The 54,648-nt window shown below is 73.9% G+C and carries 51 protein-coding genes and 2 pseudogenes (1 of these 53 only partly in view); 30 read left to right on the top strand and 23 right to left on the bottom strand.

Going from position 1 to position 54,648, the window contains the following annotated elements:
- The first annotated feature begins 195 nt into the window (after window positions 1-195).
- Window positions 196-1,032, top strand: a complete 837-nt coding sequence (locus tag ACIQ8B_RS18335; protein WP_403548086.1) for a universal stress protein — start codon at window positions 196-198, stop codon at window positions 1,030-1,032.
- Window positions 1,033-1,054: 22 nt separating this feature from the next.
- Here ACIQ8B_RS18335 and ACIQ8B_RS18330 read toward each other — a convergent pair whose 3' ends face one another.
- Entirely contained in the window at window positions 1,055-1,477 is a 423-nt protein-coding gene (locus ACIQ8B_RS18330; protein WP_106415352.1) for a secondary thiamine-phosphate synthase enzyme YjbQ, read from the bottom strand.
- Window positions 1,478-1,559: 82 nt separating this feature from the next.
- Between ACIQ8B_RS18330 and ACIQ8B_RS18325 the strand changes: the two genes are divergently transcribed.
- Window positions 1,560-2,639: an FAD-dependent oxidoreductase gene (locus ACIQ8B_RS18325; RefSeq protein ID WP_403547942.1), complete on the top strand. Its 1,080-nt coding sequence runs from the start codon at window positions 1,560-1,562 to the stop codon at window positions 2,637-2,639.
- Window positions 2,640-2,646: 7 nt separating this feature from the next.
- On the opposite strand, the gene mltG is transcribed toward ACIQ8B_RS18325, so the two are convergent.
- Window positions 2,647-3,504, bottom strand: a complete 858-nt coding sequence (gene mltG, locus ACIQ8B_RS18320; RefSeq protein ID WP_403547940.1) for an endolytic transglycosylase MltG — start codon at window positions 3,502-3,504, stop codon at window positions 2,647-2,649.
- Between the two features lie 43 nt (window positions 3,505-3,547).
- The gene (locus ACIQ8B_RS18315) at window positions 3,548-5,350 is read right to left on the bottom strand and encodes an ABC transporter ATP-binding protein (RefSeq protein ID WP_290009260.1); all 1,803 of its coding nucleotides are present in this window, start codon (window positions 5,348-5,350) and stop codon (window positions 3,548-3,550) included.
- A 110-nt stretch (window positions 5,351-5,460) separates the two neighbouring features.
- Here ACIQ8B_RS18315 and ACIQ8B_RS18310 point away from each other — a divergent pair, with 110 nt between their 5' ends.
- The 5 genes from ACIQ8B_RS18310 to ACIQ8B_RS18290 all read left to right on the top strand — a co-directional run bounded on the left by ACIQ8B_RS18310 (window position 5,461) and on the right by ACIQ8B_RS18290 (window position 10,853).
- Window positions 5,461-5,949, top strand: coding sequence for a MarR family winged helix-turn-helix transcriptional regulator (locus ACIQ8B_RS18310; RefSeq protein WP_403547936.1), 489 nt, complete (start codon window positions 5,461-5,463; stop codon window positions 5,947-5,949).
- Window positions 5,950-6,110: 161 nt separating this feature from the next.
- Entirely contained in the window at window positions 6,111-7,931 is a 1,821-nt protein-coding gene (locus tag ACIQ8B_RS18305) for an ABC transporter transmembrane domain-containing protein (protein WP_403547935.1), read from the top strand.
- The gene (locus tag ACIQ8B_RS18300) at window positions 7,928-9,709 is read left to right on the top strand and encodes an ABC transporter ATP-binding protein (protein ID WP_403547933.1); all 1,782 of its coding nucleotides are present in this window, start codon (window positions 7,928-7,930) and stop codon (window positions 9,707-9,709) included. Before ACIQ8B_RS18305 ends, ACIQ8B_RS18300 begins: the two co-directional genes overlap by 4 nt.
- A 375-nt stretch (window positions 9,710-10,084) precedes the next feature.
- On the top strand, window positions 10,085-10,555 hold the full coding sequence (locus ACIQ8B_RS18295; RefSeq protein ID WP_403547931.1) for a DUF5709 domain-containing protein: 471 nt from the start codon (window positions 10,085-10,087) through the stop codon (window positions 10,553-10,555).
- 52 nt (window positions 10,556-10,607) lie between these two features.
- Window positions 10,608-10,853, top strand: a complete 246-nt coding sequence (locus ACIQ8B_RS18290; protein ID WP_403547929.1) for a type B 50S ribosomal protein L31 — start codon at window positions 10,608-10,610, stop codon at window positions 10,851-10,853.
- A 47-nt stretch (window positions 10,854-10,900) separates the two neighbouring features.
- Here the strand turns inward: ACIQ8B_RS18290 and ACIQ8B_RS18285 are convergent, their stop codons facing one another.
- Complete coding sequence (locus tag ACIQ8B_RS18285) at window positions 10,901-11,695, bottom strand: metal-dependent hydrolase (protein ID WP_106415345.1); 795 nt, start codon at window positions 11,693-11,695, stop codon at window positions 10,901-10,903.
- A 144-nt stretch (window positions 11,696-11,839) separates the two neighbouring features.
- Here ACIQ8B_RS18285 and ACIQ8B_RS18280 point away from each other — a divergent pair, with 144 nt between their 5' ends.
- Together ACIQ8B_RS18280 and ACIQ8B_RS18275 are read left to right on the top strand one after the other, a co-directional pair.
- On the top strand, window positions 11,840-14,353 hold the full coding sequence (locus tag ACIQ8B_RS18280; protein ID WP_403547927.1) for a DEAD/DEAH box helicase: 2,514 nt from the start codon (window positions 11,840-11,842) through the stop codon (window positions 14,351-14,353).
- 19 nt (window positions 14,354-14,372) lie between these two features.
- The gene (locus tag ACIQ8B_RS18275; protein ID WP_106415344.1) at window positions 14,373-15,239 is read left to right on the top strand and encodes an acyl-CoA thioesterase II; all 867 of its coding nucleotides are present in this window, start codon (window positions 14,373-14,375) and stop codon (window positions 15,237-15,239) included.
- Between the two features lie 134 nt (window positions 15,240-15,373).
- Here ACIQ8B_RS18275 and ACIQ8B_RS18270 read toward each other — a convergent pair whose 3' ends face one another.
- Together ACIQ8B_RS18270 and ACIQ8B_RS18265 are read right to left on the bottom strand one after the other, a co-directional pair.
- A complete protein-coding gene (locus tag ACIQ8B_RS18270) occupies window positions 15,374-16,441 on the bottom strand; it encodes a DUF6397 family protein (RefSeq protein WP_403547925.1) in 1,068 nt (355 codons plus the stop codon).
- A 127-nt stretch (window positions 16,442-16,568) separates the two neighbouring features.
- Window positions 16,569-16,976 (bottom strand): roadblock/LC7 domain-containing protein, encoded by a 408-nt coding sequence (locus ACIQ8B_RS18265; protein WP_106415342.1) that lies wholly within the window; start codon window positions 16,974-16,976, stop codon window positions 16,569-16,571.
- A 115-nt stretch (window positions 16,977-17,091) separates the two neighbouring features.
- Here ACIQ8B_RS18265 and ACIQ8B_RS18260 point away from each other — a divergent pair, with 115 nt between their 5' ends.
- From ACIQ8B_RS18260 to ACIQ8B_RS18250, 3 genes are all read left to right on the top strand, one after another.
- The gene (locus ACIQ8B_RS18260; protein ID WP_403547922.1) at window positions 17,092-17,520 is read left to right on the top strand and encodes a PPOX class F420-dependent oxidoreductase; all 429 of its coding nucleotides are present in this window, start codon (window positions 17,092-17,094) and stop codon (window positions 17,518-17,520) included.
- Between the two features lie 544 nt (window positions 17,521-18,064).
- Window positions 18,065-18,664 carry a class I SAM-dependent methyltransferase gene (locus ACIQ8B_RS18255; protein WP_290009239.1) on the top strand — a complete coding sequence of 200 codons (600 nt, stop codon included), beginning with the start codon at window positions 18,065-18,067 and terminating at the stop codon, window positions 18,662-18,664.
- 212 nt (window positions 18,665-18,876) lie between these two features.
- Window positions 18,877-19,737: a hypothetical protein gene (locus ACIQ8B_RS18250; protein ID WP_403547920.1), complete on the top strand. Its 861-nt coding sequence runs from the start codon at window positions 18,877-18,879 to the stop codon at window positions 19,735-19,737.
- 270 nt (window positions 19,738-20,007) lie between these two features.
- On the opposite strand, the gene ACIQ8B_RS18245 is transcribed toward ACIQ8B_RS18250, so the two are convergent.
- The 3 genes from ACIQ8B_RS18245 to xylA form a co-directional block, all read right to left on the bottom strand.
- On the bottom strand, window positions 20,008-20,190 hold the full coding sequence (locus ACIQ8B_RS18245; RefSeq protein WP_106415338.1) for a hypothetical protein: 183 nt from the start codon (window positions 20,188-20,190) through the stop codon (window positions 20,008-20,010).
- A 201-nt stretch (window positions 20,191-20,391) separates the two neighbouring features.
- Complete coding sequence (locus ACIQ8B_RS18240) at window positions 20,392-20,892, bottom strand: hypothetical protein (protein WP_403547918.1); 501 nt, start codon at window positions 20,890-20,892, stop codon at window positions 20,392-20,394.
- Between the two features lie 306 nt (window positions 20,893-21,198).
- The gene (gene xylA / locus ACIQ8B_RS18235) at window positions 21,199-22,365 is read right to left on the bottom strand and encodes a xylose isomerase (protein WP_290009234.1); all 1,167 of its coding nucleotides are present in this window, start codon (window positions 22,363-22,365) and stop codon (window positions 21,199-21,201) included.
- Between the two features lie 114 nt (window positions 22,366-22,479).
- On the opposite strand from xylA, the gene xylB reads away from it, so the two are divergent.
- Together xylB and ACIQ8B_RS18225 are read left to right on the top strand one after the other, a co-directional pair.
- Entirely contained in the window at window positions 22,480-23,925 is a 1,446-nt protein-coding gene (gene xylB / locus ACIQ8B_RS18230; RefSeq protein ID WP_106415336.1) for a xylulokinase, read from the top strand.
- 108 nt (window positions 23,926-24,033) lie between these two features.
- Complete coding sequence (locus ACIQ8B_RS18225) at window positions 24,034-25,242, top strand: ROK family transcriptional regulator (protein ID WP_365417249.1); 1,209 nt, start codon at window positions 24,034-24,036, stop codon at window positions 25,240-25,242.
- 315 nt (window positions 25,243-25,557) lie between these two features.
- Here the strand turns inward: ACIQ8B_RS18225 and ACIQ8B_RS18220 are convergent, their stop codons facing one another.
- From ACIQ8B_RS18220 to ACIQ8B_RS18195, 6 genes are all read right to left on the bottom strand, one after another.
- Window positions 25,558-25,752, bottom strand: a complete 195-nt coding sequence (locus ACIQ8B_RS18220) for a hypothetical protein (RefSeq protein ID WP_106415334.1) — start codon at window positions 25,750-25,752, stop codon at window positions 25,558-25,560.
- Between the two features lie 102 nt (window positions 25,753-25,854).
- The gene (locus ACIQ8B_RS18215) at window positions 25,855-26,718 is read right to left on the bottom strand and encodes a phosphatidylinositol-specific phospholipase C/glycerophosphodiester phosphodiesterase family protein (RefSeq protein WP_403547915.1); all 864 of its coding nucleotides are present in this window, start codon (window positions 26,716-26,718) and stop codon (window positions 25,855-25,857) included.
- 177 nt (window positions 26,719-26,895) lie between these two features.
- Entirely contained in the window at window positions 26,896-27,981 is a 1,086-nt protein-coding gene (locus ACIQ8B_RS18210; RefSeq protein WP_403547913.1) for an acyl-CoA dehydrogenase family protein, read from the bottom strand.
- The gene (locus tag ACIQ8B_RS18205) at window positions 27,978-29,159 is read right to left on the bottom strand and encodes an acyl-CoA dehydrogenase family protein (protein ID WP_290009224.1); all 1,182 of its coding nucleotides are present in this window, start codon (window positions 29,157-29,159) and stop codon (window positions 27,978-27,980) included. Before ACIQ8B_RS18205 ends, ACIQ8B_RS18210 begins: the two co-directional genes overlap by 4 nt.
- The gene (locus tag ACIQ8B_RS18200) at window positions 29,156-30,133 is read right to left on the bottom strand and encodes an NADPH:quinone oxidoreductase family protein (protein WP_403547911.1); all 978 of its coding nucleotides are present in this window, start codon (window positions 30,131-30,133) and stop codon (window positions 29,156-29,158) included. Before ACIQ8B_RS18200 ends, ACIQ8B_RS18205 begins: the two co-directional genes overlap by 4 nt.
- A gap of 103 nt (window positions 30,134-30,236) precedes the next feature.
- Window positions 30,237-30,812, bottom strand: coding sequence for a helix-turn-helix domain-containing protein (locus tag ACIQ8B_RS18195; protein ID WP_290009221.1), 576 nt, complete (start codon window positions 30,810-30,812; stop codon window positions 30,237-30,239).
- Window positions 30,813-30,890: 78 nt separating this feature from the next.
- On the opposite strand from ACIQ8B_RS18195, the gene ACIQ8B_RS18190 reads away from it, so the two are divergent.
- From ACIQ8B_RS18190 to ACIQ8B_RS18170, 5 genes and pseudogenes are all read left to right on the top strand, one after another.
- A complete protein-coding gene (locus ACIQ8B_RS18190; protein ID WP_403547908.1) occupies window positions 30,891-31,838 on the top strand; it encodes an NAD(P)/FAD-dependent oxidoreductase in 948 nt (315 codons plus the stop codon).
- A 48-nt stretch (window positions 31,839-31,886) separates the two neighbouring features.
- Window positions 31,887-33,425 (top strand): ATP-dependent DNA ligase, encoded by a 1,539-nt coding sequence (locus ACIQ8B_RS18185; protein ID WP_403547906.1) that lies wholly within the window; start codon window positions 31,887-31,889, stop codon window positions 33,423-33,425.
- A pseudogene (locus ACIQ8B_RS18180) lies at window positions 33,422-33,880 on the top strand (NUDIX domain-containing protein); the annotation flags it as partial. The gene ACIQ8B_RS18185 and the pseudogene ACIQ8B_RS18180, both read left to right, overlap by 4 nt.
- 83 nt (window positions 33,881-33,963) lie before the next feature.
- Window positions 33,964-35,349, top strand: a complete 1,386-nt coding sequence (locus ACIQ8B_RS18175; RefSeq protein ID WP_290009217.1) for an NADP-dependent succinic semialdehyde dehydrogenase — start codon at window positions 33,964-33,966, stop codon at window positions 35,347-35,349.
- Window positions 35,350-35,374: 25 nt separating this feature from the next.
- The gene (locus tag ACIQ8B_RS18170) at window positions 35,375-35,611 is read left to right on the top strand and encodes a DUF6213 family protein (RefSeq protein ID WP_106415325.1); all 237 of its coding nucleotides are present in this window, start codon (window positions 35,375-35,377) and stop codon (window positions 35,609-35,611) included.
- Between the two features lie 7 nt (window positions 35,612-35,618).
- On the opposite strand, the gene ACIQ8B_RS18165 is transcribed toward ACIQ8B_RS18170, so the two are convergent.
- Both ACIQ8B_RS18165 and ACIQ8B_RS18160 read right to left on the bottom strand, forming a co-directional pair.
- Window positions 35,619-36,281, bottom strand: coding sequence for a transcriptional regulator (locus ACIQ8B_RS18165; protein WP_403547903.1), 663 nt, complete (start codon window positions 36,279-36,281; stop codon window positions 35,619-35,621).
- 103 nt (window positions 36,282-36,384) lie between these two features.
- Window positions 36,385-37,611, bottom strand: coding sequence for an acyl-CoA dehydrogenase family protein (locus tag ACIQ8B_RS18160; protein WP_106415323.1), 1,227 nt, complete (start codon window positions 37,609-37,611; stop codon window positions 36,385-36,387).
- Window positions 37,612-37,782: 171 nt separating this feature from the next.
- On the opposite strand from ACIQ8B_RS18160, the gene ACIQ8B_RS18155 reads away from it, so the two are divergent.
- Window positions 37,783-38,424 (top strand): TetR family transcriptional regulator, encoded by a 642-nt coding sequence (locus tag ACIQ8B_RS18155; RefSeq protein ID WP_403547901.1) that lies wholly within the window; start codon window positions 37,783-37,785, stop codon window positions 38,422-38,424.
- 270 nt (window positions 38,425-38,694) lie between these two features.
- On the opposite strand, the gene def is transcribed toward ACIQ8B_RS18155, so the two are convergent.
- Complete coding sequence (gene def / locus ACIQ8B_RS18150) at window positions 38,695-39,240, bottom strand: peptide deformylase (RefSeq protein ID WP_106415321.1); 546 nt, start codon at window positions 39,238-39,240, stop codon at window positions 38,695-38,697.
- Window positions 39,241-39,387: 147 nt separating this feature from the next.
- Here def and ACIQ8B_RS18145 point away from each other — a divergent pair, with 147 nt between their 5' ends.
- The 5 genes from ACIQ8B_RS18145 (at window position 39,388) to ACIQ8B_RS18125 (ending at window position 43,950) form a co-directional block, all read left to right on the top strand.
- A complete protein-coding gene (locus tag ACIQ8B_RS18145; RefSeq protein WP_106415320.1) occupies window positions 39,388-40,626 on the top strand; it encodes a MurT ligase domain-containing protein in 1,239 nt (412 codons plus the stop codon).
- A gap of 24 nt (window positions 40,627-40,650) precedes the next feature.
- Window positions 40,651-41,379, top strand: a complete 729-nt coding sequence (locus ACIQ8B_RS18140) for a type 1 glutamine amidotransferase (protein ID WP_106415319.1) — start codon at window positions 40,651-40,653, stop codon at window positions 41,377-41,379.
- A gap of 199 nt (window positions 41,380-41,578) precedes the next feature.
- Window positions 41,579-42,604 (top strand): 6-phosphofructokinase, encoded by a 1,026-nt coding sequence (locus tag ACIQ8B_RS18135; RefSeq protein WP_403547899.1) that lies wholly within the window; start codon window positions 41,579-41,581, stop codon window positions 42,602-42,604.
- Between the two features lie 128 nt (window positions 42,605-42,732).
- Window positions 42,733-43,686, top strand: a complete 954-nt coding sequence (locus tag ACIQ8B_RS18130; RefSeq protein WP_106415317.1) for a cytochrome c oxidase assembly protein — start codon at window positions 42,733-42,735, stop codon at window positions 43,684-43,686.
- Between the two features lie 87 nt (window positions 43,687-43,773).
- Window positions 43,774-43,950 carry a hypothetical protein gene (locus ACIQ8B_RS18125; RefSeq protein ID WP_290009199.1) on the top strand — a complete coding sequence of 59 codons (177 nt, stop codon included), beginning with the start codon at window positions 43,774-43,776 and terminating at the stop codon, window positions 43,948-43,950.
- A 20-nt stretch (window positions 43,951-43,970) separates the two neighbouring features.
- Here ACIQ8B_RS18125 and ACIQ8B_RS18120 read toward each other — a convergent pair whose 3' ends face one another.
- From ACIQ8B_RS18120 to ACIQ8B_RS18105, 4 genes are read right to left on the bottom strand one after another with little or no spacing between them, the layout of a single operon-like run.
- Window positions 43,971-45,176, bottom strand: a complete 1,206-nt coding sequence (locus ACIQ8B_RS18120; protein ID WP_106415314.1) for a sensor histidine kinase — start codon at window positions 45,174-45,176, stop codon at window positions 43,971-43,973.
- The gene (locus tag ACIQ8B_RS18115) at window positions 45,173-46,885 is read right to left on the bottom strand and encodes a cation acetate symporter (protein WP_403547896.1); all 1,713 of its coding nucleotides are present in this window, start codon (window positions 46,883-46,885) and stop codon (window positions 45,173-45,175) included. Before ACIQ8B_RS18115 ends, ACIQ8B_RS18120 begins: the two co-directional genes overlap by 4 nt.
- Window positions 46,886-46,906: 21 nt before the next feature.
- On the bottom strand, window positions 46,907-47,302 hold the full coding sequence (locus tag ACIQ8B_RS18110; protein ID WP_403547894.1) for a hypothetical protein: 396 nt from the start codon (window positions 47,300-47,302) through the stop codon (window positions 46,907-46,909).
- A gap of 17 nt (window positions 47,303-47,319) precedes the next feature.
- Window positions 47,320-48,090, bottom strand: coding sequence for a LytTR family DNA-binding domain-containing protein (locus ACIQ8B_RS18105; RefSeq protein WP_106415311.1), 771 nt, complete (start codon window positions 48,088-48,090; stop codon window positions 47,320-47,322).
- A gap of 131 nt (window positions 48,091-48,221) precedes the next feature.
- Between ACIQ8B_RS18105 and ACIQ8B_RS18100 the strand changes: the two genes are divergently transcribed.
- From ACIQ8B_RS18100 to ACIQ8B_RS18085, 4 genes and pseudogenes are all read left to right on the top strand, one after another.
- The gene (locus ACIQ8B_RS18100) at window positions 48,222-48,725 is read left to right on the top strand and encodes an Lrp/AsnC family transcriptional regulator (RefSeq protein ID WP_106415310.1); all 504 of its coding nucleotides are present in this window, start codon (window positions 48,222-48,224) and stop codon (window positions 48,723-48,725) included.
- A 123-nt stretch (window positions 48,726-48,848) separates the two neighbouring features.
- A complete protein-coding gene (gene ddaH / locus ACIQ8B_RS18095; RefSeq protein WP_290009194.1) occupies window positions 48,849-49,661 on the top strand; it encodes a dimethylargininase in 813 nt (270 codons plus the stop codon).
- On the top strand, window positions 49,658-50,884 hold the full coding sequence (gene rocD, locus ACIQ8B_RS18090; protein ID WP_290009192.1) for an ornithine--oxo-acid transaminase: 1,227 nt from the start codon (window positions 49,658-49,660) through the stop codon (window positions 50,882-50,884). Before ddaH ends, rocD begins: the two co-directional genes overlap by 4 nt.
- A gap of 175 nt (window positions 50,885-51,059) precedes the next feature.
- Window positions 51,060-53,513, top strand: a pseudogene (locus tag ACIQ8B_RS18085) (SpoIIE family protein phosphatase); the annotation flags it as partial.
- 275 nt (window positions 53,514-53,788) lie between these two features.
- Here the strand turns inward: ACIQ8B_RS18085 and ACIQ8B_RS18080 are convergent.
- A complete protein-coding gene (locus tag ACIQ8B_RS18080) occupies window positions 53,789-54,244 on the bottom strand; it encodes an RpiB/LacA/LacB family sugar-phosphate isomerase (RefSeq protein WP_403547891.1) in 456 nt (151 codons plus the stop codon).
- 197 nt (window positions 54,245-54,441) lie between these two features.
- Between ACIQ8B_RS18080 and ACIQ8B_RS18075 the strand changes: the two genes are divergently transcribed.
- Window positions 54,442-54,648 carry the start of a lysophospholipid acyltransferase family protein gene (locus ACIQ8B_RS18075; RefSeq protein WP_403547889.1) on the top strand. 519 nt of this gene lie beyond the right edge of the window, so 207 of the gene's 726 nt are visible here — the first part of the coding sequence; its start codon is at window positions 54,442-54,444; the stop codon falls past the right edge of the window.

Raw genomic sequence — 54,648 nt, 5'->3', positions numbered from 1 at the left:
TGGTGCCATCCCGCCATTCGGCCGGAACATGGGTGTTGTCACGGATGGACAGGTTCCGGGGGCGCGGCAAAGATCACCGAGGACTTCGTGTCGCCGCAGGTCAGCGGGGCGCACCGGACAAAGCGCGGGAATCGGGCGCGTAGCGGCCGTCCGGCGTGGGTACTCGGTGACCCCTTCCGGGGACGGGGGTGTGTGGTGGACGACACGGTGATGGTCGGAGTGGACGGCTCTGCCTCCAGCCTCGCCGCCGCCGACATGGCGGCCGAGGAGGCGCGGCTGCGCGGTGCACGGCTGCGGATCGTGCACGCGTTCGCCCGCCCCGCCGATCTCGATCCGATGATCCACGGGGTGCTGGCCGAGACCGAGCAGCGGCTCCACGAGCGCGTCCCGGGCCTGGAGATCACCCGCACCGTGGCGTCCGGCGACGCGCTGACCGTGCTGCGGACCGAGTCGCGGCACGCGGTGCTGACCGTGCTGGGGCGGCGCGGCCGGAGCCTCTTCGGTGACCTGCTGCTGGGCTCGACGACCATGCAGTTGGCGGCGCACGGGCACGGCCCGGTGATGGTGGTGCGCGGGCGGCCCGACCCGCGGGGCCCCGTGCTGCTGGCCGCGGACGGCTCGCCCGCCGGGAACGCCGCCGCGTCCTTCGCGTTCACGGAGGCCGAACTGCGCGGGGCCCCGCTGGTGGCCCTGCACGTGTGGAACACCTGGAGCGAGCCCACGCCGTACGAGGATCCGGGTGATCCGCTGAGCGTGGTGGTGGACCTCGATCAGCTCGAACTGCGGCACCGGCGGCTGCTGGAGGAGGCGATGAGGCCCTGGGCGGCCGCGCATCCGGGGGTCACGGTCCAGCCGCGCCTCGAGCGTGGCCGGGTCCGGCAGACGCTGCTGGCGGCGACGCGCGAGGCGCAGCTGGTGGTGGCCGGGGCGCGTGGTCACGGCGGGGTCGCCGGGATGCTGCTCGGCTCGGTCAGCCAGGCACTGCTGCACCACGCGGACTGCCCGGTCACCGTGGTGCGGGCGCTGAGCTGAGACCGCCCCGGCCGGAGGCGGCTCAGCCGAGGAAGCTGAGGCGGACCTTGCGGTCGGGGTTGTCCCGGTTGGTGTCGACCAGGCACACGGACTGCCAGGTGCCCAGTTCCAGGCGGCCGTTGATCACCGGGAGCGTCGCGTGGGGCGGGACGAAGGCGGGCAGGACGTGGTCGCGGCCGTGGCCGGGGCTGCCGTGCCGGTGCTGCCAGCGGTCGTCGGCGGGCAGCAGGGTGTGCAGCGCGGAGAGCAGGTCGTCGTCGCTGCCCGCGCCGGTCTCGATGACGGCGATGCCGGCGGTGGCGTGCGGGACGAACACGTTGAGCAGGCCGTCCCGGCCGGCCGCGGTCTCCCGCAGGAAGGCCTCGCAGTCGCCGGTGATGTCGACGACCCGCTCGGCGGAGCCGGTGGTGAGGTTCAGGACTCGGGTGGTGAAGGCGTCGGACATGCGTCCATCCTGACGCACTCGGCGCGGTTCCCGGCGGAGCGCGTCCGGGAAGATCCGCCGCGACCGGGGTGTTGGCAGAAGCGTGAACGGTGTGCGCGAGGTCGAGGTGGTCGTCATCGGCGCCGGGCAGGCCGGCCTGTCGAGCGCCTATCACCTGCGGCGGACCGGCTTCGAGCCGGACCGCGACGTCGTGGTGCTGGACCACTCCCCCGGCCCCGGCGGCGCCTGGCAGTTCCGCTGGCCGTCGCTGACGTACGGCAAGGTGCACGGGATGCACGCGCTGCCCGGGATGGAGCTGACGGACGCCGATCCGCGGCGGCCCTCCTCCGAGGTGATCAGCGAGTACTTCGACCGCTACGAGCGGACGTTCGGCCTGCGGGTGCGCCGTCCGGTGGACGTGCGCGCGGTGCGGGAGGGGTCCGGCGGACGGTTGCTGGTGGAGACCTCGCGGGGCGCCTGGGCGACCCGGGCGCTGATCAACGCGACCGGCACCTGGGACCGGCCGTTCTGGCCCCGCTACCCCGGCCAGGAAACCTTCCGCGGACGGCAGTTGCACACCGCGCGGTATCCGGGTCCGGAGGCGTTCGCCGGGCTGCGGGTGGTCGTGGTGGGCGGCGGCGCGTCCGGCACCCAGCATCTGCTGGAGATCGCGCCGTACGCGGCGGCCACCACCTGGGTGACGCGGCGGCCGCCCGTCTGGCGGGAGGAGCCCTTCGACGAGGACGCGGGCCGTGAGGCCGTGGCCCTCGTCGAGGAGCGCGTCCGGCAGGGGCTGCCGCCGCGCAGCGTGGTCTCCGTGACGGGACTGCCGCTGAACGACGCGATCCGGCGAGGACTCGCGGACGGGGTCCTCGACCGGCAGCCCGTGTTCGACCGGATCGAGCCCGACGGCGTGGTGTGGGCGGGGGGACGCCGGGCGGCGGCGGACGTGATCCTGTGGGCGACCGGGTTCCGGCCCGCCCTGGACCACCTCGCGCCGCTGCGGCTGCGGGAGCCGGGCGGCGGGATCCGCGTGGAGGGCACCCGGGCGGTCGCCGACCCGCGGATCCACCTGGTCGGCCACGGACCCTCCGCCAGCACCGTCGGCGCCAACCGCGCGGGGCGCGCGGCGGTCCGGGACATCAGGCGGCTGCTGGCCGGGGAACCGGCCGCCGCGGCCTGAACGGCGGTCACTCGGGGGAGGGCTGGGCGGACGTCCCGGCGGCCCTCTTCCGTTCGGCCTCCGCCTCGGCCACGTTGCGCTGGTGCTCCGCGAGGTCCGCGGTGAAGCGGGTGTCCCCCGGCCGGACCGTGACGAAGTACAGCCAGTCGCCCGGGGTGGGGTTGATCGCGGCGCGCACGGCGTCCTCCCCGGGGTTGTCGATGGGGGTCGGCGGCAGCCCCATGCGCTGGTAGGAGTTGTAGGGGCTGTCAATGCCGGTGTCGGCGGGGGTGGCGCGCGCCTTGGTCCGGTTGAGGGCGTAGTCGACGGTGGAGTTCATCTGCAGCGGCATGCCGCGCTCCAGCCGGTTGAAGACGACCCGGGCCACTTTGCCCATGTCGGCCTTCGTGGCAGCCTCTGCCTGGACGATGCTGGCGACGGTGACCGTCTGGTAGACGTTCATCGCGTTGCGCTGCGCCCCGGCGGCTACGGGAGCGCCGTTGAACGTCTTGTTGGCCTTGTCGACCATCCGGGCCAGCAGCTTCTGCGGGGTGGCGTTCTCCGGGAGCGGATACGTGTCCGGGAAGAGATAGCCCTCGGGGTTGCCCTCCGCCTCGTCCGGCAGCTTCAGGTCCGCCTTGGCGAGGGACTTCTCGGTCGTCCCGGCGGGGAGCTCGAGGATCTTGTCGATGGCGGCGTAGACCTGGCCGGCCCGCCATCCCGCGGGGACCACCAGGGCGTCGGGGCGGGGCTCCTCCTCGTCGCCCATGATCAGCAGCGGCACCGCCACGGCGGTGCCGGCCACGACGGCCCCGAGCGTCGCCAGGGCGAAACGGCCGCGGCGCGTCAGTCGGATCGGGTTCCGTGACGGAGTGTTCGTCTGCATGCGGGCACGGTAACCCTCATATCGCCACAAACCCGGCATATTTTCATTTTGTCGGCTCCAGTCGGGCGTCCCGTCGTACGAGGGCCGCGTAACGCCCGCCGCGCTCCAGCAGTTCCTCGTGGGTTCCGCGTTCGACCACGCGCCCGGAGTCGAGGACCACGATCTGGTCGGCGCCGCGGACCGTGGAGAGCCGGTGGGCGATGGTGATGGTGGTGCGGTCGGCCGACAGCGCGTCGATGGCCGCCTGCACCGCCGCCTCGGTACGGGTGTCCAGCGCGCTCGTGGCCTCGTCGAGGACGAGCACCGGAGGGTCGCGCAGGATGGTCCGGGCGATCGCGAGGCGCTGCTTCTCCCCGCCGGAGAAACGGTGGCCGCGCTCACCGACGACGGTGTCGTAGCCGTCCGGCAGAGCCGCGATGTGGTCGTGGATCTGCGCGGCCTTCGCCGCCGCGTGCAGTTCCCCGTCGGTGGCGTCGGGCTTGGCGAAGCGCAGGTTGTCCGCGACCGACGCGTGGAAGAGGTACGTCTCCTGGGAGACGACGCCCACCGCACGGGCCAGGGTGTCGAAGTCGAGGTCGCGCACGTCCACCCCGTCGAGGGTGACCCGCCCGCCCGTGACGTCGTACAGCCGGGGCACCAGGTGGCCGAGCGTGGACTTGCCGGCGCCGGTCGGGCCGACGACGGCGAGGCTGCCGCCCGGCGGGACGGTGAGGTCGATGCCGTCGAGGACCGGGCCGCCCTTGCCGTCGTAGCCGAAGGAGACGTTCTCGAAGCGGACCTCGCCCTTGACCCGCTCCAGGCGCACCGGGTCCTCGCGCTCGGTGATGTCGACGGGCAGGTCGAGGTACTCGAAGATGCGCTGGAAGAGGGCGAGCGAGGTCTGGATCTGCACGCCGGTGGAGAGCAGGCTCACCGCCGGGCGGAACAGGCCCTGCTGGAGCGAGACGAACGCGACGATGGTGCCGATGGACACGCCGGGTCCGCCCGAGTGCAGGGCGAGGCCGGCCGTCCAGTAGATGACCGCCGGCATGGCGGCCATGACGATCGTGATGACCGCCATCCGCCAGCGGCCGGCCATGTTCGACCGCACCTCCAGGTCGACCAGCCGCTCGGACTCGTCGGCGAAGGCGGCGGTCAGCGAGTCGGACCGGCCCATGGTGCGGCCGAGCAGGATGCCGCTGACCGACAGCGACTCGGTGACCGTGGCCGCCATCGCGGCCATCTGCTTCTGGCGCCGGGTGGTGATCTTCTTGCGTTCGTTGCCGACGCGGCGGCTGATCCAGACGAAGACCGGCAGCAGCGCCAGCGACACGGCCGTCAGCCGCCAGTCGAGCGCGAGCATCGCCACGATCGTCGCGACCACGCTGGTGAGGTTGGAGACCAGCGAGGTCGCCGTGGAGGTCACGGTGGCCTGCATGCCGCCGATGTCGTTGGCGATGCGGGACTGCACCTCGCCGGTGCGGGTGCGGGTGAAGAAGGCGAGCGACATGCGCTGCAGGCGCCCGTAGACGGCGGTGCGCAGGTCGTGCATGACACGCTGGCCCACGGTCGTGGAGATCAGGGTCTGCAGCACGCCGAAGACGCTGGTCAGCACGGCGCTGAGGATCATGCCCAGCGCCAGCAGGCTGAGCAGGCCGGTGCGGCCCTCGGGCAGGGCGACGTCGAGGATCGCCTTCAGCAGGAACGGCGAGGCGACCGAGACGAGCGACGACGCCCCGACGAGCAGTCCGACGATCGCGAGGCGGCCCCGGTAGGGACGGAAGAGGCGCAGGATGCGCCGCACCTGCCGGGGCTCCTGCTCGGCTCCGGCGGGCGGCGTCCATGCGGGTGCGTGGTCGGGGTGCATGGTCTCCTTCGGGGTGCGCGGGGAGTCGGCCGGGCGTCCGGACCGGTTCAGCGAACAGCATTCATTGTTACCTGTACTCACAATGAACGGCATCCTGATAATGTTCCCGCATGACCGCCCCCGACCCCGACGGCCTGCTGGCCGAGCAGCTGCTCCGGCTCACCCGCCGGGTGCACCGCATCCAGAAGCGCCACCTGGAGCGGCGCGAGCTCGGCATCACTCCTGCCCAGTCCCGGCTGCTGCGCACCCTCGCGCACTACAGCTCGCCGCCCCGCATGGCCGACCTCGCGGAGCGGCTGGAGGTGGTGCCCCGCGCGGTGACCACACTGGTCGACGGGCTGGAGACGCACGGCAAGGTACGCAGGGTCCCGGATCCGGCCAACCGACGGGTGATCCGCATCGAGCTGACCGACGAGGGGCGCGAGGCGCTCCGCGAACTGCGCGCGGCGCGGCGGGCGGCCGCGGCGGAGATCCTCGCCCCGCTGGGGGAACGGGAGCGGGAGCAGCTCGGGGAGCTGCTGGACACGCTGGTCGACGGACCTTCGGCCCCGCCCTGCGAGGAGGGGCCGACCGAGCGGCCGGGCGGGCCCCAGGACTGACGCCCCTGCCCGGGGCTCCCGGGCTGAGCAGGAGCTCCGCGCGCGGGGCGGTGGCCGGGAAAAACCGGTTGCCCGCGGCCGGGCGGCAAAGACAACCTGTCACGGTTTGCTGCCGCCGTCCGAGGACGACCGCGGCTCCTGCTCCGAGCCACTGGGACGCCATGCAGATTCACGACCTTCCGTACCCCGATCCGGGCGTGCCCGACGCCCGCTCGGGCCCTCGATTCCTGTGGTGGCTCTTCCGCAACCAGCTGACCGGACAGCTGAAGTCGCTGGCCTGGGGCCTGCTGCACTTCGCGTCCGTGGCCTCGCTGCCGTTCTGCGTCGGCGTCGCCGTCCAGGCCGCGGTCGACCGCTCCGGCGGGCGGCTCGCGCTGGCCGGCGGGCTGATGGCCCTGGCCTGTGCGGGCAACGCGGTCGGCGACACCTTCCTGCACCGCTCCGCCGTCACCAACTGGATCACCGCCGCCGCGCGCGTGCAGCAGTTGCTGGGCCGCAAGGCAGCCGTGCTGGGCTCGGTGCTGACCCGGCGGGTGGCCGCGGGCGAGGTCGTCGCCGTCTCCACCGGTGACGTGGAGAAGATCGGCTGGTTCGTGGAGGCCCTGTCGCGGTTCACCGCCGCCGCGGTCACCGTGGTCGCGGTCACCGTCGGCCTCCTCCTCCACCAGCCCGCCCTCGGTGTCGTCGTCGCCGCCGGACTGCCCGTGCTGGCGCTCGCGGTGCTGCCGCTGCTGCCCAAGGCCACCCGGCGGGCGGACGTCCAGCGCGAGAAGGCCGGACGGGCCACCGAGCTGGCCTCCGACACCGTCGCCGGGCTGCGGGTGCTGCGCGGCATCGGCGGCGAGGACCTGTTCCTCGACCGCTACCGGCGCGCGTCGCAGGAGGTCCGCCGCGCCGCCGTGTGCAGCGCGCGGATGTGGTCGCTGATCGCCGCCGTGCAGGTGCTGCTGCCGGGTCTGCTGCTGATCACGGTGGTCTGGTACGGCGTCCACCTGGCCCGCGACGGCCGGATCGCCGTCGGTGAGCTGGTCACCGTCTACAGCTCGGTGATGCTCCTCACCTACCCTCTGCGGCATTTCGAGGAGATCGCGATGGCCTACTCCTTCTCGCGCCCCTCGGCCCGCCGGGCCGCGCGGGTGCTGTCGCTGGAGCGGGCCACGGACACCGCCGGAACGCGCGCCGCCGAGACCCCCGCGGGCGACCTCTACGACCCGGAGACGGGGCTGCTCGCCCCGTCCGGGCTGCTCACCGCCGTGGTGTGCGGCGACCCGGACGCGGCGGGGCGGCTGGCCGAACGGTGCGGCGGGCACGCCGCGCACGAGGGCGCCTCGGTCCTGCTCGGCGGGGTGCCCCTCGACGAACTGCCGCTGGACAGCGCCCGCACGGCCGTGCTGGTCCAGGACAAGGACCCGGTGCTGCTCTCCGGCACGCTGCGGGAGCTGCTCGACGTGCCCGCGTCCGGCGCGGTCGACCCGCGGGCGGCGCTGGAGGCCGCGCAGTGCGGGGACGTGCTGGCGGCGCTGGTTCAGGGGTCGCTGGGCGCCGAGGATCCGATGGACGCCCGCATCACCGAGCGCGGGCGGTCGCTGTCCGGCGGGCAGCGCCAGCGGCTCGCGCTCGCGCGGTCGCTGGTCACGGACCCGGAGGTGCTGGTCCTGGACGAACCCACCTCCGCCGTCGACTCGCACACCGAGGCACGCATCGCGCGGGGCGTGCGCGACCTGCGGGCCGGGCGCACCACCGTGGTGTTCACCTCGTCCCCGCTGCTGCTGGACCGCGCCGACCGGGTGGTGTTCCTGCACGACGGCACGGTCGTCGCGGCCGGCGGCCACCGCGAGCTGGTGCGCACCGAGCCCCGGTACCGGGCCGTGGTGACCCGCGAGACGGAGGAGGAGCCGGCGCCGGCCGGGCTGCGCGCGGACGAGGTCCCGCACGGCTTCGAGGAACTGGAAGAGCTCGCAGAGATCGAGGAGACGGCATGATCGGCGTGGCGCCACCGGCGTACGACCCGGCGGCCCCGTCCGCGGCCGGCACGCTGCCGGTGGGGGCGCCCGCGACCGTGCGCGCGTACGTGGCCGAGCTGCTGCGCCGGCACCGGCGGGCCTTCCTGCTGCTGGTCACCGTGAACACGGTGGCGGTGATCGCCTCGATGGTCGGGCCGTACCTGCTGGGCGGGCTCGTGGAGCGGGTCTCGTCCGACGAGCGGGAGCTGCACCTGGAGCTCACCGCGACGCTGTTCGTGGCCGCCCTCGTGGTCCACGCGGGATTCGTCCGGCAGGTGCGGCTGCGTGGGGCGATGCTCGGCGAGCGGATGCTGGCGGACCTGCGCGAGGACTTCCTGGTGCGGTCGGTGGGGCTGCCGCCGGGCGTGCTGGAACGGGCCGGCACCGGTGACCTGCTGTCGCGCATCACGACCGACGTCGACCGGCTCGGCAACGCCATGCGCGAGGCCGTGCCCCAGCTGGCGATCGGCGTGGTGTGGGCGGCCCTGCTCCTCGGCGGCCTGGTCGTCACCGCGCCGGAACTGGCGCCGGCGGTGCTGGTCGCGGTACCGCTGCTGGTGGTGGGGTGCCGCTGGTACTTCCGCCGGGCGCCGGGCGCCTACCGCTCGGAGGCCGCCGGGTACGCGGCGGTGGCCGCCGCCCTCGCCGAGACCGTGGACGCCGGGCGGACGGTGGAGGCGCACCGCCTCGGCCCGCGCCGCGTGGCGCTGACGGACCAGCGGGTGCGGGAGTGGACGGCCTGGGAGCGCTACACGCTGTGGCTGCGCTCGGTGCTGTTCCCCGTCGTCAACATCACCCACGTCACGGTGCTCGGATCGGTCCTGATGACCGGCGGGGTGTTCGTGCTCCAGGGCTGGATCGGCGTCGGCCAGCTCACGACGGCCGCGTTGATCGCGCAGATGCTGGTGGACCCGGTCGGGCTCATCCTGCGCTGGTACGACGAGCTGCAGGTCGCGCAGGTGTCGCTGGCGCGGCTGGTCGGCGTGCGGGACATCGAGCCGGACGCGGGGGACCCCGCCGTGACGCCCGAGGGGCGCCGGGTGCGGGCGGACGCCGTGCACTTCGGCTACCTGGAGGGCGTGGACATCCTGCGCAAGGTGTCCCTCGAGGTGCCGCCGGGGACGCGGATGGCCCTGGTGGGCCCCTCGGGCGCCGGCAAGTCCACGCTGGGCCGGCTGCTCGCGGGGATCTACGCGCCCCGGGAGGGACGCGTCACCCTCGGCGACGCGGAGCTGTCCCGCATGACCGCGGAAGGGGTCCGCTCCCACGTCGCCCTGGTCAACCAGGAACACCACGTCTTCGTGGGCTCCCTCCGCGACAACCTGCGGCTCGCCCGCACCGACGCGGAGGACGCCGAGCTGTGGGCGGCGCTCGGCGCGGTCGACGCGGACGGCTGGGCGCGGGCGCTGGAGGACGGTCTCGACACGGAGGTCGGCTCGGGCGGGTTCGCGCTCACCCCGGCGCAGGCACAGCAGATCGCGCTGGCCCGGCTGGTGCTGGCCGACCCGCACACGCTGGTCCTCGACGAGGCGACCTCGCTGCTCGACCCGCGCGCGGCGCGCCACCTGGAACGCAGCCTGGCCCGGGTGCTCGGCGGAAGGACCGTCGTGGCCATCGCCCACCGGTTGCACACGGCTCACGACGCGGACGTGATCGCCGTCGTCGAGGACGGCCGCATCAGCGAACTGGGCAGCCACGAGGAACTGGTCACGGCGGACGGGGCCTATGCGGCCCTGTGGCGTTCCTGGCACGGGTGAGCGAGCGGGGCACGCCCCCCGGGGCCGTCGGTCACGGGGCGTCCCTGAGGCGGGTGTGTCCCCGAGGCGGGCGCGTCCTCGGGCGCCCCCTCCCCTGGGGCAGGCACCGTCCTGCCCCCGCCGGTGTGGCGTCCTGCCGTGGGTCACGCCTCGCCGGCAGGCACCGGCTGCCGCCCGGGACGGCGGACCGGCGTCCGCCGGTTGCGACGGGTGGCGTTGCGGGGTCGGGAGATGCGGTGGAAGGCTGGAAGCAGGCATCGGCTCGGGGGCGCCCGGGGTCCGGTGGAGCGGGTCCGGGCGGATTCGGTGCCCGTGGAGCCGGCCCGGTGCGGGCCACGGTGGGCGACGCCGCCCGCCCCGTCGCTGGAGGTGTCCGTGAACAGCGTTGACGGTTGGGGAGACGACGTCTACCAGCCCGACGCGTCCGAGATCCAGGACGACGCCGGTCTGCTGGACGCCGAGGACACGCTGGAGACCGACGATGTCGACGACCCCCTCGACCGGGGCTGGTCGCCTCCCGAGCGGCCCTGGGCCGTGGAGCACTACGGCGTGACCGCCGCCGAGCGGCACCGGGGCGAGACGCTGGACCAGCGGCTGGCCGAGGAGCTGCCGGACCTGGTCGTGCCGGACGGCGACGGCCTCGGTGATTCCTCCGGCACCGACGGGGAACTCCTGGACAACGAGGTCGGTGCCGTGCGCTCCGGCCGGCTCGTCGCCCCCGACGAAGGGGCGCACGAGGACGAGGAGGAGGCGCTGGTCGCCAGCGACGTCGGCATCGACGGCGCCGCCGCCTCCGCCGAGGAGGCCGCCGTGCACATCGTCGACGAGGACGGTCTGCCCGGCTGAACCCGCCCCTGCCCGGCCGCGTCGCGGAACCCAACCCGCCCGAGGAGCACCCATGCAGCAGGACAAGCACCCCGACTACCACCCGGTCGTCTTCCGGGACCGGGCCGCCGGATACGCCTTCCTCACCCGGTCCACCGCGTCCAGCGAGCAGACCATCGAGTGGGACGACGGCGAGACCTACCCGGTGGTGGACGTGGAGATCTCCTCGGAGAGCCACCCGTTCTACACGGGCAAGGCCAGGACCGTGGACACCGAAGGCCGCGTCGCCCGCTTCGAACGCCGGTACGGCGGCGGCTGACCGACGGTCGGCCGTGCGCGCCGTACAGCGCCCAGGGGCATCGGCGTCTATATGACGTTGAGCGCCGCCGCGCAGCCCACCCCGCCCAGCAGCATGAACGCCGGCATCAGCACCTTCAGCTCCACCCAGCTGCCCGCGCGGAACCGCAGCGCCTTCGGCGGGCCGATGGGGTACCAGCGCTTGCGGCCGACGGGTATGGGCCACAGGATCGGGCAGCCGGAGACGGTCAGCGCGTCCCCGATGTCGTGCACCAGCGCACCGAGGACGATCGGCAGGCCGAGCCACAGGTACTCCTGGCCCGGCTCGGTGAACAGCCAGCCGGCTCCGTTGCCGGGCTCGTCGAGGATGCCCGCGATGATCCAGGCACTGGTCGCTGCCAGCAGCCACACCAGCACGTCGCTGCTGGAGCCGCGCGTCGCCCGCCACAGCAGGCCCTCGATGGCCAGCACCATGTGCACGAAGAGGATGAACAGGACCGCCCAGCGGCCGCCGGTGATCGCCAGGGCCGAGGTGCCGCCGCCGATGAGGACCGCCCACAGCCAGGTGTGGGTGAGGGTCCGGTGACCGCCCGAGCGGCGGGGGTCGCCCGGCTTCTTCGTCGCTTTGTAGACCGCGTAGGACAGCTTGTCGACGATCTCGCACAGTCGGCGTGACACGGGGCCGAAGGAGCGCGAGATGGTGGCGGCCTTGTGGTCCAGGTCCGGGGCGAGGGCGGCCCCGGCGCAGATCAGCGCACCGGCCAGCAGCACCGGCCAGGGCATCGGGCGTCCGGCCGCGGCCGTCGCCGCCCCGACCCCGAGCCAGGCCGCGGCGCCCGACAGTGAGTGTGCTGGTCCCATCATCGCCTGTGCCCGCCCATTCCTCTTGTGCCGCCGCCCTGTTGACCGGGGACGGAGACGCTGCGCCGGCGACACAGCGTAGCGGTAGTGATCTTCGAGCCGACAGCCGATTCCCGCATCGAACGGGTGGGCAGGCAAAATAGGGTGGTGACCCTTATCGATCAGCTGCCGCCGACCGCCGACCCCGACGCCCTTTACGAAGCCTTCGAGTCGTGGGCGCAGGAACGCGGTCTCACTCTCTATCCGCACCAGGAGGAGGCGCTGATCGAGGTGGTGTCGGGGGCGAACGTCATCGTCTCGACGCCCACCGGCTCCGGCAAGAGCATGATCGCCGCGGGCGCCCACTTCGCGGCGCTGGCCCGGGACGAGGTCACCTTCTACACGGCCCCCATCAAGGCCCTGGTGTCGGAGAAGTTCTTCGAGCTGTGCAAGATCTTCGGCACCGAGAACGTCGGCATGCTCACCGGTGACGCGTCCGTCAACGCCGACGCCCCGGTGATCTGCTGCACCGCCGAGGTGCTCGCGTCGATCGCGCTGCGCGACGGCAAGGACGCCGACGTCGGCCAGGTCGTGATGGACGAGTTCCACTTCTACGCCGAAGCCGACCGCGGCTGGGCCTGGCAGATCCCGCTGCTGGAGCTGCCGCAGGCGCAGTTCGTGCTGATGTCGGCGACGCTCGGCGACGTCTCCTTCTTCGAGAAGGACCTCACCCGGCGCACCGGCCGGCCCACCGCCGTGGTCCGCTCGGCGACCCGGCCCGTGCCGCTGTCGTACGAGTACCGGTACACCCCGCTCACCGAGACGCTGACCGAGCTGCTCGAGGCCCGGCAGGCGCCGGTGTACATCGTGCACTTCACGCAGGCGCAGGCCGTGGAGCGGGCGCAGGCGCTGATGAGCATCAACATGTGCACGCGGGAGGAGAAGGACCGGATCGCCGACCTGATCGGCAACTTCCGTTTCACCACCAAGTTCGGCCGCAACCTCTCCCGTTACGTGCGGCACGGCATCGGGGTGCACCACGCCGGCATGCTGCCCAAGTACCGGCGGCTGGTGGAGAAGCTGGCGCAGGCGGGCCTGCTGAAGGTCATCTGCGGCACCGACACCCTCGGCGTGGGCGTCAACGTGCCCATCCGCACGGTGCTGTTCACCGCGCTCACCAAGTACGACGGCAACCGGGTGCGCACACTGCGGGCGCGGGAGTTCCACCAGATCGCGGGGCGCGCCGGGCGGGCCGGCTTCGACACCGAGGGCTTCGTGGTGGCCCAGGCGCCGGAGCACGTCATCGAGAACGAGAAGGCGCTGGCGAAGGCGGGCGACGACCCGAAGAAGCGCCGCAAGGTGGTGCGCAAGAAGGCGCCCGAAGGTTTCGTCGCGTGGAGCGAGCAGACCTTCGAGAAGCTCATCGCGTCCGATCCGGAGCCGCTGACCTCCCGCTTCCGCGTCACCCACACCATGCTGCTGTCGGTGATCGCCCGGCCCGGCAACGCCTTCGAGGCGATGCGCCGCCTGCTGGAGGACAACCACGAGCCGCGCAAGCAGCAGTTGCGTCACATCCGGCGGGCGATCGCCATCTACCGCTCGCTGCTGGACGGCGGCATCGTCGAGACGCTGGACCGGCCGGACGCGGAGGGACGCATCGTGCGTCTCACCGTCGACCTGCAGCAGGACTTCGCGCTCAACCAGCCGCTGTCCACGTTCGCGCTGGCCGCGTTCGAACTGCTGGATCCCGAGTCGCCGTCGTACGCGCTGGACATGGTGTCCGTGGTGGAGTCCACGCTGGACGACCCGCGGCAGATCCTCGCCGCCCAGCAGAACAAGGCGCGCGGCGAGGCGGTCGCCGCGATGAAGGCCGACGGGGTGGAGTACGAGGAGCGCATGGAGCGCCTCCAGGACATCACCTACCCCAAGCCGCTGGAGGAGTTGCTCTTCCACGCGTACAACACGTACCGCAAGTCCCACCCCTGGGTCGGCGACCATCCGCTGTCGCCGAAGTCCGTGGTCCGGGACATGTACGAGCGGGCGCTGTCCTTCACGGAGCTGGTGTCCCACTACGAGCTGGCGCGCACCGAGGGCATCGTGCTGCGCTACCTCGCGAGCGCCTACAAGGCGCTGGAGCACACCATCCCCGACGACCTGAAGTCGGAGGACCTGGAGGACCTGATCGCCTGGCTGGGCGAGACGGTGCGCCAGGTCGACTCCAGCCTGCTGGACGAGTGGGAGCAGCTGGCCAACCCGGAGGAGATGACCGCCGAGGAGGCCCAGGAGAAGGCCGACCAGGTCAAGCCGGTCACGGCCAACGCCCGCGCCTTCCGGGTCCTGGTCCGCAACGCCATGTTCCGCCGGGTGGAGCTCGCCGCCCTCGACCAGGTGGACGAGCTGGGCGAGTTGGACGCCGAGTCCGGCTGGGACGCGGACGCGTGGGGCGAGGCGATGGACAAGTACTGGGACGAGTACGAGGAACTCGGCACCGGTCCCGACGCCCGCGGCCCGAAGCTGCTGATCATCGACGAGCAGCCGGAGAACGGGCTGTGGCGGGTCCGCCAGATCTTCGACGACCCGAACGGCGACCACGACTGGGGCATCAGCGCCGAGGTCGACCTGACCGCCTCCGACGCGGAGGGCCGTGCCGTCGTGCGGGTCACCGACGTCGGCCAGCTGTGAACACAGGAGAGACGCACCCATGACGAACCCGGCCGAGAGCCTCGTCGCCCTGCTCGACCTGGAGCAGATCGAGGTCGACATCTTCCGCGGCCGCAGCCCGCAGGAGTCCTTGCAGCGGGTCTTCGGCGGACAGGTCGCGGGCCAGGCACTGGTCGCCGCCGGCCGCACCACGGAGGGCGACCGTCCGGTGCACTCGCTGCACGCGTACTTCCTGCGTCCGGGGCGTCCCGGGGTGCCGATCGTGTACCAGGTGGAACGCGTGCGGGACGGCAGGTCGTTCACCACCCGCCGGGTCACCGCCGTGCAGCAGGGCCGCACGATCTTCAATCTGACCGCCTCCTTCCACAAGCCTGAGAAGGGGAGTTTCGAGCACCAGTTGCCGCCGGCCCGTGAGATGCCGGACCCCGAGTCGCTGCCGACGGTCGCGGACGAGATCCGCGAGCATCTGGGCGCGCTGCCGGAGCAGTTGGAGCGGATGGCTCGCCGCCAGCCCTTCGACATCCGCTACGTCGACCGGCTGCGCTGGAAGCCGGACGAGATCGAGGGCGCCGAGCCGCGCAGCGCGGTGTGGATGCGCGCGGTCGGGCCGCTCGGTGACGACCCGCTGGTGCACACCTGCGCGCTGACCTACGCCAGCGACATGACGCTGCTGGACGCGGTGCGGATCCCGGTGGAGCCGCTGTGGGGCCCGCGCGGTTTCGACATGGCGTCGCTGGACCACGCGATGTGGTTCCACCGGCCGTTCCGGGCGGACGAGTGGTTCCTGTACGACCAGGAGTCACCCATCGCCACGGGCGGCCGCGGGCTGGCCCGCGGCCGGATCTACGACCGGGAGGGCCGCATGCTGGTCTCGGTCGTCCAGGAAGGGCTCTTCCGGGCGCTGTAGGTCCGGGGCCGGCTCGGTCACCGGATGCGCCGGGCACACCGGACGGTCCACGCACCGCGCGTCGCGGCACACGGGCGTCTCGCGTCGCCGGCACCGCCGCCCGGGGGTGCTTCAAGCCACCGGGCGCCGCCCGCTCACGGGCGCGTCGCGGCTCGGCCGGGGCGGTGACGCCACCGTGCGAGCAGGCCTCGGCGTCTGGCTCGGTCAGCGGGAGCGAGGGTGTCCCGACCGGCCGGGGCCGAGGTTGCGGATCTTGCGGACCGTGCGGGCGGGGGCGCGGGCGCCCGGGGCGCGGGTACGGTTCGGGGGGACACGGGCGGACGGGACGCGGACCGCTCGGCCGCCGGTACAGTCCGGCAGGACGCGGGCGGCCGGGGAGCCGGGCGGTGGGCGCGGGCCTCGTCCACGAGCCGGGCCAGGTCGGCCCGCAGCCAGGCGATCTCGTCGGGGTCGCGGGCCGTCATGAGGTCGGCCGCGATCCGCGCCCCCGGCGAGTCCGGGCCGCCGCCGCTGCCGGGCGGCCGGCGGCGGAGCCCGTTGAGACGGGACCGGTCGTAGGGGTCCCGCACCACCTGCGCCACATGCAGCGGGTCGAGGAAGGACGCGACGGCCCCGGCACGTGCCCAGGGGTCCTCGGCCTCGCGGAGCAGGAAACCCAGGTGCCTGCTGCGCCAGTTGCGGGGCCGCAGGTCGGTCCCGGCGTCCAGCAGGCCGCGCAGCCCTTCGGGCGTACGCCCGGTCAGCAGTGGCGCGTTCTTTTCGTCGTCGCCGAACAGCCGCACCTCGTCGGCGAGATAGAGCCAGACCACGGCGCGGTAGCGGTTCAGGTAGAACGCCACGGGAACCAGCAGGCCGAGCCTCGCCAGCCGCGTGAACCGGGGCTTCGGCACCCCCAGCATCGCGGCGCCCTCCGCGGTCCCCACGGCATGCACGCTGCGGCGCAGCGTCTCCGGGAACCCCGGCCCGGCGCGCAGCCGCTCGATCTCCGTCCGCGCGACCCGCCCCTCCCCCGCTGCCCCGCCGGGCCCCGTGCGGATCCGGCCGAGTCGCACGGCCAGGTCGAACTCCGTGCGCCGCAGACCGAGTTCGTGGGCCGCGCGGCCCGTCGTGACCCAGGCGTCGGCCTTCGCCACGTCCGGACCGGCACCCGTGTCGTAAGCCGTGACGGATCGCTGCGTGCCGGTCGTCGACTGTCGGGACATGCTCGTCTCCCCCGTGTTCGTGGAGGGCCGGCGCCGGTTGCGCCCGCTCCGGGAAAGACGGTATCCGTTCCGTCACGCTGCGTGGCCAGCCTGTGGACAACCTTCACCGCGACGACGAACGCGCAGGTCAGGATCCCGGTCCCGGCTCCGGTCGGCGGCTGTCGACGCCCAGGTGCTCGCCGACCCGGTTGACGAGCAGCGTCATCTCGTAGGCGATGTGTCCGATGTCGGCCTCGGCGCCGCTGAGGACGCACAGGCAGCTTCCGGAGCCGGCGGCGGTGACGAACAGCACCGCCTCGTCGAACTCGACCATCGTCTGGCGCACCCCGCCCGCGCCGAAGTGCCGCCCCGACCCCTTGGCGAGACTGTGCAGCCCGGACGAGACGGCGGCCAGATGCTCGGCGTCCTCGCGGCGCAGGCCGGTGCTCGCCCCCGTCACCAGGCCGTCGTTCGAGAGGATCAGCGCGTGCCGCACATGATCGACGCGCTGGGTCAGGTCGTCCAGCAGCCAGTCGAGTCGCCGGTTCTGCTCCATGTCGTGTGTCTCCCCCTGTTGTCCCCGTGTGCCCCGTGTGCCGTCCCCTCCGGTCGGGAGGGTCCCTGCGCCAGCCTTCCCCACGACCGGGCGGCGGGCAAGGAAGATGAGAGCCATGGGACAGAAGATGACCGAGGAAGAGTGGCGGGAGTTCGTCTCGTACGGGACCCGCACCGGGAAACTGGCCACCGTCCGGGCCGACGGCCGTCCGCACCTGGCGCCGATCTGGTTCGTCCTCGACGGGGACGAGGTGGTGTTCAACACCGGCACGGCGACCGTGAAAGGGCGCAACCTGGCCCGTGACGGGCGGATCGCGCTCTGCGTGGACGACGACCGGCCGCCGTTCGCGTACGTGATCCTGGAGGGCCGGGCGCGTCTCTCGGAGGACCCCGGGGAGCTGCGGCACTGGGCCGCCCGGATCGGCGCGCGGTACATGGGCGAGGAGCGCGCCGAGGAGTTCGGCGCGCGCAACGGCGTGCCGGGCGAACTGCTCGTCCGGGTGCGGATCGACAAGGTGCTGGCCGAAAAGGGCCTGGCGGACTGACGTCGGGTGGGCAGGCCCCCGGTCGTCGGTCGCCCCACCGGGGCGCCTCCTTGCCGAGGCCACGGTCCTCGACCTCGACGGCGTAGCCGCTGCCGACGGATTCGCCGGTGACGCGCACCCGGGTGCGGGGTGGTGAGAACTGCGCCGCGCCCTCGATGATCCCGGCGAGGAGGCGGGTGAGGTCCCGGTGACGGCCGCGTCGGCGCCGGGCGTCTCCACGCGCGCGTGGTCCTCCACCTCGGAGACGGCCGCGCGCACCACGTCGGTCAGCGGCACGGGCTTGCGCCGACCGCGACCGGGGGTGGCGCCGGAGAGGAGGACGAAGCTCTCCGGACGGCGAGGCGATCGAGGCGGGAAAGGCCGCTCAGTCCGTCCGGGGCGACGCTGAGACTGGTGGTGCCCCGGAGACGCCAGGGGGCGCAGGCGCACTGAGGGGGTGCGTTCGGGCAGCAGCGCAGAGGGGACGCACCGGTGGCGCGGGCCGACCGTACCGCGCTCGAACGCGCACACGGTGTCGCCGGTTCCGGCGAGGGATCATGCGGGCATGAGTGACGACCACACACATGTCCAGGAGTTCTTCGGCGCCCGCGCCGCCGACTGGGACCGCCGCTTCCCCGACGACGGCCCGGCCTACGCCGCCGCGGTCGCCGGGCTGGGGCTGCGCGAGGGTGACCGGGTGCTGGACGCGGGCTGCGGCACCGGGCGGGCGCTGCCCGCGCTGCGCGCGGCGGTGGGCCCGTCCGGGGTGGTACTGGGCGCGGATCTGACGCCGGCGATGCTGCGGGAGGCGGTGCGGGCCGGACGGGACGGGGACGGAACGCTGCTGCTGACGGACGTGGCGGCACTGCCGTTGCGTTCGTCCTCGCTGGACGCCGTGTTCGCGGCGGGGCTGATCGCGCATCTGCCGCACCCGGCCGAGAACCTGCGGGAGATCCGCCGCGTGGTGCGGCCCGGCGGGGTGCTCGCCCTGTTCCATCCGATCGGACGGGCCGCCCTCGCCGCGCGCCAGGGGCGTCAGCTCACCCCGGACGACCTGCGCGCCGAGCCGAATCTGCGGGCGCTGCTGACGAGTGCGGGCTGGCGCGTGACGTCGTACGTCGACGAGGACACGCGGTTCCTGGCGCTGGCGGTGCGGGACGGCTGAGCGGCGTTCCGAGTTCCGCGGGGCTTGCGCGCGGCGTTCCGCGGGGCTTGCGCGCGGGGTCCGCGGACGGGCCTGAGCGGGCCTGCGCGCTGGTCGATTCGCCCCCGTACGACGGGGAACCTTCAGCTCCGGGCACGGGTGCGGGGTCGTGACAACGGCCTCGGGGTCGGCATATCGTGCGCGCCGACGGGCGAACCGATGGGGAGGCTGGGATGGCCGGGACGGACGAGGGAGCCGTCGCCGCCGACGACGCGCTCTATGTGCTGACCGCGGCGCTGCTGACGCCCGCGAAGTTCCCGAGCGTACTGGGCGACGACTACCCGGAGGCGTGTGCGGCGCTCGGCCTTCCGCCGGTGGCCGACGGATACGGGCTGGTGCTCGGCCAGGACGGAGAAGGCGCCCGGTGGACCGTGGTCGTCGACGACGTCTCGCTGGTCGCGGTCGCCATCGCGTCCTGGGACTGCGGCATGGAGCAGGAACTGTCACCGGACGAGCGCACGGTCGTCGCCGCGCTGCCCGGCTGGCCCCTCGCGGTGGCCGTGGCGGCGCCGAACGTGCCCGCGCCGCACGATCCCTCCCCCGACGTGGCGGACATGCCGCCGCTGTCGCCGCCCGACGCGGAGGTGTGGGGCCCGGCCCAGCGGCGTCTGGGGGCCGACGAGATCGCGCTGCAGTGGGCGATGTGGCGGGAGCAGGTGGACGACCCGGCGGTCCCGGCGCCCGGTGCGGCTCCGGAGGCCGACGCGGGCTCCGGGACGGACGCGCACGGCGAGGAGGGCGGGGCCGCGGGGACGTCGGTGGGCGGGCACAGCGGAATCCGCCGCGCGCTGGCCGAGGCGCGCGCCTACATCGGCTCGCCGCCGCCACTGGGCCGGGTGCGGTCCTCCTTCGCACCGGGCGGCGCGCGCACCCTGCGCGCGGACGGGCCCGGGTGGTCGCTGGTCGCCCGGACGGACGACATCGCCTTCGTCCTGCTCGACGACGAACCGGGAGAGGTGCTTCCGGTACGCCGAGGGCCTGAGCTGCCGGGGCTGCTCAAGGCGCTTGACGAGATGGCCGTACGGCCGCTGTGAGCGGGCGCGCTGGGCAGGACGCCTTGGCGGGCGGGGCGGCAGCGGCAGCCGCCGGCACCGAGTCCGGCCGCACTCGGACCGCCGAAGCGCCTCGTACGCTGACGCCTCCCACGCGCAGGGCGCGGTGGGTCGCCTGGCGGACGGTGCGGCGCCCGTACCGGTCCGTCGCTTCCCGGCGGGACGCGTCGCCCCAGCCGAGGCTCACACGACCGGGCCGGCGGGCGCCCGTCCCCCGCACGCGCCCGCCTCCCGCACGCCGAGGCGGATGCCTCAGCGGCCCAGCTCCTTGCGCCCGGCCCGCCGCAGGCGTTGCCTCTGTGACGGGTCGAGGGCGAGGTAGGCGGCTGCCGGGACTCCCAGGATGATCAGGAGTGCGGCCCACCAGGGCAGCCAGATGAGCAGAATGAGCCCGGCTGCCACACCCCCCGCGGCGATCTTCGCGTTCTTCGACATGTGCGTCGCCTCCTTCGCGGCCAGTGCCGCTCTCTGGCGTGAAAACGGGTCCGCGTCGGCGGCGGTTCCTGGCCGCCACCCTGAGACGTCCCGGAGATGCGCCCCCTAAGGCCTCCAGAACCCAGATCTCCGGGCTCCCGGTCCCCGGGTCTCCCGGCGGCCCGCGCCCTCGTCCCCCACCATGGTGACCCACCTCACAGCTCAGGGGTACCCGCAGGACGCGCCGAGCGTCAGGGCGCGTCCGCGCCGTCCGGCCCCGGCAGCAGCGACTCCGGGCCGCTCGGCAGCGCGGTGGGCAGGCCGCTCGGCCAGTCGCTGGGCAGCGCGGTCGGGAAGCCGGAGGGAAGTTCCGTGGGGAAGTCCGAGGGCAGCAGCCCGCTGGGGAAATCCGAGGGAAGGTCCAGCGACGGGTCCCCCCGGATCCGTGGCGGTCTCGGTGGGCTCCGTGGCCGGGCCGTCCTCGTCCGACGTCACCAGCACGGCGATGGTGACGACCAGGGCCGCCACGATCACGGCGAGCAGCAGGATCAGCAGCCTGCGCCGGCCGGGCCCGCGCCCCGGCCCGGTTCCGCCGCCGTTGTCGGGCGGTCCGGACGCGGATCCGTCCCCGTGGGAAAGCGGGCCGAAGCCCCCGCCGTGCGGCGGCGGCGCGTCGTCCGGCGGGCCGGGCGGCTGCTGGGGCGGTACCGGTGGCGTGGCCATGGACACATCGTCGCCGCGCTCCCGCCCCCGCGCGAGGAGACGGCGCGGAAACCGCCCGCCAGTCGTGGCGCCCGCACCCGGAACACCCCCCCTGTCCGCGCGAGCAGCGCGGACAGCGCGCACACCCGACGCCTCGCACACGCCCGGACACGCCCGCACACGCGCGGGCGCACCCCCACCGGCCGAGCAGCGCCGCGCCCCCGCCCCACGGGGCCACGGCGCCCGAACGGCGGTCGGAGGCGCGTCTCGACACCCGGCGGTGACCAGGGGCCCGTCCCCCAGGGGCGGGCCCCTGTGCGCGGGACGTCAGCCCCGCGCACCCAGCAGGTGGTCCATCGCCAGCTGGTCGAGGCGCTCGAAGGCCATGCCCCGGGCGGCGGCCGCGTCCGGGTCGAAGTCCTCGAAGGCGGACCGGTCGTCGAGCAGCGCCTGGAGGCCGTCGGCCGCCGTGGGCTGGGCGAGCTGGTCCAGGCGGGCGGCGCGCAGCGCCTCCTGGACCTCCGGGTCGGCGCGGAAGGCGGCCGCGCGCTCCTTGAGGATCAGGTAGTTGCGCATGCAGCCGGCCGCGGAGGCCCACACGCCGTCGAAGTCCTCGGTCCGCGGCGGCTTGAAGTCGAAGTGGCGCGGGCCCTCGTACCCGGCCGACTCCAGCAGGTCGACCAGCCAGAACGCGGCGCGCAGGTCGCCCGCGCCGAAGCGCAGGTCCTGGTCGTACTTGATGCCGGACTGGCCGTTGAGGTCGATGTGGAACAGCTTGCCCGCCCACAGGGCCTGGGCGATGCCGTGCGGGAAGTTGAGCCCGGCCATCTGCTCGTGGCCGACCTCCGGGTTGACGCCGTACAGCTCCGGGCGCTCGAGGCGCTCGATGAACGCGAGGGCGTGGCCGATGGTCGGGAGGAGGATGTCGCCGCGGGGCTCGTTCGGCTTCGGCTCGATGGCGAAGCGGATGTCGTAGCCCTGGGAGGTGACGTACTCGCCGAGCAGGTCGAAAGCCTCCTTCATGCGGTCCAGCGCGACCCGGACGTCCTTCGCGGCGCCGGACTCGGCGCCCTCGCGGCCGCCCCAGGCGACGTAGGTCTGCGCGCCGAGCTCGACCGCGAGGTCGATGTTGCGGATGGTCTTGCGCAGCGCGTAACGGCGCACGTCACGGTCGTTCGCGGTGAAGCCGCCGTCCTTGAACACCGGGTGGGTGAACAGGTTGGTGGTCGCCATCGGGACCTTCATGCCGGTCTCGTCCAGCGCCTGGCGGAACCGCTTGATGTGCTCGGCGCGCTCGCTGTCGCTCGCGCCGAAGGGGATGAGGTCGTCGTCGTGGAAGGTCACGCCGTGGGCGCCGAGCTCGGCGAGGCGGCGGACGGACTCGGCCGGGTCGAGGGCGCCGCGGGTGGCGTCGCCGAAGGGGTCCCGTCCCTGCCAGCCGACGGTCCACAGGCCGAACGTGAACTTGTCCTCGGGGGTGGGCTGGTAGCTCATGCCGCGGCTCCTTGCTCGCTGAGACTATTTCGTCATGGCGGTTTACAAATTAGTATGCAGGAACATTTCTGGGAAGAGACACACCCCGCCGGGGCGCGGAAGAGGGAGAGACCGATGTCAGCAGCCGAGGGTCCGCTCGTCGTCGGCGTGGACACATCCACCCAGTCCACCAAGGCCCTGGTCGTCGACGCGGCGACCGGCAGGGTCGTCGCGAGCGGCCAGGCGCCGCACACGGTGACCTCGGGCGAGGGGCGGGAGAGCGACCCGCGTCAGTGGTGGGACGCCCTGACCGAGGCGCTGCGGCAGTGCGGCGAGGCGGCGCACGAGGCCGCGGCGGTGTCGATCGGCGGGCAGCAGCACGGCTTGGTCACGCTGGACGAGCACGGCGAGCCGGTCCGCCCGGCGCTGCTGTGGAACGACGTGCGGTCCGCCCCGCAGGCGAGCCGGCTGGTGGAGGAGCTGGGCGGCGCGAAGGCGTGGACCGAGCGGACCGGCAGCCTGCCGACCGCGTCCTTCACGGTCACCAAGTGGGCCTGGCTGGCGGAGCACGAGCCGGACGCGGTGCGCGCCACCAAGGCGGTGCGGCTGCCCCACGACTACCTGACCGAGCGGCTCACCGGGCAGGGCACCACCGACCGCGGCGACGCCTCGGGCACCGGCTGGTGGGCGTCCGCCACGGAGGCGTACGACGAGGAGATCCTGGCGCACGTCGGGCTGGACCCGGCGCTGCTGCCGCGCGTGGTGCGGCCGGGCGAGGTGGCCGGCACCGTGCGCGACGGGCACGATCTGCCGTTCTCCAAGGGCACGCTGGTGGCGTGCGGCACAGGCGACAACGCCGCTGCCGCGCTGGGCCTCGGGGTGCGCCCCGGCACACCGGTGATGAGCCTCGGCACGTCGGGCACCGTGTACGCGGTGTCGGAGCGGCGGCCGGCCGATCCGACCGGCACCGTGGCCGGCTTCGCCGACGCGCGCGGCGACTGGCTGCCGCTGGCCTGCACCCTCAACTGCACGCTCGCCGTGGACCGGGTCGCCGCCCTGCTGGGCCTGGACCGCGAGGCCGTCGAACCGGGCCGCGGCGTCACGCTGCTGCCCTTCCTGGACGGCGAGCGCACCCCCAACCTCCCCCACTCCTCGGGCCTGTTGCACGGTCTGCGGCACGACACCACCGGCGGCCAGCTGCTCCAGGCCGCCTACGACGGCGCCGTCCACTCCCTGCTGGCCGCGCTCGACCTGGTCCTCGACGAGGACGCCGACCCGTCGACGCCGCTGCTGCTGATCGGCGGCGGCGCCCGCGGCACCGCCTGGCAGCAGACCGTGCGGCGGCTGTCCGGGCGGCCCGTGCAGGTGCCCGAGGCGAAGGAGCTGGTCGCGCTCGGAGCGGCGGCCCAGGCGGCCGGGCTGCTCACCGGGGAGGACCCGGCCGCGGTCGCCCGGCGCTGGGACACGGCGGCGGGGCCGGTGCTGGACGCGGTGGAGCGGGACGAGGAGACCCTGTCCCGGCTGGCCGGGGTACTCTCCGACGCGGCCCCGCTGCTGGAGCGCGCCCCGGACCACGGCTGACGCCCCGGCGACCGCCGTCCCACGGCGGCCACGCACCGGCCGCCACGCACCGGCCGCCGTGGACGTCCGCCGGGCGCGGACGGCACCGAACCGAGGATTGACGGAGGAATGAGCACACCGCTGCACGAGGCCCGCCCGGCAGGTCAGGGGCGTGGCCTGCCCGACACCCAGCAGGGCATGCGCCGCCGCAACCTGTCGCGGGTGATGCACACCGTCCGGGACGAGGGGCCGCTGTCCCGGGCCGCCGTCGCCTCCCGGATCGGCCTGACCCGCGCCGCGGTGTCCACGCTGGTCGACGAGCTCATCCGCACCGGACTGCTGGAGGAACTGGGCCCGGAGCGGCCCGGACGCGTGGGCCGTCCCGGTTCCGCCCTGGCGGTCAGCGGGCGGGGTCCGGCCGGCATCGGCGCCGAGGTCGGCGTCGACCACCTCGCGGTGTGCGCGGTCGACCTGCGCGGGCAGGTCCGGGCGCGGGCGGTGCGGCACGTGCCGAACCGGGACCGCTCCCCCGAGCCCGTGCTCGGGGAACTCACCGGACTGATCCACCGGGTGGCGGCCGAGGCGGAGGGCGAGGGCCTGTGGCCGGCCGGGCTCGCCGTGGCCGTCCCCGGCCTGGTGGCCCGCGACGCCCGGACCGTCGTCCGCGCCCCGAACCTGGGGTGGCTCGACACGGATCTCGGCCCGCTGCTCCCCCCGACGCTGCCGCTGACCGTGGCCAACGAGGCCAACTTCGGCGCACTCGCCGAACTGTGGCTCGGCGACGACGCCCCGCGCGACTTCCTGCACGTGTCGGCCGAGATCGGCATCGGCGCGGCGGTCGTCGTGGACGGGCGGGTGCTGCACGGCAACCGCGGGTTCGCGGGCGAGCTGGGCCATGTGCCGGTGTGGCCCGACGGCCCGCCGTGCGCCTGCGGCGGCCGGGGCTGCCTGGAGCAGTACGCCGGCGAGGAGGCGGTGCTGCGCGCGGCCGGTCTCGAACCCGGCGAGGACCGGGTCGGCCTGCTCGCGGGCCGCGCCGAACAGGGCGACGCCGCCGTACGGCGCGCCCTGCACGACGCCGGCACGGCGCTGGGCATCGCCCTGACCGGGGCGGTCAATCTGCTGGACCCGGAGAGCGTGGTCCTGGGCGGCGCCCTGTCGGGACTCTCCCCCTGGCTGCTGCCCTCCCTGCGCGCCGAACTGGCCCGCCGTACGGCCGGGCCGCCCTGCCCGGTCTCCGTCTCCGCCCTGGGCCCCGAGGGCCCGCTGCTGGGCGCCGCCCATTCGGTCGTCCGGGGTGTCCTGGACGACCCGGCGGCGGTGGCCGGACGGACCTGATCCCTACGGGGTCGCCCTCACGGGACCGTCCTGCCGCGCGAACCGCCTCGACTCCGCACTGGTACGCGGCGTCCGTGGGGCCGCCCGACCGTCAGCCCCGCGGACGCCGGGCGGCCCGGCGCCCGTGGGCGGCCCGGTGGCCACGGGCGGAGCGGGGCGCCCGCCGAACGCTGACGGCGTGGGTGTCCCGGCGACTGCGCACACCGGCCTCCCGGACACCCTGGTCGGGCGGCCCTTCCGGCGACCGCGTACAGCGCGCACGCGTCCCGGACCGCGAACCGCGGCGTCCCGGCAGCCCCCGCTCAACGCGGCCCCTCACGGCCGCAGGCCGCTGACGATGTCCGCCGTGGCCGTCAGGCCGCTGTGGATCGTGGGGGCGATGCTGGTGCTGGCCAGGTAGAAGCCGAGCAGCAGGCACACCAGGGCGTGGGAGATCTTCAGCCCGCTGTTACGCAGGAAGATCACCGCCAGGACCGAGAGCAGCAGCACCACAGAGATGGAAATGGCCATCGTCAACCTCCTCCGCCACACCTGTTTCGCGGCGTTCGGCCGCAAGTGTGGCGTAGCGGAGGGTTCGTACGGGCGGCTGACCTGTCCGCCGAACGTGTGGTGTCACACCTTCCGGTGGGCGTCGAGGAACGCTTCCAGTCCGGCGAGGTCGTCGGTGTTGAGGTGGTCGACGTCCGCCGCGACCAGTTCTCCCCACAGCGCGTCACGGGCGGGACCCGGCACGTCCGGGGTGGCCCAGAAGCGCACCCGCTGCCCTCGGGCGTGAGCCGTGCGCACCAGTGTGCGCAGCTTCCGGCGCTCCGCCTCGGGGAACGCGCCGACGCCCCGCCAGGTGAAGTGGAGCGTCCAGTTGTCGCTGATCAGCGGCGCGAACGAGGCAGGTGCGGGGCCGCCGAGGTCGGTGAGCCGGCCGTCGTAGAAGGCGTGGCGGATCCGCTGGGCCTCCATGGGCGCGCGGGCGGCGCGGTCGCCGGAGACGACGGCGGTGACCGGCCCGGGGAACACCCTGCCGTGCGCGTACGTCGTGAACAGGCCCTTGTGGCGCCGCAGTCGGCGGTCGAGTTCCGCGTAGGTGGAGGCGCCCTCGGTCTTGAGGTCGATGAGCAGCTGGAACGATCCGCGGTGGCCGCGGTACACCGTGCCGCGGTTGGCACGGACACGGGCGGCGAGCGGGTCCAGGTACAGCGACTCCAGGGTGCGGGCGGGGTCGAGGTCCTCGGGGTCGTGGGCGACCAGCAGCCGTCCGCCCACGAGGTGGATGTCCGCCTCGACGCTGCCGAAGCGGTGGTCGAGGGCGTCGAACAGCGGGCGGGGGTGCTCGTAGTCGTTGTGCGCGTGGGCGCGCCACAACGGGCGGGCGCGGTGCGGGTGCTGACCGGCCAGCGCCTGGGCCGCGGGGAGGACGACCGGGGTCGCGAGGGCGGCGCCGAGGGCGGTGAGGGCTCTGCGACGGGTGGTGAGGGCCATGCTCTGCCTCCCTGAAGTGCCGTACGGGGTCCCCGCGAGTATGGGGTCCCGCCGCACACAAGGAGCGGAGGTGTGTGAGGAGTTGGCCGGTTCGCCGTCGCACGTTCACCTGGGAACGCGCGGACGCCGGCGGCCCGCTCTCCCTCCCCGGGAGGCGGGCCGCCGGCGACGCGTCGGTCAGGGCGCGCGCAGATCCACCAGCTCCGCCAGCGCCTCCCGGTGCGCGCCCGCCGTGCCGTAGGCGATCGAGTCGGCCTTGGCGCGCTTGAGGCGCAGGTGCGCCGGGTGTTCCCAGGTCATGCCGATGCCGCCGTGCAGTTGCAGGGCTTCCTCGGCGGCGCGGACGGCGACGGGCGCGGCGAAGGCCTGCGCCACGGTGACCGAGACCTCCGTGTCCTCGCCGGTCGCGAGGGCGTCGGCGGCGGCCCGTGCGGCGGCGCGGAGGCTGACGACCTCCAGCCACAGCTGTGCGAGCCGGTGCTTGAGCGCCTGAAAGCCGCCGACGGGCCGGTTGAACTGCGTGCGCTCCTTCAGGTACCGCACGGTTTCGGTCAACGCCCATTCGGCGACCCCGAGTTGCTCCGAGGCGAGCAGTCCCGCCCCGGCCCGCAGGGCGCGTCGTACCGCGGGCTCCGCGTCACCGACACGGCGGCCGGGCGCGGCGTCGAGGGTGACGCGGGCGAGGGGCCGGGTGAGGTCGAGGGACGTCTGCGGGGTGACGGTGACCGCGTCGGCCGTCACCGCGTACAGCCCGCCGTCGTCCGCCGGCACCAGCAGGACGTCGGCGACGGCGGCGTCCGCGATGCCCGTCAGTTCGCCGTGCAGGGTGCCGCCGTCCACGCGGACGGCGGCGAACGGTGCGCCGGGGGCGGTGTGCAGTCCGACCGCGAGCGCGCCGATCCGGCGTCCGGACGCCAGGCCGGCGACCACGTCGCCGCCGTCCGCGCAGGCCAGCAGCGCCTCGGTGGCCACCACGGCGCTCGTCAGGTACGGCACGGGGGCGACCGCGCGGCCCAGCTCCTCCAGGACGACGGCGGCTTCGCGGTGGGTCGCGCCCTGGCCGCCCCGGTCCTCGGGGACCAGCAGCCCGGCGAGGCCCATGCCCTCGGCGAGCGTCTTCCACAGGGACGGGTCGTGCGGCGCGTCCGACTCGGCGCGGGCCAGCACGGCCGTCGTGTCGCAGTGGTCGGTGAGCAGGTCCCGGACGGCGGCGCGCAGCGCCTCTTCCTCCTCCGAGTACAGCAGGTCGGGACGGTTGCTCATCGGGCGAGGTCCTTCCAGGCGACGTCCTTGTCGGTGCGCGGCTCGGCGGGCAGGCCCAGGACGCGCTCGGCGACGATGTTCAGCAGGACCTCGCTGGTCCCGCCCTCGATGCTGTTGCCCTTGGAGCGCAGGTAGCGGTAGCCGGCGTCACGGCCGGTGAAGTCGACGTGGTCGGGGCGGCGCATGGTCCAGTCGTCGTACAACAGGCCCTCCTCGCCGCGCAGTTCCACCTCCAGTCCGCTGATCTCCTGGTTGAGGCGGGCGAACGCGAGCTTCATGCCGGCGCCCTCGGGGCCGGGCTGTCCGGCGACGAGCTGCTGGCGCAGGCGTTCGCCGGTGAGCCGGGCGACCTCCGCCTCGACCCACAGCTTCAGCAGCCGCTGGTGCAGGTCGTGGGTGCGCAGTCCGGGGCGTTCGCGCCAGGTCCTGGCGACCGGGCCGATCATGCCGCCCTCGCGGGGCAGCCGCATGCCGCCGATGGCGACGCGCTCGTTGTTCAGGGTGGTCTGGGCGACCCGCCAGCCGTCGCCGGCCTCGCCGAGGCGGTGGGCGTCGGGGATGCGGACGCCGGTGAGGAACACCTCGTTGAACTCGGCCTCGCCGGTGATCTGGCGCAGCGGCCGCACCTCGACGCCGGGGTCGGTCATGTCGCACACGAAGTAGGTGATGCCCCGGTGCTTGGGCACGTCCGGATCGGTGCGCGCGATGAGGATGGCCCAGCGGGCGAGGTGGGCGCTGGACGTCCACACCTTCTGCCCGTCGACCACCCACGTGTCGCCCTCACGGACGGCGCGGGTGCCGAGCGCGGCCAGGTCGGATCCGGCGCCGGGCTCGCTGAAGAGCTGGCACCAGACCTCCTCCCCGGTCCACAGCGGCTTCAGGAAGCGCGCCTTCTGCTCCTCGGTGCCGTACTGGAGGATCGTCGGGGCGGCCATGCCCAGGCCGATGCCGATGCGGCGCGGGTCGTTGTCGGGGGCTCCGGCGGCTTCCAGCTCGGCGTCCACGACGGCCTGGAGCGAGCGCGGCAGACCGAGGCCGCCGAGCCCCTCGGGGAAGTGGACCCAGGCGAGTCCGGCGTCGAAGCGGGCGCGCAGGAAATCCAGGCGCTCCGTCTCGGCGGGCGGATGCGCGGCCAGCAACGCACGGGTGCGTCGGCGCAGTTCGTCGGCGTCGGTCATGCGGTGGCTCCGTTCTCCCATGACGGCAGCACGGTGACGCGGCCGGTGGTGACGCCGTCGGCGACCCGCTGCACGGCGTCGGCGGCCCCGGCGAGCGGCACGCGCTCGCTCACCAGCGGCTTGATCGCGCCCCGGGCGGCGAGGTCGGTGAGCTGTTCGTGGCACTCCCGGACCAGCTTGGGGTCCTTGGTGTTGTACAGGCCCCAGTGGAGGCCGAGGATCGCGTAGTTCTTGATCAGGGCGTGGTTGAGGCCGGGGCTGGGGATGGTGCCGCTGGCGAAGCCGACGATCACGATCCTGCCCTCGAAGGCGACGACCTTGGCGGACTGGGCGTAGGCCTCGCCGCCGACGGGGTCGTAGATCACGTCCGCGCCGCGTCCGCCGGTGGCCTCCTTGACCGCGGCGACGACGTCCTGCTCGCGCCGGTCGATCACCAGGTCGCAGCCCAGGTCGCGGGCCACGGCGGCCTTGTCGGCGCCGCCCGCCACACCGATGACGGTGGCGCCGGCCGCCTTGCCGAGCTGCACGGCGGCGCTGCCCACCCCGCCCGCGGCGGCGTGCACGAGCAGGGTCTCGCCGGCCTCCAGGCGGGCCCGGCGGTGCAGGGCGAACCAGGCGGTCTGGTAGCCGATGTGCAGGGCCGCGGCCTCGGCGTCGTCCAGCGCGTCCGGGGCGGGCAGCAGCGCGGCGGCGTCCGCGACGGTGTACTCGGCGAAACCGCCGTGCGGCAGTGCCGGGTTGGCGAGCACCCGGCGGCCGTCCTCGGTCTCGCCGCAGATCTCCACGCCGGGGGTGAACGGCAGCGGCGGCCGGACCTGGTACTGGCCCCGGCACATCAGGGCGTCCGGGAAATTGATGTTGGCGGCGCGCACCCGGAGCAGCACCTGCCCCTCGCCGGGTGCCGGCCGTTCGACGTCCGCGAGGCGCATCACCTCGCCCGGCTCGCCGAGTTCGTGCACTTGCCATGCCTGCATGCGGGGCCTCCACGGGACGGTGAACGTCGTCTTCGCTGACCGGGTCCCCGCATACTAAGCGGTCGCTTGCCTCAAGGGAACCGTCCCGCGCCCGCCGGCCGGCTCACCCCTTGCCCTTCGGCCGCGCCCGCACGTGCATCCGCTCCCCCTGCGGCCCGAAGAGGCTGAGGAACTCCACCGGCCCCTCCCCCGTCGACCCGAACCAGTGCGGCACCCGCGTGTCGAACTCGGCCGCCTCCCCCGCCGTCAGCACCACGTCGTGGTCGCCCAGCACCAGCCGCAGCTTCCCGGAGAGCACGTACAGCCACTCGTAGCCCTCATGGGTGCGCGGGTCGGGCTCCAGCTTCCGCTTCGGTTCGAGCACCTTGTACGCCTGGAGCCCGCCGGGCTGCCGGGTGAGCGGCCAGTGGGTGCGCCCGCCGCGCTCGATCGGCCGGGCGCGCACCCGCGGATCGCCCACCGGGGGCGCGCCGACCAGCTCGTCCAGCGGCACCTGATGGGCCTGCGCGATGGGCAGCAGCAGGTCCAGGCCGGGTTTGCGCTGCCCGGACTCCAGCCGGGACAGGGTGCTCACGGAGATGCCGGTCGCCTCCGCCAGCGCCGCGAGCGTCACCTCCCGCTCCTTCCGGATCCGGCGCAGCCGGGGGCCCACTTCCGCGAGAACGTCGTCCGTCGCCATGCGGACATTGCAGTTTCGGCAAACTTGTTTGTCAACCCGCGGGGTCCGGAGCGACCGTCGTCCGTGGAGGTGGTCACGATGACCGAGACGGATCGCAGGGACAGCCGCTACGACGTGGTCGTGGTGGGCGGAGGCGCGGCGGGGCTGTCGGCCGCGCTGGTGCTGGGACGGGCCCGGCACCGCACGCTGGTGGTCGACGCGGGCGAACCGCGCAACGCGCCCTCGGCGCACATGCAGGGCTATCTGAGCCGGGACGGGATGGCGCCGGCACAGTTCCTGGCGCTCGGCCGGGAGGAGATCGCGGCCTACGGGGTGGAACTCGTCCGCGACCGCGTCGTGGACGTCGCCCCCGGCGAGGACTTCACGGTGACGCTGGACGGGGGCGGGAGGGTGCGCGCCCGGCGGCTGGTCGTGGCGACCGGGCTGAAGGACGAGCTGCCGGACGTCTCCGGGGTCGCCGAGCGGTTCGGGCGGGACGTGCTGCACTGCCCGTTCTGCCACGGCTGGGAGGTGCGCGACGAGCCCTTCGGGGTGCTCGCGTCGAGCCCGGCGGGCGTGCACCAGGCGCTGATGGTCTCCCGGTGGTCGAAGGACGTCAGCTTCTTCCTGCACCGGGTCGCCGAGGAGGAGCTGTCCGACCTGGACCTGCGCCGGCTGGCCGCGGCCGGGGTGGGCGTGGTGCCGGGCGAGGTCGCCGGTCTGGAGGTCGAGGACGACCGGCTCACCGGCGTACGGATGGCCGACGGCACCGTGCACTCCCGGTCGGTGCTGTTCGTCGCACCGCGCCCGCTCCCGCAGACGGGGCTGCTGGAGCGGCTGGGCGCGGAGATGCACGAGACGCCGTTCGGGACGTACCCGGTGATCGACCCGAACGGGCTGACCAGCGTGCCGGGCGTGTGGGCGGCGGGCAACGCGATCGGCTTCGCCGAGCAGGTGGTGCACGCGGCGAGCGGCGGCTACCGGGCGGCCTCCGCGATCGTCGGCGACCTGCGGATGGCGGACCTGGACGCGACGCTCACCGGATGACCGCTCCGCCGGGGTGTGGAGGGCGCGCCTTCGGAGCACCATGACTGCATGTTGCTGTCCCGGCTGGCCCAGGTGTCCCAGGAGGTGGCCGCCACCCCGGCGCGGTCGCGGAAGACCGCGCTGCTCGCCGAACTGTTCCGGGAGGCCGGGCCGGACGACGTCCCGGTCGTCATCCCGTATCTGGCGGGGCGGCTGCCGCAGGGGCGGATCGGGGTCGGCTGGAAGGTGCTGAGCCGTCCGGTCCCGCCCGCCGCCGAGCCGTCCCTGACGGTGCGCGAGGTGGACGCGCTGCTCACCCGGCTCGCCGAGGTGTCGGGACCGGGCTCCCAGGCGGAACGCGCCCGGCTGGCCGGTGAGCTGCTGGGCGCGTCCACCGAGGCCGAGCAGCGGTTCCTGACGGGGCTGCTGACCGGCGAGGTCCGCCAGGGCGCGCTGGACGCGCTGGCGGCGGAGGGGCTGGCCCGGGCGACGGGCGCGGACCCGGCGGACGTACGGCGGGCGGTGATGCTCGCGGGCTCCCTCCAGCCGGTCGCGGGGGCGCTGCTGACGGACGGGCCGGAGGCGCTGGAGCGGTTCCGGCTGGCCGTCGGGCGCCCGGTGCAGCCGATGCTGGCGCACAGCGCCTCCTCGGTCGCCGAGGCGGTCGGGAAACTGGGCGCCTGCGCGGTCGAGGAGAAGCTCGACGGCATCCGCGTCCAGGTGCACCGCGACGGCGACACCGTGCGGGTGCACACCCGCACCCTCGACGACATCACGGACCGGCTGCCCGAGGTGACCGCGGCGGCGCGGGAGCTGGCGGTGGAGCGGTTCATCCTGGACGGCGAGGTGATCTCCTTCGACGCCACCGGGCGCCCGCGGTCCTTCCAGGAGACCGCCGGGCGGGTCGGCTCCCGGGTGGACGTGGTGACGGCCGCCCGGGAGACGCCGGTCTCCCCCGTGTTCTTCGACGCGCTGTCGGCCGGCGGCCGGGACCTGCTGGACCTGCCGTTCGCCGAGCGGCACGCGGAACTGGCCCGGCTGGTGCCGGAGCCGATGCGGGTGCGGCGCACCGTGGTGGACGGCCCCGACGGCCTGGAGGCGGCGGAGCGGTTCCTCGCGCAGACCCTGGAGCGCGGCCACGAGGGTGTCGTGGTCAAGGGGCTGGAGGCCCCCTACAGCGCGGGGCGGCGCGGGGCGTCCTGGCTGAAGGTCAAGCCGGTGCACACGCTGGACCTGGTGGTGCTGGCCGCCGAGTGGGGCCACGGCCGGCGCACCGGGAAGCTGTCCAACCTGCACCTGGGCGCCCGCACCGCCGACGGCGGCTTCGCGATGCTCGGCAAGACCTTCAAGGGCATGACCGACGCGATGCTCCAGTGGCAGACCGAGCGGCTGCGGGAGATCGCGGTCGACGAGAGCGGCGGGACGGTGACCGTGCGCCCCGAACTCGTCGTGGAGATCGCCTACGACGGCCTGCAGCGCTCCAGCCGCTACCCGGCCGGTGTCACCCTGCGCTTCGCCCGGGTGATCCGCTACCGCGAGGACAAGCGCCCGGAGGAGGCGGACACCGTCGAGACCGTGCTCGCCGCGCACCCGGGGGTGCGGCCGTGACGAAGGCCCGGAGCGCGGGCCTGCTGCTGTTCCGGCGCGCCGGGGAGGGCGTCGAGGTGCTGCTCGGCCACATGGGCGGCCCGTTCTTCGCGCGCCGGGACGCCGGGGCGTGGACCGTGCCGAAGGGCGAGTACGGCCCCGCCGAGCCCGCCTGGGAGGCGGCGCGCCGCGAGTTCGCGGAGGAGCTGGGGCTGCCGCCGCCGGACGGGGAGGCGGTGCCGCTCGGGGAGGTCCGCCAGTCGGGCGGCAAGGTGGTCACCGCGTGGGCGGTGGAGGCCGACCTGGACCCGGCATCGGCCGTCCCCGGCACGTTCACCATGGAATGGCCGCCCAGGTCGGGGCGGACGCGGGAGTTCCCGGAGCTGGACCGGGTCGCCTGGTTCCCCCTCGACCGGGCCCGCGAGGTGATCGTCCCGGCACAGACCGCGTTTCTGGACCGCCTGGCGGAGCACTCGCTCCGGGAGGCCTCCCCGCGTTGCGCGGCCCGTCGGCGCGCGGGAAGGTCGTCAGAGCGCAGCCCGTCCCATGGAGGCCAGTGATGCACATCGCCACGGTGAACCCGGCGAACGGCGAGACCGTCAAGACGTACCACCCCATGGACGAGGACGAACTGGAACGCCGGCTCCAGCTCGCGGAGGCCACCTTCCGCACGTACCGGACGACGACCTTCGAGGAGCGCTCCCGCCTGCTGCACCGGGCCGCCGAGATCCTCGACGAGGACCGGGACGCCGTCGGCAAGGTGATCACCACGGAGATGGGCAAGCCGATCGCGCAGGCCCGCGCGGAGGCCGCGAAGTGCGCCAAGGCGATGCACTGGTACGCCGACCACGCGGCCGAGCTGCTGGCCGACGAGGAGCCCGACGCGTCCGACGTGAAGGACTCCGGCGCCTCCCGGGTCCTGGTGCGCTACCGGCCGCTGGGCCCGGTGCTCGCGGTGATGCCGTGGAACTTCCCGCTGTGGCAGGTGGTGCGGTTCGCCGCCCCCGCCCTGATGGCGGGCAACGTCGGCCTGCTCAAGCACGCGTCGAACGTGCCGGGGACCGCCCTGTACCTGGAGGACCTGTTCCACCGCGCGGGCTTCACCGAGGGCACGTTCCAGACCCTGCTGATCGGCTCCGCCGCCGTCGACGACCTGCTGCGCGACGAGCGGATCAAGGCGGCGACCCTCACCGGGAGCGAGCCCGCGGGCCGGGCCGTCGCCTCCACCGCCGGCGAGATGATCAAGAAGACGGTGCTGGAGCTGGGCGGCAGCGACCCCTTCGTGGTCATGCCCTCCGCCGACCTGGACCGGGCCGCCGAGGTCGCGGTGACCGCCCGGGTGCAGAACGCCGGGCAGTCCTGCATCGCCGCCAAGCGGTTCATCGTGCACACGGACGTCTACGACGCCTTCGCCGAGCGGTTCGTGGCGGGCATGAAGGCGCTGAAGGTGGGCGACCCGATGGACGAGGACACCGACGTCGGCCCGCTCTCCAGCGAACAGGGCCGCACGGACCTGGAGGAGCTGGTCGACGACGCGGTACGGGCCGGCGCCACGGTGCTGTGCGGTGGCGAACGCCTCGACGGGCCGGGCTGGTTCTACCCGCCGACCGTGCTGGCCGGGATCGGCCGGGAGATGCGCATCCACCGGGAGGAGACCTTCGGCCCGGTCGCCACGCTCTACCGCGCGGCCGATCTGGACGAGGCGGTGCTCATCGCCAACGACTCGCCGTTCGGGCTGAGTTCCAACGTCTGGACGCGTGACGAGGCGGAGATCGACCGGTTCGTCCGGGACCTGGAGGCGGGCGGCGTGTACGTCAACGGCATGACGGCCTCCCACCCCGCGTTCCCCTTCGGCGGCGTGAAGCGGTCGGGCTACGGGCGTGAGCTGTCCGGGCACGGAATCCGCGAGTTCTGCAACATCACCACGGTTTGGCACGGCGCGTGACGCGCGCACGGATACGATCCCGACTGTGAACCGCGAAGTGACACTGCCTCTGATCGTCGACGACCGCGGCACCCTTCAGGTGGCGGCCGCCGACGTCAGCAAGCTGCTGCGCACGGTGGGCGGCCGGTGGGTCCGGCTCGTCGAGGCCGGCGAGAGCGGGCTCGACGAGGACACGGTCGCCGCGCTGACGATCGAACTCGCGAAGCTCGCCGACCGCATCGACGTCGCGTGCATCGCCCACAGCAGCGGCACCACGCCGTGACGGGACGCTAGGCCGGCCGTTCGAGGGTGCGCCAGAACAGCGCTTCGTAACTCTGCAGCAGGTGCCCGTAGGCCCGGGCACGACGCTCGTCCAGGCGGCCGGTGGCCAGGGCCGCCTGGACGGCGCGCTCCGCCGTGCGGTCCAGCTCCTCGGCCGGTTCGGCGAAGAAGTCGAAGAAGGCGCAGGCCTCGTCGTCGAAGCCGTAGTGGGTACGCAGGGCCCCGGCGATCGCGGCGCAGTAGCCGCCCCAGGCCGAGAAGTTGGCGGTGACGGCCAGGACGGCGTCGGCGGGGGCGGCGTTGAGGGCCAGCCAGGCGACGTAGGCCGGGTAGGCCTGGCAGCCCGGCAGCGGGGTGTACGCGGCGGCGCGGTCCTCGTCGACGCCGCAGGCCGCGGCGAAGGCGGGCAGCCGCTGCCGGGCGACGGCCTCGCCCTCGGCGAGAGCGGTGAAGAAGGCGTCGGCCTCCGGTTCGGCCGTGGACCGCACGGCCAGTTGGAGGAAGGCGCGGCGGTCCGCGGGGATCACCCGCATCTGTTCCAGCGCGAGCACCGCCAGCACCTCGCGGTCCGCCTCACCCGCCGCGATCAGCGGCACGAGGGGGTTGGAGCGCGGGTCAGGGGCGAGTTCCGCGGTGATCGTCCTCAGCAGGTCCCGGGCCGTGCGTGTCATCGCGTCCTCCGAGGCGTCGGTCACCCCGAGGGTGGCCCGGCGGCCGGACGATGGCAACCCGGCGGTGCCGCCCGCACCGCCGGGTCGTTCCGTGGGGGCCGTCCTAGCGGATGGACATGCCCGAGAGGGTGCGGGCGATCACCAGGCGCTGGATCTCGCTCGTCCCCTCGAAGATGGTGTAGATCGCGGCGTCCCTGTGCATCCGCTCGACCGGGTACTCGCGGGTGTAGCCGTTGCCGCCGAGGATCTGGATCGCCTGGGCGGTGACCTTCTTGGCGGTCTCGCTGGCGAACAGCTTCGACATCGAGCCCTCGGCCGCGGTGAACGGCTTGCCGTTGATCGCCATCCAGGAGGCGCGCCACACCAGCAGGCGGGCGGCGTCGATCTGGGTGCGCATGTCGGCGAGCTGGAAGGCGACGCCCTGGTTGTCGATGATCGGGCGGCCGAACTGCTCACGCGTCTTGGCGTAGTCCAGCGCGACCTCGTAGGCGGCGCGGGCGGTGCCCACGGCCATGGCGCCGACGGCCGGACGGGACGCCTCGAAGGTGGCCATGGCGGCGTTCTTCACACGCTCGCCGCCCTTCCTGGCCCTCTCCCGGGCGCGGGCGAGGCGCTCGTCCAGCTTCTCCTTGCCGCCGAGCAGGCAGGAGCCGGGGACGCGCACGTCGTCGAGGATGACCTCGGCGGTGTGCGAGGCGCGGATGCCGTGCTTCTGGAACTTCTGGCCCTGGGACAGGCCGGGGGTGTTCGGCGGGACGATGAAGGAGGCGTGGCCCTTGGAGCCGAGCTCGGGGTCGACGACCGCGACCACGACGTGGACGTTGGCGATGCCGCCGTTGGTCGCCCACGTCTTGGTGCCGTTGATCACCCACTCGTCCTTGGCCTCGTCGTAGACCGCGCGGGTGCGCATCGACGCCACGTCGGAGCCGGCGTCGGGCTCGGAGGAGCAGAAGGCCGCGACCTTCACGTCGTTCACGTCGCCGTACATCTGGGGGATCCAGGTGCCGATCTGCTCCTCGGTGCCGTTGGCGAGGACGCCGACGGCGGCGAGGCCGGTGCCGACGATCGACAGGGCGATGCCCGCGTCGCCCCAGAACAGCTCCTCCATGGCCATGGGGATGCCGAGACCGGTTGCGTCGAAGTACTGCTGGGCGTAGAAGTCCAGGGAGTAGATGCCGACCTTGGCCGCCTCCTGGATGACCGGCCAGGGAGTCTCCTCACGCTCGTCCCATTCGGCGGCGGCGGGGCGGATGACGTCGGCGGCGAAGCCGTGCAGCCAGTCCCGCACCTCCTTCTGTTCGTCGTTGAGCTCCATGGTGAACTCGGCCATGACTCCTCCAGCGGCGACGCCCGTGCATGTTACTTGCGGTAACCCCAGTCTGTTACCGACAAGTAGGAAAAGTCAACTCTCCGGGCAGGCCTGCATCCCGTCCGATGTCCGGGCCGTGATCGGTGTTAGTTTGCGCAGGCGTCACCGATTCGGCACGGGCGGGGAGAGCTCATGGACACCACACAGCGGACCGAGCAGCAGCGGTCCGCCGACCGACGCCGGCGCGAGCTGCTGGAGGCCGCCGACCGAGTGGTGCTGCGTGACGGTCCGGGAGCCTCGATGAACGCCATCGCCGCCGAGGCCGGCATCACCAAGCCCATCCTCTACCGGCACTTCGGCGACAAGGGAGGACTCTACGCCGCCCTCGCCGAACGCCACACCGACGCCCTGCTGGACTCCCTGCGGGCCGCGCTGGACGCGCCCGCGGAGCGCCGGGAGCGGGTCGAGGCCACGCTGGACACCTACCTGGCGGCGATCGAGGCGCGCCCCCAGGTGTACCGCTTCCTGATGCACCCGGCGGAGGGCTCGCCCGGCGACCAGGGCTTCGACGTGGGCAAGCACTCGGCGCCGCTGCTGCGCCGGATGGGCGAGGAGCTGGCCCAGGTGATCGAGGAGCGCCTCGACCTCGGACCCGGCAACCACCGGCTCGCCCGGGTGTGGGGCCACGGCATCGTCGGCATGATGCACGCCGCCGGCGACTGGTGGCTGGGCGAGCGCCCCTGCGACCGCGCCGAGCTGGTCCACAGCCTGGCCGACCTGCTGTGGGGCCGCCTGGCGGCGGCCGGCGACAAGGTGGGCGGCCCGGGCTTCTGACCCCGGTCCGGAGGGACGAGGGCGCTCGGCGCAGGGGACGGCGCGGACGGCTGCCGCGTGGGGCAGCGGCCGGGCCGACGCGGGCAGGAGCGAGGCGCGGGCGCCGGCCGCACCGGACATCGGCCTCCGTACGCGCGGGCGCAGGGCCGGGCGAGGCGCGCAGCCGTCCCCGTGGCGGCCGCCCGGGAGGGCGGGGGCGAGGCGGCAGCGGGAGCGCGCCGGTCCGCGGCGCGACGCCCGGGTGCGGGCGGCGGGACGCCGGCGCCCGGCTCAGGCGGGACGGTGCCAGGAGGCGCGGGAGACCTGGCGCATCAGCTTGCGGTGACGGCGGCCGGTGAGCCGGTCGGCGTAGACCGTGCCCGCCAAATGGTCGCTCTCGTGCTGGAGGCAGCGGGCGAAGAAACCCGTGCCGTGCACGGTGACCGGCTCCCCGGTCACCGTGACGCCCTCGACCACCGCGTGGTCGTACCGCTCCGTCCCCGCCTCCAGGCCGGGCAGCGACAGGCAGCCCTCGGGCCCGCGCACCACCACCCCGTCCGTCACCACCGGCCGCGGGTTCACCACGTGCCCGAGGTGCCGTACGTCCTCGTCGTCCGGGCAGTCGAAGACGAACACCCGCAGCGGCACCCCGATCTGGTTCGCGGCCAGCCCCACGCCCTGCGCCGCGTACATCGTCGCGAACAAGTCCTCCACCAGCTCCGCCAGTTCCGGACCGAAGCCGGTGACCTCCTCGCAGGGCGTGTGCAGCACCGGGTCGCCGAGCAGGGTGAGGGGCCGTACGCGTCCGTGGACGCCGGGCAGGGAGCCGTGTCGCATGGCCGTAAGGGTACGGTCCTTGCATCCCCGCCCCGTCTCACGATGGAGCCGCGGTACTGGTGGGTGAAGGGATCTCGATAGGCTGAGCCCACACCACGTGGCCGTCAGGCACAGACGCGGCGCGTACGCAAGGAGGATCGAGAACTGATGGCAGGCAACTCGGACCCGCTCACGCCGCGGGCCAAGCTGGCCGTGACCGCGGGCAAGGCGGTCGCGGCGGCATCCCGTGCCGCAGGGCGCGGCAGCGGTTCGGTGATCGGGGGCCGGGTGGCGCTGAAACTCGACCCCGACCTCCTCGCGCGGCTCGCCCAGCACCTGGACGTGACCCTCGTCTCGGCGACCAACGGCAAGACCACCACCACCCGGCTCATCGCCGAGGCGCTCAAGGCGGCCGGCCCGGTCGTCTCCAACGCGCTCGGCGCCAACATGCCGGCCGGCATCACCTCGGCCCTCGCGGACGGCGCGGACGCCCGCTACGGCGTCATCGAGGTCGACGAGAAGTACCTCGTCGGCGTCGCCCAGGCCACCGAGCCGAAGTGCATCGCGCTGCTCAACCTCTCCCGCGACCAGCTCGACCGCGCCGCGGAGACCCGGATGCTCGCCGAGAACTGGCGCGAGGGCCTGGCGGGTTCGAAGTCCGTGATCGTCGCCAACGCCGACGACCCGCTGGTGGTGTGGGCCGCGTCGTCCTCCCCCAACGTGATCTGGGTGGCCGCCGGCCAGATGTGGAAGGACGACGCCTGGTCCTGCCCGTCCTGCGGCGGTGTGATGCAGCGCCCCGGCGACGACTGGTTCTGCGGCGAGTGCGGCTTCCGCCGCCCCACCCCGACCTGGGCGCTCTCCGGCGACCACGTGCTCGACCCGCACGGCTCCGCCTGGCCGATCCACCTCCAGCTGCCGGGCCGGGCCAACAAGGCCAACGCCGCGTCCTCCGCGGCCGTCGCCGCCGTCTTCGGGGTGCCGCCGCAGGTCGCCCTGGAGCGCATGTACCAGGTGCAGGCCGTGGCCGGCCGCTACGACGTCGTCCAGTTCCAGGGCCGTGACCTGCGGCTGCTGCTCGCGAAGAACCCCGCGGGCTGGCTGGAGACGTTCTCGCTGATCGACCCGCCGCCGACCCCGGTCATCCTGTCGGTGAACGCGCGCTCCGCCGACGGCACCGACACCTCCTGGCTGTGGGACGTCGACTACACCCGGCTGACCGGCCACCCGATCTGCGTCGTCGGCGAGCGGAAGCTGGACCTGGCGGTGCGCCTCGAGGTCGCCAACCAGCAGTTCCAGGTGTGCGAGAACCTCGACCAGGCGGTCCAGATGTCTCCGCCCGGCCGGATCGAGGTCATCGCCAACTACACCGCGTTCCAGGACCTGCGCCGCCGCGTCGGCAACTGACCACGACACCTCAGGGGACTTGAAGTGAGCGACAACCAGCTGCGGGTCGTCTGGATCTACCCGGACCTGCTCAGCACCTACGGCGACCAGGGCAACGTCCTCGTCGTCGAGCGCCGGGCGCGGCAGCGCGGCCTGGACGTGGCACGGCTCGACGTGCGCAGCGACCAGCCGATCCCGACCTCCGGCGACATCTACCTGATCGGCGGCGGCGAGGACCGCCCGCAGCGGCTGGCCGCCGAGCGGCTGCGCCGCGACGGCGGGCTGCACCGGGCCGTGGGGAACGGCGCGATCGTCTTCTCGGTCTGCGCCGGCTACCAGATCCTCGGCCACGAGTTCATCAACGACCTCGGCCAGCGCCAGCCGGGCCTCGGCCTGCTCGACGTGGTGTCGGTGCGCGGCGAGGGCGCCCGCTGCGTGGGCGACGTCCTCGCGGACATCAACCCGGCGCTGGGCCTGCCCCCGCTGACCGGGTTCGAGAACCACCAGGGCGTCACCCACCTGGGCCCCACGGCACGCCCGTTGGCCCAGGTCCGCTTCGGCAACGGCAACGGCACCGGGGACGGCACCGAGGGCGCGTACAACGAGACCGTCTTCGGCACGTACATGCACGGTCCGGTGCTGGCCCGCAACCCGCAGATCGCGGACCTGCTGCTGAAGCTGGCGCTGGACGTCAACGCCCTGCCGCCGACCGACGACCGCTGGTACGAGGCCCTGCGCGACGAGCGCATCGCGGCCGCCCAGCAGCCCGCGTGAGACGCTGGACGAACACCCGGAGGAGGCGTCGGAGGGGCCCGGAACGGCCCGTCTGACGCCTCCTCCGCACAGGTGAGCGGGGTCGTCCAGCAGGCGGACGCGGGATGCGGCACCGCCCCCCGGAGCGGCTAGGGTGGCGGGGATCGAGCCGGACGACGCGGTCCGGTCCCGGCCCCCTTCGAGAAGGTTGTTTCGGGCTATGCGCATTGGTGTCCTCACGTCCGGCGGCGACTGCCCCGGCCTGAACGCCGTCATCCGGTCCGTCGTGCACCGCGCCGTCGTCGACCACGGCGACGAGGTCATCGGCTTCCGCGACGGGTGGAAGGGCCTCCTGGAGTGCGACTACCTCAAGCTCGACCTCGACGCGGTGGGCGGCATCCTCGCCCGCGGCGGCACCATCCTCGGCTCCTCCCGGGTGCGCCCCGAGCATCTGCGGGACGGTGTGGAGCGGGCCCGGGGCCACGTCGGGGAACTCGGTCTCGACGCGATCATCCCCATCGGCGGTGAGGGCACCCTCAAGGCGGCCCGGCTGCTGTCCGACAACGGTCTGCCGATAGTGGGCGTGCCGAAGACCATCGACAACGACATCGCCGTCACCGACGTCACCTTCGGGTTCGACACGGCCGTCGGGGTGGCCACCGAGGCCCTGGACCGGCTGAAGACCACCGCCGAGTCGCACCAGCGCGTGCTGATCGTGGAGGTCATGGGCCGGCACACCGGCTGGATCGCGCTGCACTCCGGCATGGCGGCCGGCGCGCACGCCGTCGTGGTCCCCGAGCGGCCCTTCGACATCGACGAGCTGACCGCCAAGGTCGGCGAGCGGTTCTCGGCCGGGAAGCGGTTCGCCATCGTCGTCGCGGCGGAGGGCGCCAAGCCGAAGCCCGGGACCATGGACTTCGACGAGGGCGAGAAGGACGTCTACGGCCACGAGCGGTTCGCCGGGATCGCCCGGCAGCTCTCCCTGGAGCTGGAGTCGCGCCTCGGCAAGGAGGCCCGGCCGGTGATCCTCGGCCACGTCCAGCGCGGCGGCACGCCCACCGCGTACGACAGGGTGCTGGCCACCCGGTTCGGCTGGCACGCGGTGGAGGCCGTGCACCGCGGCGACTTCGGGCGGATGACGGCGCTGCGCGGCACCGACATCGTGACGGTGTCGCTGGCCGAGGCCGTCGAGACGCTGAAGACGGTGCCCGAGGACCGGTACGCCGAGGCGGAGTGCGTGCTCTGACCCCGCTGCCGCCGCCCGGCGCGTGAGACGGGCCGCACAGACCGCCCCCGGTGACCGACGTCGCCGGGGGCGGTTCTAGTCTGGTGCGGACCGATTGCGTACAACCTGGACGAAAATGGAGCCAGCGGATGGATCACAGCGGGCACGGCATGACCATGGATCTGCCGCCGTTCACGCTGGGGCGAGGGCTCGCCTGGTCGGCGGACCCCTTCTTCCTCGTCGCCTGCCTGCTGGGGCTCGCGCTGTACGGCTGGGGCGTGGTCCGGCTGGTCCGGCGCGGTGACGAGTGGCCCGTGGGGCGGACCGTGGCGTTCGCCGCCGGTGTGCTGAGCATCGGGCTGGTGATGTGCACCGCGCTGAACGACTACGGCATGGTGATGTTCAGCGTGCACATGGTGCAGCACATGGTGATCAGCATGGTGTCACCGATCCTGATCCTGCTCGGCGCCCCGGTCACCCTGGCGCTGCGGGCGCTGCCCCCGGCGTCCGTGCGCGGCGCCAAGGGGCCGCGCGAGCTGCTGCTGATGCTGCTGCACAGCCGCTACATGCGGGTCGTCACGCACCCGCTGTTCACCATCCCGATGTTCATCGCGAGCCTGTACGCCCTGTACTTCACCCCGCTGTTCGACTTCCTGATGGGGTCGGCGGTCGGGCACGTGGCGATGATGGTGCACTTCCTCGCCGTCGGCCTGGTGTTCTTCTGGCCGATCATGGGCGTGGACCCGGGGCCGCACCGGCCGGGGCACCTGATGCGGATGCTGGAGCTGTTCGCGGGCATGCCGTTCCACGCGTTCTTCGGCATCGCGCTGATGATGGCCTCCACCCCCATGGTCACCACCTTCCAGGACCCGCCCGCGTCGCTGGGCATCGACGCCCTGTCCGACCAGAACGCGGCCGGCGGCATCGCCTGGGCGTTCAGCGAGGTCCCCTCCGTCCTGGTGCTGATCGCGCTGCTGTTCCAGTGGTACGCCTCGGACCAGCGGCAGGCCCGGCGCAAGGACCGCGCCGCCGACCGGGACGGCGACAAGGAGCTGGAGGCGTACAACGCCTACCTGGCCTCCCTGAACGCGCGCGGCAGCTAGGGATTCCCCGGGGGCCCGTCCCGCACCGGCCTCCTTTCCGGAAACCGGGGCACCATGGAGGGACCGGACCAAGAGGAGGGTGTCGCGATGCCCGTCACCACGAACGGTTCCACCTCGACGAAGACCATGGGAGTGCTCACCGTCGGCGGCCTGGTCGCCGTCACGGCGTACACGGTGGCGCTCGGCAGCAACGGCTGGCTGTGGTTCGGCTGGGTCGTCCTGGGCCTGATCACCCTCGGGATGGTCGCCACCCACGGCAGCTGACCGCACGCACGGGGGGCGGCTCACCGCGGGGTGAGCCGCCCCGCCAGATGGACGCCCGGCTGGTACTTCGGCAGCCGGACGGTGATCTTCATGCCCGCGCCCGCGGCCGTCTCGATGACCAGCCCGTGGTCGTCGCCGTAGACCTGGCGGAGCCGGTCGTCGACGTTGGACAGGCCGATGCCGCCCGTCGGGCTGACCTCCCGGGCGAGAATGCGGCGCAGCAGCTCGGGGTCCATGCCCGCCCCGTCGTCCTCGATGACCACCAGCGCCTCGGCGCCCGCGTCCTGCGCGGTGATCTGGATGCGGCACGTGTCGGCCTTGCCCTCCAGACCGTGCTTCACGGCGTTCTCCACCAGCGGCTGGAGGCACAGGAAGGGCAGCGCGACCGGCAGCACCTCGGGCGCGATCTGCAGGGTGACCGAGAGCCGGTCGCCGAAGCGCGCCCGCACCAGCGCCAGGTAGTGGTCGATGGCGTGCAGTTCGTCGGCCAGGGTGGTGAAGTCGCCGTGCCGGCGGAACGAGTAGCGGGTGAAGTCGGCGAACTCCAGCAGCAGCTCGCGGGCGCGCTCGGGGTCGGTGCGCACGAAGGACGCGATCACCGCGAGCGAGTTGAAGATGAAGTGCGGGGAGATCTGTGCGCGCAGGGCCCGGATCTCCGCCTCGATCAGCCGGGTGCGGGACTGGTCCAGGTCGGCCAGCTCCAGCTGGACGGAGACCCAGCGGGCGACCTCCCCGGCGGCCCTGACCAGCACCGCCGACTCGCGGGGCGCGCAGGCGACGAGCGCGCCGTGCACCCGGTCGTCGACGGTGAGCGGGGCGACCACCGCCCAGCGGACGGCGCAGTCGGGGGTGTCGCAGGTCAGCGGGAAGGCCTCGCCGCGGCCGGTGTCCAGGGGGCCGGTGAGGCGCTCCATGATCTCGGTGCGGTGGTGGGCGCCGACGCCGTCCCAGACGAGGACCTGCTCGCGGTCGGTGAGGCACAGGGCGTCGGTGCCGAGCAGGGAGCGCAGCTTGCGGGCCGACTTGCGGGCGGTCTCCTCGGTGAGGCCCGCGCGCAGCGGGGGCGTGGCCAGCGAGGCGGTGTGCAGGGTCTCGAAGGTGGCGTGCTCGACGGGTGTGCCGAGCCCGGCGAGGCTGGCGGGCCGTGCCGTGCGCCGGCCCAGCCAGAAGCCGGCGGCCAGCAGGGGCAGCACGGCGACCAGCAGACCGGCGAGGAAACCGCTCATGCGGACACCTCCGTACGCAGCTCTTCCGGCAGGTGGAAGCGGGCCAGGACCGCGGCCGTGCCGGGCGGCACCCGGCCCGGCGTGGCCAGGGAGACCAGCACCATGGTGAGGAAGCCGAGCGGCACCGACCAGAGGGCGGGCCAGGCGAGCAGCGCGTGCCAGGGCCCGGCGCCCGGGTAGCCGGCCATGGTGGCGGCGACGGCGAGGAACGCGGCGCCCCCGCCGATCAGCATCCCGGCGGCCGCGCCCGGCGGGGTCAGCCGCCGCCACCAGATGCCGAGGACGAGCAGCGGGCAGAACGACGAGGCGGACACGGCGAAGGCGAGACCCACGGCGTCGGCCACCGGCAGCCCGCCGACCAGAACGCTCGCGGCCATCGGGACGGCCATGGCGAGCACGGTGCCGAGCCGGAAGTGGCGCACGCCGCGGGAGGGCAGCACGTCCTGGGTGAGCACGCCGGCCACGGCCATGGTGAGCCCGGAGGCGGTGGACAGGAACGCGGCGAACGCTCCCCCGGCGACCAGCGCGCCCAGCAGGTCGCCGCCGGTGCCGCCGATCATCCGGCCGGGCAGCAGCAGGACGGCGGCGTCCGCGTCCCCGGTGAGGGTGAGCTCGGGGGCGTAGAGCCGGCCGAGGGCGCCGTAGACGGGCGGCAGCAGGTAGAAGGCGCCGATCAGGCCGAGGACGGCGACGGTGGTGCGGCGGGCGGCGACCCCGTGCGGGCTGGTGTAGAAGCGGACCACCACGTGCGGCAGGCCCATGGTGCCGAAGAAGGTCGCGAAGATCAGCCCGTACGTGGCGTACAGCGGGCGTTCCGCGCGGCTCTCGGCGCGGGAGGGCGACAGGGCGTCGTCGGCGCCGTGTCCGGTGGCGGGCACCTCGGCGCCTTCGGCGAAGGTGAGGCGGGTGCCGCCGTCGACGCGGTGGGTGCCGGCGGGCAGGCGGACCTCGTCCCCGGTGTGCTCCCGGCCGTCGACGGTGCCGTCCACGGTGACGGTGAGCGGGGCGGTGAGGCGCAGGTCGACGGTGTCGTCGACGCGCACCACGCGCTGTTCGCGGAACCCGGCGGGCTCGTCGAAGGCGTGGCTGGGCGCGCCGTCGCTCTGCCAGGCGAGCACCAGGAAGAGCGCGGGCACCAGCAGGGCGGTCAGCTTCAGCCAGTACTGGAAGGCCTGGACGAAGGTGATGCTGCGCATGCCGCCGGCGGCCACGATGACCGTGACGACGACGGCGACGATCACCCCGCCGAGCCAGTCGGGCGCGCCGGTGAGCACGGTGAGGGTGAGCCCGGCGCCCTGGAGCTGGGGCAGCAGGTAGAGCCAGCCGACGCCGACGACGAGGGCGCCGGCGAGCCGCCGTACCGCGTGCGAGGAGAGCCGGGCCTCGGCGAAGTCGGGCAGCGTGTAGGCGCCGGAGCGGCGCAGCGGGGCGGCGACGAACAGCAGGAGCACCAGGTGGCCGGCGGTGTAGCCGACCGGGTACCAGAGCATGTCCGGGCCCTGGACGAGGACGAGTCCGGCGATGCCCAGGAAGGAGGCGGCGGAGAGGTACTCGCCGCTGATGGCGGCCGCGTTGAGGCGGGGGCCGACGGTGCGGGAGGCGACGTAGAAGTCGGAGGTGGTGCGGGATATGCGCAGGCCGAAGGCGCCGACGAGGACGGTCGCGACGGCGACGAGCGCGACGGCGGTGACGGCGTAGGCGGTGTTCACGGTGGTGCGGTTCCCGGGGTCTCAGCGGTCCTCGACGAGCCGGACGAAGTCGCGTTCGTTGCGTTCGGCGCGGCGGACGTACCAGCGGGCGAGCAGGACCAGCGGGGGGTAGAGCCCGAAGCCGAGGACCGCCCACTCGAGGCGGCGGGCGTCCGGGGCGGCGGCGAAGACCAGCGGCAGCGGGCCGATGAGCAGCGCGAGCACGGCGAACACGGTGAGTCCGGTGCGCAGCTGGATGCGCATCAGGGAGCGGACGTAGGTGTGGCCGAGGGTGGTCTGCTCGTCGATCTCGGTGCGCGGGCGGTAGCGGCCCGTGGAATGGGGGTGCCACCCGCGCGAGCGGGGCCGGGCGTGGGGGAGGGCGCGGCGGGGCGGGCCGGTGACGGCCACCCGGCGCTCGGCGGGTTCCTGGGGCATGCGGGCCTCTCCCCCGGTCAGCCGGTGGTCCGGCGCATCAGCAGGTCCCGCAGTTCGCGGGCGTGGCGCCTGCTGACCTGGAGTTCCTCGGAGCCGATCAGGACGCTCACCGTGCCCGCGCCCAGCCGTAGTTCCCCGATGTGGCGCAGGGCGACCAGGTGGCGGCGGTGGATGCGGACGAAGCCGCGGGAGCGCCAGCGCTCCTCCAGGGTGGACAGCGGGATGCGCACGAGGTGGCTGCCGCGGTCGGTGTGCAGGCGGGCGTAGTCGCCCTGCGCCTCGACGTGGGTGATGTCGTCGACGGCGACGAAGCGGGTGACGCCGCCCAGTTCGACGGCCATGTGGTCGGGGTCGGGCTCGTGCACGGGGATGCGCGGGGCGGCGTCGCGGGGGGTGGTGCCGCGCTGGGCGGCGGCCCGCCGCACGGCTTCGGCCAGGCGTTCCTTGCGGACGGGTTTCAGCACGTAGTCGACGGCCTTGAGGTCGAAGGCCTGGACGGCGAAGTCCTCGTGGGCGGTCACGAACACGACGAGCGGCGGCCGGGCGAAGCCGGTGAGCAGCCGGGCCAGGTCGAGTCCGTCGAGGCCGGGCATCTGGATGTCGAGGAAGACGACGTCGATGGCGTCGGGCCCGTCGGGTCCCGACTCCAGTGCCCGGTTGATGCGGCGCAGGGCCTCGGTGGCGTCGCCGGCGCCTTCCGCGCTCCCGATGCGCGGGTCGGCGTTCAGCAGGTACAGCAGTTCCTCCAGCGAGGGGCGTTCGTCGTCGACGGCGAGGGCGCGCAGCATGAAGGTGGAGTGTAGGGGGATCTCCGGGTCCGGACCACGTGCCGGACAAGGGCGTTTCGCCCGGTTCGACGTCCGGACCCCTCCGGGGCGGACCCGGGGTGGCCCGGGGCCGTCGTGGATACAGTGCCCGCATGGACAGCAGGCCCGCGCCGTTCGACGAGCTCGACCGGAAGATCGTCACCGCTCTGATGGCGAACGCCAGGACGTCCTTCGCGGAGATCGGCGCCTGCGTCGGGCTGTCGGCGACGGCGGTCAAGCGCCGGGTGGACCGGCTGCGGGAGACCGGGGTGATCACCGGGTTCACCGCCACCGTGCGGCCGTCCGCGCTGGGCTGGCGCACCGAGGCGTACGTGGAGGTGTACTGCGAGGGGGCGGCGCCGCCGCGGCGGCTGGCGGAGGTGGTGCGCAACCATCCGGAGATCGCGGCGGCGATGACGGTGACCGGCGGCGCGGACGCGCTGCTGCACGTGCGGGCGCGGGACGTGGAGCACTTCGAGGAGGTGCTGGAGCGCATCCGCCAGGAGCCGTTCATCCGGAAGACGATCAGCGTGATGGTGCTGTCGCACCTGCTGCCCGACAGTCCTGAGGCGGGAGTGACGCAGCCCGCCCCCGACGACGCACCGGACGTGCGCTGAGGGCGGGAAAGACGCAGCGATCGTGCGCGCACGCGCAGGATGCGTCGCTTGTCGGCCGTGCGGCCCGGTTCCTACCGTGGAGTCACCCCCTGTTGACACCGTGTGAAGCGGAGGAACCCCTTCGTGCCCGAATCACGTGTGGCGCGCCCACGGCGTTATCTCGTCTGCGAACCCAGATTCTTCGCCGTGCGGTACGCGATCAATCCCTGGATGCGTCCCGACCGTCCCGTCGACCTCTCACTCGCCCGGCGGCAGTGGCTGTCGCTGGTCGACGCCTATCGCCGCCACGGCCATACCGTGGAGACCGTGGAACCGCTGCCCGGCCTGCCCGACATGGTGTTCGCCGCGAACGCGGCGGTCGTCGTGGACGGCCGTGTGCTCGGCTCCCGGTTCCACGCGCCGGAGCGGCGTCCGGAGTCGGCGCCGTACGAGGCCTGGTTCAAGGCGCACGGGTTCGACGTCCAGCATCCGGGGTCGGTGTGCGAGGGCGAGGGCGACCTGGTGCCCGCCGGGCGCTGGATCCTCGCCGGGACCGGTTTCCGCACCACCCCCGAGGCGCACCGGGAGGCGCAGGAGTTCTTCGGGGTGCCGGTGATCGGCCTGACCCTGGTGGACCCGTACTTCTACCACCTGGACACGGCGCTGTTCGTGCTGGACGAGGAGAACGTCGCGTACTGCCCGGAGGCGTTCTCGCCGGGCAGCCGTGAGGTGCTGGAGCGGCTGTACCCGGACGCGGTGACCGCCACCCGGGAGGACGCCATGGCGTTCGGCCTGAACTCCGTCTCGGACGGCCGCCACGTGTTCATCTCGCCGGGGGCGGCCTCGCTCGCCGCCCGGCTCGCCGACCGCGGTTACGTCCCCGTCCCCGTCGACCTGTCCGAGTTCCACAAGGCGGGCGGGGGCATCAAGTGCTGCACTCAGGAGATCCGCTCATGACCTCTGTCGCCCGTACGCGTTCGTCCGCCCAGCTGATCGCGGCGGAGGAGCCGGTCCTCGCGCACAACTACCATCCGCTGCCCGTGGTCGTCGCCCGCGCGGAGGGCTCCTGGGTGGAGGACGTCGAGGGCCGCAGGTACCTGGACATGCTGGCCGGCTACTCGGCGCTGAACTTCGGCCACCGGCACCCGGCGCTGATCGAGGCGGCGCACCGCCAGCTGGACCGGCTCACGCTGACCTCGCGCGCCTTCCACAACGACCGGCTCGCGGGGTTCGCGGAGCGGCTGGCCGCGCTGACCGGCCTGGACATGGTGCTGCCGATGAACACCGGCGCCGAGGCGGTGGAGAGCGGCATCAAGGTGGCCCGCAAGTGGGCCTACGACGTGAAGGGCGTCCCGGCCGACCGGGCCACGATCGTGGTGGCGGCGGACAACTTCCACGGCCGGACGACGACGATCGTGAGCTTCTCCACGGACGAGGTGGCGCGGTCCGGGTTCGGGCCCTTCACCCCGGGGTTCCGGGTGGTGCCGTACAACGACCTCGCGGCGCTGGAGGAGGCCGTCGACGAGACGACGGCGGCGGTGCTGATCGAGCCGGTCCAGGGCGAGGCGGGCGTGGTGATCCCGGACGACGGTTATCTGACCGGGGTGCGGGAGCTGACCCGGCGTGCCGGGTGCCTGTTCGTCGCCGACGAGATCCAGTCCGGTCTGGGCCGCACCGGCCGCACCCTCGCCGTGGAGCACGAGTCGGTCGTCCCGGACGTGGTGCTGCTCGGCAAGGCGCTGGGCGGCGGCATCGTCCCGGTGTCGGCGGTGGTGGCCCGGCGTGAGGTGCTCCAGGTGCTCCATCCGGGTGAACACGGGTCGACCTTCGGCGGGAACCCGCTGGCGGCCGCCGTGGGCACGGCCGTGGTGGAGCTGCTGGAGACGGGTGAGTTCCAGCGCCGCGCGGCCGAGCTGGGCGTGGTGCTGCGGGAGGGCCTGGAGGCGCTGGTCGGCAAGGGCGTCACCGGGTTCCGCAGCCGCGGTCTGTGGGCGGGCGTGGACGTCGACCCGGCCCTCGGCACCGGCCGGGAGGTCAGCGAGCGCCTGATGCGCGAGGGCATCCTGGTCAAGGACACGCACGGCTCGACCGTCCGGCTGGCCCCGCCGCTGACCGTCACCGCGGACGAACTGCGGGAGGCGCTGCGCACGCTGGAGAAGGTGCTCAGCCGCCAGGTCTGACCCCTTCCGCGCCGCCCCCGCCGGACCTCTCCGGCGGGGGCGGCGGCGTGTCCGGGACCGGGCGCGGCGGACCGGCGGTCCGCCTCCGGGAAGCCCTCGGCCGGTCCCCGGGGTGAAGATGGGAACAGATGGGGACATGAGTGACAGACCACTCTCCGCGACAGAGAGGCCGTCCGTGGGCGGACACGAGGAGCAGGGAGGAGCCCGGCAGGGGTTCGACGTGGCCGACGCCGCGCCCCTGCTGCTGGACCCGCACGGCCTGGTGGCGGGCTGGACCGTGCACGCGGAACGGCTGCTGGGCCACGGCGCGGCGGAGGCGGTGGGCCGGAAGTTCGCCGACCTGCTGGAGACCGGCGACGCCGAGCGGCTGGCGGACCTGCTCGGCCGCTGCCGCGCCGGGAGCGACTGGGCGGGGCCGATGACCGCCCGCCACCGGGACGGGCGCCCGGTGCCGGTGGCGGTGCGGGTCGCCCCGACCACGGCGCCGCAGGGACGCGCCGCGGTGCTGGTGCTGCTGTCGGAGCTGGGGGACGCCGACCGGGGCTGGGGCATGAGCCGCCGCGTGCTGGAGCAGCTCGTCGACGGCAACCCCATCGGCATCGCCGTCCTGGACACCGACCTGCGCTACGTGTGGTCCAACGCGGCCCTGGAGCAGTTCGGCGGCGGGCCGGCCCACCGCCGTCCGGGCCTGCGGTTCGCGGACGTCCAGCCGGGCCTGGGCGGCGACGCCGTCGAGGAGCGGATGCGGCACGTGCTGGAGACCGGCGAGCAGGTGGTCGGCTACGAGCACGTCGGCCGGGCGCGGTCGGCGCCGCTGCGCGAGACGGCGTACATGCTGTCGTTCACCCGCCTCGAGGACGACCGGGGCGACCCGATGGGCGTGTACTACACCGTCGTGGACGTCACCGAGCGGCACCGCACCCGGCAGCGCCTCGCCCTGCTCGACCGGGCCGGGAAGCACATCGGCCGCACCCTCGACGTCATGACCACCGCGCAGGAACTGGCGGACGTCGCCGTGCCCGGGCTGGCCGACTTCGTCACCGTGGACCTGCTGGAGACGGTGCCGGGGGGCGCCGAGCCGGTCCCGGAGCCGCCCGCCGGGTCCGAGCGGGTCCCGCTGCGCCGCGCGGGCCACCGGTCCCTGTACGAGGACCTGCCGCGGACGGCCGTGGACAGCGGCACGGTCGTCGCCTACCTGACGGGCTCCCCTCCCGTGCGGTGCCTGACCACGGGGCGGTCCTGGCGGCAGGAGCAGCTCGACCCGCTGGGCGTCGAGTGGGCCGTGGGCGCGCCGGGCGGCCGGGAGTCCACGTTCCTCGAGCTGGGCCTGCGGAGCGCGATGATCGTCCCGATCCGGGCCCGCGGGACCACCCTGGGGCTCACCACGTTCTTCCGCCGCCGGCAGAGCCCCTTCGACGCGGACGACCTGCACCTGGCCGAGGACCTGGTCTCGCGCGCCGCCGTCTGCGTGGAGAACGCCCGCCGCCACACCCGCGAGCGGGACGCCGCGCTGGTCCTCCAGCGGAGCCTGCTGCCGCGCCGGCTGCCCGAGCTGGACGCGGTCGAGGTGGCCGCCTGCTACCGGCCCGCGGACGAGCTGACCGGCCTGGGCGGCGACTGGTACGACCTGATCCCGCTGTCCGGCGCCCGGGTCGCGCTGGTGGTCGGCGAGGTGCCGGGGCACGGCATCGACGCCGCCGCGGCCATGGGCCGCCTGCGCACGGCGGTGCGGACGCTGGCCGCGATCGACCTGCCGCCCGAGGAGGTGCTGGCGCACCTGGACGACCTGGCCTCCCGCTCGGCACGGGACGACGGCGCCGGGGAGGACGCGGACGCGCCGGACCACTCGGTCGGCTCCGGCTGTGTGTACGCGGTGTACGACCCGGCGGACGGGCGGTGCACGATGGCCGCCGCGGGCCATCCCGCGCCGGCGGTGGTGGCGCCGGACGGCACGGTCGGTTTCGTGGACCTGCCGCAGGGGCCGTCGCTCGGAGTGGGCGGTCCGCCGTTCGAGGCGGTGGAGCTGTCCCTGGACGAGGGCAGCACGCTGGTGCTGTACACGGACGGGCTGCTGGCGCACGACGGCGACGGCGGGGAGGACGCCGGCCGGGAACGGCTGCGGCGGGCCCTGGAGGGCACGGCACGCGAACAGCGGCCCGGCTGCCAGGCCGTGATCGACGCGCTGGTCCCGTCCCGCCCGGAGGACGACGCGGCGCTGCTGATGGCGCGCACCCGGCGGCTCGCGCCGGAGCAGGTCGCGGCGTGGGAGCTGCCGCCGGACCCGGCGGTGGTGGCGGACGCCCGCAGGAGCGCCCAGGACCAGTTGTCCCGCTGGGGTCTCGACGAGGAGCTGGTGTTCACCACGGAGCTGCTGGTCAGCGAGCTGGTGACGAACGCGGTCCGGCACGCCTCCGGGAGGGTGCGGCTGCGGCTGATCCTGGAACGGACGCTGGTGTGCGAGGTGCTCGACGGCGGCGCGAGCGCCCCGCATCTGCGGCATCCCCGGGCGATGGACGAGGGCGGCCGCGGACTGCTGCTGGTGTCGCAGCTCGCCGAGCGCTGGGGGACCCGGTTCGTGCCCGACGGGAAGATCATCTGGGCGGAGCAGCCGCTGACCACGCCCCCGGAGTGAGGCGGGCCGTGGCACGGGCGGCGATCGACCACGAGGCGGTGGGCCGGGCGCCGCCGGCCCCCGGCCCGGCGCTCGCGGACGTCGACGAGGTCCGGCCCGTTCAGCACCGTCCGCGGGCGGGCCGCGGCGGCCGGCGGACTCCCCGTTCCGTCGCCGTGAGCCGGCCCCGGAGCCGCCGGCGGACACGGCGCTGAGGGAGCTGCTGCCGCCGGGCGGAGCCACGGACGGCACGGCGCGGGTCGCCGTACGGCGGTGACGGGGCCCCCGCGCCGTCAGGTGCCGGTGCGTCCGTGGTCGAGGCGGGTGGTGCGGTCCACGTTGGCCCGGTCCTCGGGGTCGTCGCTGGGGCGGCCGGCGAACCAGGCGTCCAGGATCTCCTTGAGCAGCGGCTCCGAGGTGAGCCGCAGGCTGAGCGCCAGCACGTTGGCGTCGTTCCAGCGGCGGGCGCCGTCGGCGGTGCAGGCGTCGGTGCACAGGGCGGCCCGCACGCCGGGCACCTTGTTGGCGGCGATCGAGGCGCCGGTGCCGGTCCAGCAGCACACCACCGCCTGGTCGGCCGTCCCGTCGGCGACGTCGCGGGCGGCGGCCTCGGAGCAGACGGCCCACCGCGGGTCGGCCCCGGGGCTCAGGGCGCCGTGGGCGCGCACCTCGTGGCCTCGCTCGCGGAGTTCGCCGACCAGGGCGCGGGCGACGGGTTCGTCCATGTCGGAGGAGACGGAGATCCGCATACCGCCGAGCGTACCGGGCGGTGCGCGGGTGACGGTCGTGCGGCGTGCGGCCGGTGCTCCGCCGCGGTGCGTTCCGGTTCCCGTCGAACCTGGTGCCGGGGTCCGTCACCCGGTTCTAGACTGGCGGTTCACTACGTGCCGGATGACCTGCTGGAACGCGGCGACCCCGTCGTTTCCCAGAGTCGAGGAGCGTGCTTTTGTTCTACAACCTGCTCAAATATGTGCTGTTGGGCCCGCTGCTCAGACTGGCCTTCCGGCCCCGGATCGAGGGCCTCGAGCACGTCCCGTCCTCCGGCGCCGCGATCGTGGCGGGGAACCACCTGTCGTTCTCGGACCACTTCCTGATGCCGGCCGTGCTGAAGCGGCGCATCACCTTCCTCGCCAAGGCCGAGTACTTCACCGGT

The sequence above is a fragment of the Streptomyces sp. NPDC096105 genome (genome assembly GCF_044763335.1).
Classification (GTDB): Bacteria; Actinomycetota; Actinomycetes; order Streptomycetales; family Streptomycetaceae; genus Streptomyces.
This window is presented reverse-complemented; position numbering and strand designations above follow the sequence as displayed.

What these genes read in the sequence shown, in the direction of transcription:
- ACIQ8B_RS18330 (WP_106415352.1), bottom strand. Translation starts at nt 1,477, where the DNA reads ATGTCCGACGCCTTCACCACCCGAGTCCTGAACCTCACCACCGGCTCC.
- mltG (WP_403547940.1), bottom strand. Translation starts at nt 3,504, where the DNA reads ATGCAGACGAACACTCCGTCACGGAACCCGATCCGACTGACGCGCCGC.
- ACIQ8B_RS18315 (WP_290009260.1), bottom strand. Translation starts at nt 5,350, where the DNA reads ATGCACCCCGACCACGCACCCGCATGGACGCCGCCCGCCGGAGCCGAG.
- ACIQ8B_RS18310 (WP_403547936.1), top strand. Translation starts at nt 5,461, where the DNA reads ATGACCGCCCCCGACCCCGACGGCCTGCTGGCCGAGCAGCTGCTCCGG.
- ACIQ8B_RS18305 (WP_403547935.1), top strand. Translation starts at nt 6,111, where the DNA reads ATGCAGATTCACGACCTTCCGTACCCCGATCCGGGCGTGCCCGACGCC.
- ACIQ8B_RS18300 (WP_403547933.1), top strand. Translation starts at nt 7,928, where the DNA reads ATGATCGGCGTGGCGCCACCGGCGTACGACCCGGCGGCCCCGTCCGCG.
- ACIQ8B_RS18290 (WP_403547929.1), top strand. Translation starts at nt 10,608, where the DNA reads ATGCAGCAGGACAAGCACCCCGACTACCACCCGGTCGTCTTCCGGGAC.
- ACIQ8B_RS18285 (WP_106415345.1), bottom strand. Translation starts at nt 11,695, where the DNA reads ATGATGGGACCAGCACACTCACTGTCGGGCGCCGCGGCCTGGCTCGGG.
- ACIQ8B_RS18275 (WP_106415344.1), top strand. Translation starts at nt 14,373, where the DNA reads ATGACGAACCCGGCCGAGAGCCTCGTCGCCCTGCTCGACCTGGAGCAG.
- ACIQ8B_RS18270 (WP_403547925.1), bottom strand. Translation starts at nt 16,441, where the DNA reads ATGTCCCGACAGTCGACGACCGGCACGCAGCGATCCGTCACGGCTTAC.
- ACIQ8B_RS18265 (WP_106415342.1), bottom strand. Translation starts at nt 16,976, where the DNA reads ATGGAGCAGAACCGGCGACTCGACTGGCTGCTGGACGACCTGACCCAG.
- ACIQ8B_RS18260 (WP_403547922.1), top strand. Translation starts at nt 17,092, where the DNA reads ATGGGACAGAAGATGACCGAGGAAGAGTGGCGGGAGTTCGTCTCGTAC.
- ACIQ8B_RS18255 (WP_290009239.1), top strand. Translation starts at nt 18,065, where the DNA reads ATGAGTGACGACCACACACATGTCCAGGAGTTCTTCGGCGCCCGCGCC.
- ACIQ8B_RS18250 (WP_403547920.1), top strand. Translation starts at nt 18,877, where the DNA reads ATGGCCGGGACGGACGAGGGAGCCGTCGCCGCCGACGACGCGCTCTAT.
- ACIQ8B_RS18245 (WP_106415338.1), bottom strand. Translation starts at nt 20,190, where the DNA reads ATGTCGAAGAACGCGAAGATCGCCGCGGGGGGTGTGGCAGCCGGGCTC.
- ACIQ8B_RS18240 (WP_403547918.1), bottom strand. Translation starts at nt 20,892, where the DNA reads ATGGCCACGCCACCGGTACCGCCCCAGCAGCCGCCCGGCCCGCCGGAC.
- xylA (WP_290009234.1), bottom strand. Translation starts at nt 22,365, where the DNA reads ATGAGCTACCAGCCCACCCCCGAGGACAAGTTCACGTTCGGCCTGTGG.
- xylB (WP_106415336.1), top strand. Translation starts at nt 22,480, where the DNA reads ATGTCAGCAGCCGAGGGTCCGCTCGTCGTCGGCGTGGACACATCCACC.
- ACIQ8B_RS18225 (WP_365417249.1), top strand. Translation starts at nt 24,034, where the DNA reads ATGAGCACACCGCTGCACGAGGCCCGCCCGGCAGGTCAGGGGCGTGGC.
- ACIQ8B_RS18220 (WP_106415334.1), bottom strand. Translation starts at nt 25,752, where the DNA reads ATGGCCATTTCCATCTCTGTGGTGCTGCTGCTCTCGGTCCTGGCGGTG.
- ACIQ8B_RS18215 (WP_403547915.1), bottom strand. Translation starts at nt 26,718, where the DNA reads ATGGCCCTCACCACCCGTCGCAGAGCCCTCACCGCCCTCGGCGCCGCC.
- ACIQ8B_RS18210 (WP_403547913.1), bottom strand. Translation starts at nt 27,981, where the DNA reads ATGAGCAACCGTCCCGACCTGCTGTACTCGGAGGAGGAAGAGGCGCTG.
- ACIQ8B_RS18205 (WP_290009224.1), bottom strand. Translation starts at nt 29,159, where the DNA reads ATGACCGACGCCGACGAACTGCGCCGACGCACCCGTGCGTTGCTGGCC.
- ACIQ8B_RS18200 (WP_403547911.1), bottom strand. Translation starts at nt 30,133, where the DNA reads ATGCAGGCATGGCAAGTGCACGAACTCGGCGAGCCGGGCGAGGTGATG.
- ACIQ8B_RS18195 (WP_290009221.1), bottom strand. Translation starts at nt 30,812, where the DNA reads ATGGCGACGGACGACGTTCTCGCGGAAGTGGGCCCCCGGCTGCGCCGG.
- ACIQ8B_RS18190 (WP_403547908.1), top strand. Translation starts at nt 30,891, where the DNA reads ATGACCGAGACGGATCGCAGGGACAGCCGCTACGACGTGGTCGTGGTG.
- ACIQ8B_RS18185 (WP_403547906.1), top strand. Translation starts at nt 31,887, where the DNA reads ATGTTGCTGTCCCGGCTGGCCCAGGTGTCCCAGGAGGTGGCCGCCACC.
- ACIQ8B_RS18175 (WP_290009217.1), top strand. Translation starts at nt 33,964, where the DNA reads ATGCACATCGCCACGGTGAACCCGGCGAACGGCGAGACCGTCAAGACG.
- ACIQ8B_RS18165 (WP_403547903.1), bottom strand. Translation starts at nt 36,281, where the DNA reads ATGACACGCACGGCCCGGGACCTGCTGAGGACGATCACCGCGGAACTC.
- ACIQ8B_RS18160 (WP_106415323.1), bottom strand. Translation starts at nt 37,611, where the DNA reads ATGGCCGAGTTCACCATGGAGCTCAACGACGAACAGAAGGAGGTGCGG.
- ACIQ8B_RS18155 (WP_403547901.1), top strand. Translation starts at nt 37,783, where the DNA reads ATGGACACCACACAGCGGACCGAGCAGCAGCGGTCCGCCGACCGACGC.
- def (WP_106415321.1), bottom strand. Translation starts at nt 39,240, where the DNA reads ATGCGACACGGCTCCCTGCCCGGCGTCCACGGACGCGTACGGCCCCTC.
- ACIQ8B_RS18145 (WP_106415320.1), top strand. Translation starts at nt 39,388, where the DNA reads ATGGCAGGCAACTCGGACCCGCTCACGCCGCGGGCCAAGCTGGCCGTG.
- ACIQ8B_RS18135 (WP_403547899.1), top strand. Translation starts at nt 41,579, where the DNA reads ATGCGCATTGGTGTCCTCACGTCCGGCGGCGACTGCCCCGGCCTGAAC.
- ACIQ8B_RS18130 (WP_106415317.1), top strand. Translation starts at nt 42,733, where the DNA reads ATGGATCACAGCGGGCACGGCATGACCATGGATCTGCCGCCGTTCACG.
- ACIQ8B_RS18125 (WP_290009199.1), top strand. Translation starts at nt 43,774, where the DNA reads ATGCCCGTCACCACGAACGGTTCCACCTCGACGAAGACCATGGGAGTG.
- ACIQ8B_RS18120 (WP_106415314.1), bottom strand. Translation starts at nt 45,176, where the DNA reads ATGAGCGGTTTCCTCGCCGGTCTGCTGGTCGCCGTGCTGCCCCTGCTG.
- ACIQ8B_RS18110 (WP_403547894.1), bottom strand. Translation starts at nt 47,302, where the DNA reads ATGCCCCAGGAACCCGCCGAGCGCCGGGTGGCCGTCACCGGCCCGCCC.
- ACIQ8B_RS18105 (WP_106415311.1), bottom strand. Translation starts at nt 48,090, where the DNA reads ATGCTGCGCGCCCTCGCCGTCGACGACGAACGCCCCTCGCTGGAGGAA.
- ACIQ8B_RS18100 (WP_106415310.1), top strand. Translation starts at nt 48,222, where the DNA reads ATGGACAGCAGGCCCGCGCCGTTCGACGAGCTCGACCGGAAGATCGTC.
- rocD (WP_290009192.1), top strand. Translation starts at nt 49,658, where the DNA reads ATGACCTCTGTCGCCCGTACGCGTTCGTCCGCCCAGCTGATCGCGGCG.
- ACIQ8B_RS18080 (WP_403547891.1), bottom strand. Translation starts at nt 54,244, where the DNA reads ATGCGGATCTCCGTCTCCTCCGACATGGACGAACCCGTCGCCCGCGCC.